The sequence below is a fragment of the Rhizobium sp. P1_C7 genome (assembly GCF_056406295.1).
This window is the reverse complement of sequence record NZ_JBFUAL010000018.1, coordinates 1-56595: the sequence shown is the minus strand read 5'-3', so window position 1 is coordinate 56595 and position 56595 is coordinate 1. Positions and strand designations below refer to the sequence as shown.

The window sequence follows — 56595 nt, the reverse complement described above, 5'->3', positions numbered from 1 at the left end:
TAGTAATCGGGTGGGAGTGGGTTGAGCTTCATCGCCGCAAGGCTGAGCTCAAGCGCCCGCTCGCTTTGCCCGTCATGCAAAAGCGCATCCGCAAAGTCGGCCAGGATATCGGCATCATTCGGATTGAGCATCTGCGCCTCGGCGAAAAAGTCGAGACTGTCTGCGAACCGTCGCCGATAGAGGGCCACAAAACCAAGTTCACGCATGGCACGACCGCTGTTTGGATCACTGTCGCGCGCGAGCCAGGCAGACCGGTCCGCCTCCTCCAGAAGGACCGTATCCTTCATCCCCCGCACGAGCCATTCCATGCCCAGTACGCGTGCCATCCCGGCGTGCGCGGACGAGAACCTGTCGTGCCGGGACAGCGCCGATTTGAACCACTTGCGCGCCTGACGCAAATGCTGGAGGTCGGTCTTGGAGACAAAACGCTTGCCTTCGAGGTAGAGACGGTAGGCCGACGGATTGACGTCGGACATCATGTCCAGGAGTTCGCGGCGCTCAATCGTATCGGCAAGCGTCATGACGATGCGGCGCGCAAGCTGGCCGAACGACTGGTTGACCTTCTGCATCGCCAGCGGCAGATCAATTGCCCAAAGCACTTCCGCAGTCGACGTTCTGGTCAACCGGCAGGTCGCGTAGATGTCGTCTTCGCGACCATGAATAGTCACGTAGACCGTGTAGTCGAAACGCAGATCCTGGGGCGGCGGCGGCGCACCTCCCGCAAGGTTCCGATTCAGGATCTCGATGCTTGTATGGGCGGCGATAACCTTGAAGCCTCTTTGCTGGCTGAGCCCGATCGTCACGTCCTCCAGGAGAGCCCGGCCGACACGCTGCAATAGCGGATCAGACAGCATCGTCTCCGGCGGCAAGATAAGGACTCGCGGCTGACCGAGCGCATCCGAGGAGCTACGGTCGGGCGGCGGCTCCGCCGCAGCAAGCGCCACCGGGGCGACGATGCCGAGCTCCCTGGCAAGGGCTTGCGTCACAGCATCCGGTTCGGATCCGTATTCGGTTTTCAATTCATTGCGGCAGCGAAGATATGCCTGCCGCGCGGCGCCAAAGTCACCAGCCTGGACATGGGCACTCATCAAGGCCCGGCAGGCAACCTCGTGGGCGGGATCCGTCTCGACGAGCAGACCGGCGAGCATGTGAATGTCGTCGAGCGTGCGCTTCTCGCGCGCCTCCAGAAGCGTGACGATATGAGAATCGCGGCGCTCGGCGATGCGCCGGCGCTCCACCGTCACCCATTCGTCGGCTTCCATGGTCGGGGCGCGAAAGCCTTCGAGAAGCTCGCCCTGCAACAGATACCAGTCGGACCGCGATAGAGGCTTCGCGGCGTCACGCAGCAGCAGGACATCGACATTCCAGCAGACAGCATCAAGCGCAAGATGCGTGTTGGTCGTCTTGAGGAGACGCGGAAGGTCTTCTGGAATGCTTCTGTCAATACGGGCAAGGAGTTGGCGCAGGCTGCCGGCACGCTGCTTGGACGCTTCGGATTGCCAGAGTATGCCGCGAATGGTTTCGCGCTCCATGGACAATTGCGGCGACGCTACCAGAAACGCCAGCAGCGCATAAGCCTTTTCGGGTAGCACAATCCCGCAGCCATTCACGAGGAGCGTGGGCTTTCCGAGCAAACGAAGCAAAGGGCCGTGGTGGCTAGCCAACGATTTCACAGACAACTCGCGATTGGATAATCCGGCCGCAAGTATAGAGGCAAACCATGCCAACGCAAAAGGAATGTGCCGATGCAGTTGAATGTTTCAACCGTCGGGTGCTTGGGCCATGGGTGCACTTCATCCCCTAACCCTATAGGCGAAAAACAATTTCAGTAGCCTCACGGCATCCCGTCGACATGAAAAAATAGCGCCGATCTCTCGACCGGCGCTACCTCATTGCGAAATCAGTTTGCGATCAGGCTGCAGCCGAGGCGGCGCCCGCAATCGGAACTTCCGAAATCGTCTTCAAAACCTGCGAAGCGATCTGGTAGGGGTCGCCCTGGGAGTTCGGGCGGCGATCTTCCAGGTAGCCCTTGTAGTCGTTCTTGACGAACGAGTGCGGTACGCGGATCGAGGCGCCACGGTCTGCAACACCGTAGGAGAACTTGTTCCACGGAGCAGTTTCATGCTTGCCCGTCAGGCGCTTGTCGTTGTCAGGTCCGTAGACGGCGATGTGGTCCATCAGGTTCTTGTCGAACTGCGCCATCAGCGCTTCGAAATATTCCTTGCCGCCAACTTCGCGCATGTACTTGGTCGAGAAGTTGCAATGCATGCCCGAACCGTTCCAGTCCGTGTCGCCGAGCGGCTTGCAATGATACTCGATATCGATGCCATACTTTTCGGTCAGACGCTGCAAGAGGTAGCGAGCCATCCAGATTTCGTCGGCGGCGCGCTTGGAGCCTTTGCCGAAAATCTGGAATTCCCACTGGCCCTTGGCCACTTCGGCGTTGATGCCTTCATGGTTGATGCCGGCTGCGAGGCAGAGGTCGAGATGCTCTTCGACGATTTCGCGGGCGATATCGCCAACGTTCGAATAGCCGACGCCGGTGTAGTACGGACCCTGCGGGGCCGGGTAACCCTGCTCCGGAAAGCCGAGCGGGCGGCCGTTCTGGTAGAAGAAGTATTCCTGTTCGAAACCGAACCAGGTGCCTTCGTCGTCGAGAATGGTAGCACGCGAATTCGAAGGATGCGGAGTGACGCCATCTGGCATCATGACTTCGCACATGACGAGAACGCCATTGGTGCGGGCCGGATCGGGATAGAGGGCGACCGGCTTCAGCACGCAGTCAGAGCTGCGGCCTTCCGCCTGCATTGTCGAGCTGCCATCGAAACCCCAGAGCGGGAGTTGCTCGAGCGTCGGAAATGCGTCGAATTCCTTAATCTGCGTCTTGCCGCGAAGATTTGGTACCGGTGTGTACCCGTCGAGCCAAATGTACTCGAGCTTATACTTGGTCATTTGCGAGTCTCTCAAACAAAAATGTGAGCAAATCCTCAAGCGGACCCGGCCGCCAAAACGCCCGTGCCCGCGAAGGGATGCGCCTTCACATGCATGTGGCGTGCCAGTTGGCGAAGGTCGTCCAGCAACCGCGGCGAGACCACCAGTCTTGTCGGTGGCGGGACAGGGACCGGAGAGCCAGGAGGAGGTCATTTGGCGTTGAACTCACAGCCGGTTCAATCGGTTACGAGGGTGGCCACGCCACGTCCTCTCTCCGCATGCAGACCTGCAGAGCAGCACTTTCAAAACGACGCTTTTTCCACATGCACGGGTAGATGCTTAAAAGATATGCAGATGACTAACTTTTGAACGTGACTGATTTCTGATATAAACCTGATCAATTCCGAGCTGCCTATTATTCCAACAAATATTGCTCTTTTTTCAATCAAGTCGCGCAATCTCTGTGCAACCGTGTTATGATCTCTTAACGTTCTCAAGCAGGACTCAATCAGGAGGCATGACATGGTCGTTGGTGTGCATCACGAGTCAGCGAAAATTTACGCTTTTCCAGCGAAGCGCTTCTCGTCTGCAGGAATTAGGCAAAAAGCTGATATCGTGGAAGATATTGGTCCGTGTGTCTACGATAGCTGCTGGTACCATGAAGATGCGATGAAGGAAGAGACCGCGCCTCCCGCGCCGAAGTTTTCGCCGCGCCTCGTGGATTGATTACGCAGCCTGTCGAACAACGAAACATGATCTTGCCGCCCCATCCGTCGGCGCCGGACGAAAGTCATGAGCAGCTGCCAGCCGCTGCGCACCTCTGACGGATTTCGTAAAATCGCCATGACCTTGGCAGATCTGCCTTTGCCCTCCCTTCCCCGAATACACAAGGCTGGCGCCAATTGAGGCGTCACTGGCCTTGCGCCAGTGCCAGCGCGCGTCATGAGAGGGGCGGACGATCGAGTTTCCAGGCAAGGGCATGACAAAAAAACAGATCGCAATCATTGGCGGCGGCCCCTCAGGGCTGATGGCGGCCGAGCAACTGTCGACGACCGGCCATGTCGTCACGGTTTATGACGCGATGCCGACTGTCGCCCGTAAGTTCCTACTTGCCGGCAAATCGGGCCTCAATATCACGCATTCCGAGGATTTCGATCACTTCTCCACGCGGTTCGCCACGGCCACTTCGAGGCTTCGCGACGCCCTGGACGCTTTTAAACCCGAAGACGTTCGCGCCTGGGCGGCCGGATTGGGAGCCGAGACGTTCGTGGGATCATCGGGGCGGGTTTTCCCGGTGGCCATGAAGGCGTCGCCCCTGCTGCGCGCCTGGTTGAAGCGCCTGGAAGCGCGCGGCGTCACGATCCTGACGCGGCATCGCTGGTGCGGCTTTTCCGACGGCGGATATCTGTTTGAGACACCAGACACCGGCGTAAAGACCATCCGGTGCGACGCCGCGTTACTTTCGCTCGGTGGCGCGAGCTGGCCACGGCTCGGCTCGGATGGGCGATGGGTTCCCTGGCTCAGGAACAAAAAGATTTCAATTCATGACTTTGAGCCGGCCAATTGCGGCTTCGACGTCGAATGGAGCGCGTATTTCCGCCAGAATTACGCCGGCGCTCCGGTCAAGTCCGTGACCGCGCAATCAAGCGCCGGCACATTTCCCGGAGAGTTCGTCATTACCGAGGACGGCATCGAAGGCAGCCTGGTCTATGCCCACGCTGCCACACTGCGCGATGCTTTGGTTGCGGGAGAGGCAGCGTATCTGGCTATTGACCTTGTGCCCAATCGTTCGCCAGAGCGGATATTGCACGACCTTGCCAGACAGGACCCGAAGACAAGCCTGTCCAACCGTCTGCGCAAGGGAGCAGGTATTGATGGGGTCAAGGCAAACCTTTTGCGCGAGCTTGGCAGCACCGCCGACCTGCACCAGCCTCAGCGTCTGGCAAAGCTGATCAAGGCGTTGCCGGTCCCGGTTGTGAGGCCTCGGCCGATCGCCGAAGCGATCTCGTCGGCGGGCGGCGTTGCCTGGGAGGGAATCGACGACCACTATATGCTGAAGGCCTCCCCCGGCCTCTTCGTTGCCGGCGAAATGATCGATTGGGAAGCCCCGACGGGCGGCTACCTTCTGACCGCCTGCTTTGCTACCGGCCGTGCAGCAGCAAGAGGGATCCAAGCCTGGCTCGAGCCGTGACCGCAGCTCATGGGTTCCATGGGGAGCGGTCCGTGGGCAAGAGGAATGAGTGATCCGCTCCGCGCAGAACGCAGCGGATCACTGAAGGGCAAACGTGCTGGCCGGGCCGAACGTCGTTAGGAGAACGGATAGGGCGTATAATCGGTCTTGTAGCCGAAATAGCGCGGTCCGACGAGCGCGATACCCTCTGGCGTCTGCCATTGCGGATTGCACGGAATAGCGAGCGCCACCAGGCGCAATCCGTAGCGTAGTGAATCGGCCGTCACAGGATTGCCGCTGTCGGCCTCCAGCAACGTGATCAGATCCGGCGTGGTGCAGACCATCTCGCCATCGCGCTCGGCCATCAGGAATTCGTTCTGGAACTCGAGCTTGAAGGCGTGCCCCTTCCAGCCCTCCAAACCATCGAAACGCGCGCTGCCGCGGGCAAAGCCACCGACAGTCCGGCGGTCGATATCCCTGACGCGACCATTGAAGATGATGCTTGCACCCAGCATCCTGGTGATCGCTGCGACGGGATCGGCATGAGCCGCCCTGCTCTCGCGCAACGTCCGGCCAAGATTGGCGCAGAGCGAGAGCGTCCCACGGACGACAGCTTTCTTCGCCACGTCGCCGCTCATCGGATAGAAGGCGAGCAATGCCGAGCCGCCCATCTCCACGGTTGCGGCGCGGGCGAGCCGCTCGGTCCAGCCATTGCTGACCGTCTCCAGAACAAGCGAATTGCCCTTGTCGTCACAAAGGACCATCGGGGTCGCCGAGACACCGTGCATGGTGAAAGTGACCATTTGCAGCTCAGGATAAGCCCGGCCCATGCCGTCGCCATCGACAAGTGGCAGGCCAGTTGCAGCGGCAACCACAAACGGGGTCGTCGAATTGACACCGCCAGCTTCACCGCAAAGCACCGCGTCGATCTTGCGACCCAGCAGCTGCTCAAGCTTGCGGAACGCAACGATCAGCTCGTCGCCCTGCGGGAGCTTCTCCGTCATCACCGTCGGTGCACCCATCATGCAGACCGGCACCACCAGGGCATCGTCATGAAGATCCTCCACATCGACGAGCTTGACAGGTCCATGCTTGCGGATCGCTTCCTGCGCCATCAGCTTGCCGACATAGGGATCGCCGCCGCCGCCGGTTCCGAGAATGGCACCGCCGATGGCGATGTCTTCGAGATCCTCTGCATAGATCGTTCTGAGGATTTTCATGTCGGCCCCTTATTCCGCAGCCTGGCGCGTCAACATCGGCTCGAAGGTCAGCTCCGGAAAACCGAATGCCTTTGGTCCGACGATCTCGAGCGCTCGCGGGGTCTTCAGGAGATCATGCGCAGGGAGCGCGATCACGGCGACGCGCTGGCCGTAGCGCAGCATTTCCGTGGTGATGGGCTCGCCCGTGTCGATCTCAAGGTTCATGATCAGATCCGGCACCATGACCACCGGTTTGTCGTCGACCCAGAGAACCAGGTTTTCATTCTGGATGGCAATGCGTGCTTCCGACCCGGACCAGTCACCCGTTCCGGTGATGATGGCGTGGCCGCGTGAAAATCCACCAGTCAGTTCACGGCGGATATCGATGATCTTGCCCGTGAAGTACAGCTTGGCCCCGGTGCTTTCGACCACGCGTTCAACGACATTCTGCCGCTTGGCACGGGCATCGAGCACAGTACGTCCGATTGCGAGGGCTTGCGAGACCGTGCCAGGAACAGCAGTCCGCTTGACGAAATCGCCACGCATCGGAGCAACGGCAAAGCCTGCACCTGCGCCCATGGCTACAGCGACGTCGCGGGCGAAGCGCTCGAGCCAGAACATGTCGATAATGTCCTTGAAGACAACCACATTGCCCTTCTCGTCAGCGATCGCGGCAGGCGAAACATCGGCGCCGTAGATCATGTAGGTCGTCATCTGCACTTCCGGGAAAGCACGGCCCATGCCGTCGCCATCGACGACCGGCAGACCTGCCATCGCGGCCGCGATGATGGGCTCGATGGAGTTCGACCCACCGATTTCGGCCGAAATCACGGCTGATACATTGACGCCGGCGGTCTCCTCGACGGCTCGCATGGCGCGATAGCATTCCCCGCCCTCTTCGATTTTTTCGACACCGACGACGGGCGCACCGATGCCACCGACTTCGGCGACCCAGGCATCGTCTTTCAGCGCCTCAAGCGGGATCACGCGAACTTCCGCACCTTTGCGGATGAGTTCGCGAGCACGCAACATGCCGACATAAGGATTGCCGCCGCCGCCGGTGCCCAGCAGTGCTGCCCCGATCGAAAGCGGCAGCAGGTCTTCTTCCCTAAGCAGATAACCTTCAGCGCGCATTGAGCTCTCCTACGGCCTTGACGCGGATACGGGTGGCGTTGCCCGGAAGATATGCCAGCGGCACATCCTCAATGTCGACGATCTCGATCGAGTCGCGCGATGCGCCGGCAGCAACGGCCGCATCGATGGCGCGGTTCTTGGCATCTTCCAGCGACTTTTCGCGGCCGAGCTCAGCAAGCGCGTAGACCCGGTCCACCTCACCCGAAACCTGGGCGATGGCGGCGCCGACGGCGTTGGCAACGCCAAAATGCGACGGCTTGATGACTTCCAGCCCCGCAATTGGACGAGTAACCAGGATCGAACCGCCGCCGACGACGATGACGGGCAGCGGGTCGGGCGAAAGACGCGAACGTTCGACGCAGTCTTCCAGCATGTCATGGATCTTGGCTTGCGCACGTTCGAGGAGATTTTTGGAAAGATGCGAAACCTTTGACGCTTCGCCGAGTTCGGCATTGCCTGCCGCAACGGTGATATCGGTGGTGGTCAGCGTCGAGCCACCGAAGACAAGCGCTTCGGTCTTGATGCGGTATCCGACGGAAACCGGGCCGATCTTCAGACCCTGCTCCGTCTCGACGACGTGCGAGCCGCCGCCAAGACCGATCGAGAAGACATCGGGCATACGGAAGTTGGTGCGCACGCCACCGACCTCCACCGCGACTGTTGCCTGACGCGGAAAGCCCTTATGCAGCGAGCCGACGTCGGAGGTTGTCCCACCAATATCGACGACGATGGCATCGCTGACGCCAGACAGGAAGGCTGCACCGCGCATGGAGTTGGTGGGGCCGGACGCAAAGGTCAGAACCGGAAATTTTTCGGCGAAGGAGGCATCCATCAGCGTGCCGTCATTTTGCGTGAGGAAGAACTTGCCCTTGATGCCGGTCTCGCTGATCGCCTTGCGGAAGGCGTCGATCACATGGGCGGACAGGTCGCGCAGGCATGCGTTCATGATCGCCGCGTTTTCTCGCTCCAGCAGGCCAATGCGGCCGATCTCGCTCGACAGAGTGATATGCGCGCCGGGAATTGCGTTTTCGAAGATCTCGGCGGCGCGCTTTTCGAAATCCGCGCTGACCGGCGAGAACACGGATGTGATGGCGATCGTGTTGATGCCTTTCGACTTGATGTCTTCGGCAATCTTCAGCAGCTCGCCCTCATCAAGAGGCGAAATCACACGGCCGTCGAATTCGTTGCCGCCATGGGCGAGATAGGCGTGGTTGCCGATGGACTGCCTGAGGTCTTCGGGCCAGTCGACCATTGGCGGCAGCGAGGCGGTCGCCGGTAGGCCAAGTCGAACGGCGGCGGTCTGCGCCAGATCGCGACGCTGGACCACGGCGTTGGTGAAATGCGTGGTGCCGATCATGACGAAATCGACGGCAGATGCATCCATCTTCGATGCGGCGAGCACGTCGCGCAACGCGTTGACGACGCCGCTCATGACATCCGCTGTGGTGGCGGATTTCACGCCGGCGATGACCTCCGGCCCGTTCATAATGACGGCATCCGTGTTGGTGCCGCCGACGTCAATACCAATTCTAACCATTAGTCTTAACCTCGTTTTTGACTTGCTGTTTGACCGGCCGCCCTCAGCGCGAGCAGTTTCTCGGCTGTCGGGATTTCCCCGTCGATCAATGGAATTTTTGGGCGCATCGCCTCCTCCTCCTTGGAGATGACAGGAACGGATGCGAGGAGAAGCCGGGTGTAGTCGTGGGATGGGTTTTCGAAAACGGCTGTCACCGTGCCGGTCTCGACGATCTGGCCGCGATAGAGCACGCCGACATTGCGGGCGAAGTTGCGCATCAGGCTGAGATCGTGGGAAATAAAGAGATAAGTGAGCTCCATCTGCCGCCCGAGATCGGTCAGCAGATCAATGACGCGCGCCTGCACGGAAACATCGAGCGCTGATGTTGGCTCATCCAGCACCAGCAGCTTGGGTTCGACCGCCAATGCCCTGGCGATCGCGACGCGCTGCTTCTGGCCGCCGGAGAGCTCGTGCGGATAGCGCTCCGCAAAGTTTGCCGGCAGCTGCACCATTTCCAGAAGCTCGCCGACGCGCTCGCGCTTGTTGCCGCAAAAGCTGTGCGCATCGAGCGGCACGGCGATCGACTGCCCGACCGTCCGGCGCGGATTGAGCGAAGACCCGGGATTCTGGAACACCATCTGCACGTGCCTGACATGGCCGCGCGATCGCTTCGTGAGGCTCTCGCCGTCAATGACGATATCGCCCCCGTCGGGCCGTTCCAACCCCATGATCATGCGCGCTATGGTTGATTTCCCCGAGCCGCTCTCGCCAGCGAGGCCATAGACCTGGCCCTTTTCGATCGCGAAGGAGACATCGTCCACCGCCTTGACCTCGCCGATCTGTCTGCCAAAGGCGTTGCGGACGGGAAAGGACTTGCGGAGATTGCAGATTTCAAGCATCGGTGCGCTCATGCCGTCACCTCCCCACCGAAGCGCATGCCGCCAGTCAGGCGCGGCACGGCATTGATCAAGCTTTGCGTGTAAGGATCGCGAGGCGCTTCAAAGATTTCGACGGTTTCGCCGTGTTCTACGATGATGCCCTTGTTCATCACGTACACGTAGTTGGAGGTTTCCCGGACGACGCCAAGATTGTGGGTAATCATCAGAAGGGCGAGCCCCCGCTCCTCGACGAGGTCCTTCAAGAGCTTCAGGATTTGCGCCTGCGTTGTCACGTCGAGCGCGGTTCCGGGTTCGTCGGCAATCAGAAGCTGCGGCTCGCTCAACAGTGCCATGGCGATCAGCACGCGCTGCCGCATGCCGCCTGACAGCATGATCGGAAAGGACCGCGAAATCCGTTCCGGGTCGCGCATGCGGACCTGTTCAAGTACTTGGTGCACGCGGGCGGTACGCTCCTGTCGGGAACGTGAACGGCCCAGGCGCTTGTCGGCATATTTGAGGATCGTTCCCATCTGGTCGCCGATCGTAAAGACCGGATTGAGTGAGCTCATCGGATCCTGAAACACCATCGACATGGCTGTGCCACGCAGTCGCAGCCGTTCCTTGGTCGACATTGTCAGGAGGTCAGCGCCGTCATAGTAGATTTCACCATCGACGATCTTCGCCGGTGGTTGGCGCAACAGCCCCATGATCGCCTTCATGGTCACCGTCTTGCCGGAGCCACTTTCGCCGACAAGGGCGACCTGCGAGCGTGCCGGGACGTCAAGGCTGACATTGTGCAGCACGCGGCTCGTGCGGCCATAGGTCGAAAATTCGACCGAAAGATCGTTGACGCGAAGAAGTGGGAAGCTCATCGGACCTCCTGCACATCGAAGAGATCACGAAGACCGTCCCCGAGCAGATTGAAACCAAGGGCGACAAAGAGGATCGCCGCACCCGGCAGAACCGATTCCCACCAGTAGTCGGGCAGGAAGGCAGCACCCTGAGCGACCATGGTTCCGAGATCCGGCGTCGGAGGCTGGATGCCGAGACCGAGAAAGGAGAGCGATGCTCCGACCAGGATCACGAACCCGCAATCAAGCGAGGTCTTGACCGCGAGCGCCGAGACGCAGTTCGGCAGGATCTCACGGAACAGAATATGAAATTTGCTGGCGCCTAGCGTCTCGGCCGCTTCGATGAACTCCTGGCTGCGGATCTGCCTGGTGATCGAATAGATCAGCCGTGTATGCCAGGTCCACCACAGTGCCGAGATCGCCATCAGCGAATTGATGAGGTTCGGCGACAGAACGGCAGCCACGGCAAGGGCCATGACCAGCGGCGGGATGGCGAGCGCAATATCGGTGAGGCGCATGATGACGGCCTCGACCCAGCCGCCGAAGTAGCCGGCCAGCATGCCAAGCACTGTGCCGACCGGGACCGCAGTTCCAAGAACGACGAGCGCCAGGAGCAGCGAAATGCGCATACCGAACACGACGCGGCTGAAGATGTCGCGGCCGACATTGTCGGTGCCGAACAGGTATTCGCTCGATGGCGGCAGATGGCGGGCCCGGAAGTTCACGGCAGCACCCACATGTTCCGGGTGCGGTGTTATCCACGGCGCAAGGAGCGCCGCAAGCACGCAGATGACGACAATTGCCGCGCCGATCACGGCGGTCGGATTTCGCGAGAACCTGTACCAGTTCTGATAGGCGTTCGACAGTCGTTCGGATTGCGCTGAATTTTCCAGCGAGGTGTCGGACATCAGCGTCTCCCCCGGATGCGAATGCGCGGATCGACGATGCCGACGAGCACATCAATGACAAGATTGACGATGACGAAGAAAATGCCCGACACGATCACCACGCCCATGACGGCATTCAGATCCTTTTGCATGATGGTGCGAACGCCATAGGCCGCCATGCCGGGCCAGGCGAAGACCAGTTCGACGACGAAGGCATTGCCGATCAGCGAAGCGAATTCCAGGCCGGAGATGGTCAGTGGAGGCACGAAGCTCGGGCGAAGCATGTATTTGAACACCCGCAGCCGTTCGGGAATGCCGAAGGCGCGGCTGGCCTCGATATAGTCCTGGCTTGCGACATCGATCATCGAGGAGCGCGTGATGCGGGCGATCTGCCCCATCGTTGCGGCAGCCAGCGCAATAGACGGCAGCAGGAGGTAGCGGAAGGCTTCGCCAAAAACATCCAGTCGGCCGCGCAGCAGCGCATCCACGCTGATGAGGCCGGTTATGTCAGCGCGGAAGGCAAGGTCTGGCGGCAACCGTCCCGTCGTCGGCAGGATATGCAGGACATAGCCGGCAAGGATCTGCAACAGAATGGCAAGGAAGAAACTGGGCGTCACGGCAGAGAAAATGGCGATCAGCCGCACGAGATTGTCGGGCCAGCGATCCTTCCAGCGGGCAGCAGCGACGCCGAGCGGAACGCCGAGAACGAAGGCGATGGTGATCGTTGTCAGCACGAGCTCGAGGGTGGCAGCAAAGGTCTCGCTTATGTCGCTTGCGACAGGACGCTTTGTCAGCAGGGAAAGGCCGAGATCGCCTTGCGCCAGGCCGGAGACATAGATTCCATACTGCTGGATCAACGGTTTGTTGAAGCCCATGGTTACACGCAGCTGCTCGACCTGTTCGGCGCTGGCGCGTGGCCCAAGTGCCAGCCGGACCGGGTCACCGGGCATGCCGCGCGCAATTGTAAAGATCACTACCGACAGTCCGAACAGGACCAGCAGCGACCAGAGCACACGCCTGATCATGAAGAGGAGGAATTCCAATGTTCCAGCCTTGTCTCGAAGCAAAAGGAAGGGTGCGGACGGCCCGAAGGCCGTCCAGCTTCAGGCGGCCCAGAGGGGTGAACGCCGCCTGAAAGACGCATCAGTCATTCCTTGCAGGTCCAACTGTAGCGCGTGAACTTGTAATCGAAGGACTGCATCGGCACGGCATGGAAGCCCTCGAGGCACTTGTCCATGGCATGTTGCACCGTCTGCGTCTGCAGGAAGACATCCGGCTGCAGATCGACGATCTTGTGCTGGAGTTGCTTGTAGATTTCGGCCTGCTGCTTGATATCGGGCGTCTCGCGGGCCTTGTCGATCAATGCGTCGATCGCCGGATCCTGCAACCACTCGGCAGACGCCCAGGTGCCGGCAGCCTTGGAGTGATACTGCGTGAAGAACATCGAGTCCGGCGAGGGATAGGTCGGGCCGAAGAAGATCTGACTGACGGCGGGCGTCGTGTCTATCTTTGTTGAAATCTCGGTGATGCGGTTCCACGGATCAGCCTGCTGCGTCACCTTGAAGCCCAGTTGTTCGAGATTTGATTGCATCAAAAGGCTGATTTCTTCCTCGAACTTCGTACCGGCGACATAGCCGAGCGTGATCGGAATGTCCTGGCCCGCATATTTAGACTGGGCGATCTCTGCCTTTGCAGCTTCGAGATCGAACTTCGGGGCCTCAAGGTCGATTGCGTAGAAGTCCGCAAACCCGGACGGCAACGGGCCATTCAGCTGGCCGCCTGGCACGATCACGTTGCGGACCGTGTCGTAGTCAGTCGCATAGGCAAGCGCTTTGCGGATATGGATGTCGTCGGTCGGCGGAACCTTGGTGTTGAGCTTGAGGTAGAAGCCGATGGTCGTATCTTCGCTGGCGATGTCGAAGCGGCCCATATCCTTGAGCGCTTTATACGTATCAGGCGACTGATACTGGCTGCTCATCGTCAGCTCGCCGGATGCGGCAATCGAGCGCACGGTCGCTTCGTCGTTGGTGATGATCCAACGAACCTCGTCGATCGGGCCTTTGCCGAAGCCCTTGTAGTATTTCGGATCACGCTCGATGGTCATCGACGCACCGCGGTCCCAGTCCTTCAGGGTGTAAGGCCCCGCGCCAGCGCTCTTGGTCGCGAGATACGTCTGGCCGTCGTCGCTTCCCGCGTTGGCCTTCACCACGTCAGCATTGACGATGAACACTGCTGGCACGGTGCTCAGGAACGGCGCGAAGGCCTTCGACAGCGTGAACTTGACAGTGTGCGGGTCGACGGCGGTGATGGCGCCGGACTTCAGCACGTCTGCAAACAGATTTGCCGGGCCCTGATTGATGGTCAGCAGCCGCTCGAAGGAGTAGACGACGTCGGAGGCTTCGACCGGCGACCCGTCGGTGAAATGGGCATCGGCGCGCAGCTTGAACGTCACTTCCCTGGCGTCTGGAGAGATGGTCCAGCTTTCGGCCAGTTCCGGCTGGAGACTACCCTTCGAATCGACGGTGATCAGGCCGTCATAGAGGTTCACAGCCGCCATGTAGTCGGTGTAGTCGGAGATTTTGGCCGGGTCGATCGTGCCGAAAATCTGGACGGTATTCATGGTCACGACCGTCTTGGCCGCTGCCGCGCCTGCAATGCCTGCAACAAGGGCGGCCAGTGCGGTCGAAGCAATTAGTCTGAACTTGCTCATGATATCTCCCGGTTCAAAGTTCCCTGCGCGCCCTGTGGGCTGCCTTACGCGTTGACGTCCATCCCGGCGTCTTGGCGCGCCTTCGGAACGAACTGCCGAATTCCACTCGGGCGGAGTTCGATCGCCACCGGCGCTTGGGATGCCGGGGCGGCGGGTCTCGCTTGCCAGCCTCCGCCGCAAGCATGCAGGGGAGGTCTGCGGCAAAGATTGCACAGGCGAAGTGGCCGGCCAAGCACTTGCCGGGTATAGGTTTTTGAATAAATGGGATAGGTTTTGAGCTCGAACCGGCGCGACAACCTAGCCGCCATGCCGGATTACCTTACAATCCCGAGTGCCCGCGCAGAGCTGATCGCCTCCTGCCTGTTTCGGCAGCCAAGCTTGCGGTAGACATTGCCAAGGTGGAATTTCACCGTCGCTTCGCTGAGGCCGAGCGTATGGGCGACATACTTGTTCGCAGCACCTTCGGATATCATCAACAGGATCTTGCTTTCACGCCGCGACAACTGGTTGCGGTCGGCCGATCCGGTGGAAAGGCGGCCGCTATCTCGCAGCTTGCGGATGATCTGCTTTGTTGCCAGGGACGTCGAAAGAAAGCCTCCGATGCGCTCATTGCCGATCAGTTCATCCAGAAAGACGCGCTCCTCCGACAGTGGTGCAATAGCTCCCAGTCTCGCGCAATCCTCAAATGTCTTTTGCAGAACAGCACGCGCACGCGTCGGATTTCGCTGGCGCTTGGCAATGTAGGCGAGCCAGATTTCAGCGCCGATTCGCTGCCGGTCGGTCAGGTGGAGATTGCTCATGATCCCGACAATCAGCGTATCGAGGTCGGCCCTCGATGGCTGCTCGTAGACGATCTGACGTATCCATGCCAGCGCAAGCGCGATTTCGTCCCGGTCGTCGAGCCGAGCAAATGCTTGATCCGTTTCCAACACCCAGTTTCGGTCGATACGCGAGTCGATTGCCTCAAGGCGCTCAGCGGCCTCCTGCCATCGGTTGGCGTTTTGAAGAACGGCGGCCTCACGGATCTCGATCATCATCTGAAACTGCCGATTCGAGACCTGGTAGACCCTCCAGCGATCGAGGAAGCTACGCGCCGCGATCGTCGAAAAATGGTCGCCCAGCGCCTGACTTCCGTAATGGAGGGCTAGCTCCAGCAGGCTCGGCCAGATCTCGCCGTGAGAAAAGTCGTCGATCTCAAGGCTCAGGAAGCGCGCCAGTGGCTCGGCCCGACCAGCCTCGTACTCGACGCACGCCTCCAAAAGCGCCTGCAGCCTGACATCGCTGGGGCTTTCGAAGGGAATTTCTGCAAGGCTTCTAGCCGACAACATTGCATGTTTGCGTGCCGCCAGCACGTCTCCCATCAAGAGCCGGATCAGCGAGCGGTGCAGACTGATGTAAAAGGCCAGCATCGGCGATTTGGCGCACTCGTAGTGATACATCGCGCGCTGGGCCACATCCTCGGCTTCCGAGAAACGCCTGTTGCGGATGTAGAATTCGAGAACAGAGTTGTAGAAACTTCCGCGAAAGAGGTGATCGTCGAGCGGAAACTCGGCCGCGAGCGCAAAGCAGCGTTGCAGCAGTTCATCGGAAAACAGGTAATCTTCATAGATCAACATCACCAGGCGGAAGGCGCGGAATTCCCTTGAAAAAACGGAGCGCGGGGAAAACACGGCTTCCGGATCGTTGGCGAGATCGCCAAAGCGGTCGGCCAGCAAACGCCGCGCCCGCGAGACGTCTCCCGTCTTGAGTGCCTGCATTGCCAACGACAGGACCAATGTTTCCGTCTGCAAGGCAAAGCTGCGTGGAAAGCCGGCAAGAACCCGCCCAAAGGCCTCCGGCCCGTGGAAATAGAGAAAGAAATCGCCCTGCTCTTCCGTAAAAACCCGAAGAGCGCTGTCGAGGAAGCCGGCCTGCTGAAATGTCAGGATTGCTTCGACGGGACGCCCTCGCTCAGCGAAAGCATCGCCGATCGCCTTTGCCTCGGCCGCAACCCTCAAGCGTTCGCCAATCACCGCATCCACGGCTTGGCTGAGCTCGTTGGTGACGGCCGGTACCTTAAGACCCGCATCGTCGGCAAACGGCAACAGCGAATAGTCGGTAGCGCCCCTGACACCGCCGCCATCAAGCATTATCCTGAGGTCGACGAGTGCTGCCGCCGGCATCGATCGCAATACCTCGTTTGCAAGGAAGGACTTAAGCGCGTCACCGCTAAGCGTTGCGTTGAACGCAATGAGCGGCCAGCCACCCGACCTTTCGCGCACAGCGTCAGCCTCCCCGGCACCGAATATTGTGTCGAGCTCCTCCTTGGTCAGCAGCATCTCGCGCGGATCGACGACATGCGCGTTGCCGTAAGCCTGGGCACGTGACAGACCCGGCAGGACGACATCGGGCCTCTTGGCCACGAACAGCCGCGCCGCGCCTGCGACGAACAGTTCAGGAAGCGGCTCTGGCGCCGCGTAAGGCGGGATATCCCATATGCAGACTTCGCCGGGGAAACGCACCCCTGACATCGCAGCGTCGCGGTGGATCTCGGCGCCAAAATGTCGCGCCACCGCCTCCAGAAGCGCGGACTTTCCCATGCCGGCCGGCGCCTCCACCACGACGACAGGCTCTTTGCGCGCCAAAAGCGCGGAAAAAAGCGTCGGGCGGGCAGTGAACTCACGCATCGAAGGACGCCCTGGTTCTGACCATGCTTGCTATGATGAGAGGTACCAAAAGACTACCGCCGGGTGCATTCATTGATGTCGCGGAAGAACCCCGAACAGGTTATTCCGTAACCGTGTCGCTTGTGACCTCGTCGTCTGTCGGACGTTTGATCCTGAACCAGGCAAGGTAAAGTGCCGGCAGGAACAACAGCGTCAGCACGGTCCCAACGACAATGCCCCCCATCATTGCGTAGGCCATCGGTCCCCAAAACACTTCGCGCGAAATCGGGATGAGCGCAAGGCTCGCCGCAGCCGCAGTCAGCAGAATCGGCCGCATTCGGTGCTGGGTCGCTTCCCGCACTGCATCCCAGGGATGCCGTCCCTCGTGCCGCAGCTCCTCGATCTGGACTACGAGAATAACCGAATTTCGGATCAGGATCCCGATCAGCGCGAGAACGCCGAGAATTGCCACAAACCCCATCGGCGCGCCGCTCGACAGAAGCGCAATCACCACGCCGATCAAAGCCAGCGGGGCGACAGCAAACACCAGAAACAGCCGCGAGAAGCTTTGCAGCTGGATCATCAGGATCGTCGCCATCGCAAAGAGCATCATCGGAACGACTGCGACGATCGGCGCCTGGCTCTTTGCGCTTTGCTCGACAGTTCCACCGACCTCGACGCCGAACCTTGCAGGCAGCCTCGACGAAAATGCCTCGACATCAGCTGCAAGCTCATTGACGACGGTGGCAGGCTGCTTGCTGTCGATGACACCCGCCTTGATGGTGATTGTCGGTAAACGGTCTCTGCGCCAGATCTTCGGCGGTTCGGTCTCGTAGCGGAAGTGTGCAATCGCCGCCAAAGGAACCGAATTTCCATTGCTGGTGCGCAGCTGCAGGTCGCGCAGCGTCTCGATCGAACGCCGTTCTGTTTCCTGCGCGCGCGCCAGTACGTTGATCAAGTATATGTCATCGCGCACCTGTGTCACGGAGGCGCCGCCGACGATACCGTTCAAAGCCGATGCGATATCTTCGGATGTAACACCCAGTTGCCGGGCCTTGTCTTGAAGCACGTCGACCTTCACGACACGGGCCGGTTCGTTCCAGTCATAGACGATGTCGCCCAGCGACCGGTTCTTGCCGAGAACGCCTCCGAGCTCGAGAGCGAACTGCCGCACCTGTTCTATGTCGGGGCCGCTGATGCGGTATTGCACCGGCCGTCCAACTGGCGGCCCAATGTCGAGGAGTTTGACATAGGCGTCGGTGCCAACGAACGTCTTGGTGAGATAGTCCTGGAGATCGCCACGCAGCCTGTCGCGCACCTCCAGGCTTTTGGTGACGATCACGATCTGTCCGAAAGACGCTGCCGGGGGCTGCACGTCGAACGACAGGACAAAGCGCTGTGCTCCCTGCCCGACATAGGTCGACCACCGCTCGATGTCGGCATTGCCCTGGAGCTTGTCCTCCTCGAACTTCGCCATTTGCCGGTCGGTCTCGCTGATGGACGCGTTGTTCGGAAGCTGGAAATCGACGATCAGCTCCAATCGGTCGGACGAGGGAAAGAACTGCTCCTGGACAAAGCGCATGCCGTAAACGGAGGCTGCGAAGGCAAACACGGTGAGTGCAATCGTGATCCATCTGAACCGCATGCAAAGATCAAGCAATGCGGCAAACGATCTTGCGAACCACCCCGTGGTTTCGTGGTGCTGCTTCATCGCCCTGGGCAGGATCGTCACCCCCAAAAGCGGTGCAAAGACGACAGCGACGATCCATGACACGATCAGCGAGACGGCGATCACGACGAAGAGAGAGAAGGTAAATTCACCGGCAGCACTGCTGTTCAGTCCAACCGGCATGAAGCTTGCCACGGTGACGAGAGTTCCGGTCAGCATCGGGAAGGCCGTATGCGAATAGACGTAGGTCGCAGCCTTCGTCAGGGGATCGCCGGCTTCCAATCGCGCCACCATCATTTCGACCGCGATCATCGCATCATCGACCAGAAGCCCCAGTGCTATGATCAGAGCGCCAAGCGAAATACGCTGCAGGGAAATGCCATCATACTCCATGAATACGAAGGTGATGGCGAGCGTCAGAGGTATCGAAAGAGCGACCACCAGCCCCGCGCGCATGCCGAGGCTGACAAAGCTCACGATCAGTACGATCACGACCGCCTCGAACAGCGCCCTGGTGAACCCAGACACGGCCTCCTCGACGATGCGGGGCTGATCCGACACCAGATGCGGTTCGATACCGACGGGGAGCGTGGCCACGACCTTGCGCAGCTCCACCTGCAATGCCTTGCCGAAGTCCAGGAGGTTCGCACCCTGTTTCATGCCAATGGCAAGCGCGATTGCAGGTTGCCCGTTGAAGCGGAACAGCGAGGTCGGCGGGTCCGTGTAACCTCGACTGATCTTGGCAATGTCGCTCAATCGGAAGAAGCGATTATTGACCTGCAGATTGACGCCTCTCAGGCTGTCTTCCGAGGTGAACTGACCGCTCACCCGCAGACTGACCCTTTCGCCCTCTGCCTGCAGAACCCCCGAAGGGGCGATTGCGTTCTGCGACTGGAGCGTATCCAGCACATCGGCCTGACTGATCCCGAGAGCGGCAAGCTGCCGTGTCGAGAATTCGAGGAAGATGACCTCGTCCTGCGCGCCGACAAGGTCGACCTTGCCGACGTTGGGAACCGTCAGAATGTCGCGGCGCACGGTCTCGACGTAATCGCGCAGTTGGCGTTGTGAAAACCCGTCCGAGGTAAAGGCGTAGATGTTCCCGAACACGTCGCCGAAGCGGTCGTTGAAGGTTGGAGCGAGGACCCCGGATGGAAACTGGGCGCTGATGTCACCGATCATGTTTCTGACGGTCAGCCAGATTGCCGGCACGTCGCGGGCCTTGGTCGTATCCTTCAGATAGACAAAGACGAGCGTCTGGCCGGGTGTCGTGATGCTGTTGGTGTAATCGAGGGCATCCAGCTCTTCGAGCTTCCGCTCGATGCGCTCCGTCACCTGGCGCGTGGTCTCCTCCGCCGAAGCGCCGGGCCACTGGGCGGAAATCGTCATTGTCTTGATGGTGAAGTTCGGATCTTCCTCGCGCCCGAGGTTCAGGTAGGAAAATACGCCAAGCAGGGCAAAGACAATCATGAAATACCAGATCATCGAGCGATGTTCGAGCGCCCAGTCCGAAAGATTGAATGCCTTCATGAGCGCGCACCACCTTCTATCGTCACGGTCTGACCCTCTTTGAGACTGTGCACACCCGCAAGGACGACGCGCGTTCCGGGTTCTAGGCCCGACAGGACCTCGACGCGTCCGGCGCCAAGCTGACGGGTCTCGATTTCCTGAGACCGGACCGCGCCACCATTTTTGTCGAGGATCCAGATCAGGGTCTTGCCGTCCCGCTCCAAGAGCGCCGTGTTCGGCAAAAACAGCTTCTCCACCGTTCCCGCGTCCTGGACTGCCGTGATCGTGGTGCCGATACGAAACGCATCCGGCGGAGCCTGCAGCGCGATCTTGATCCGGCGCGTTCGCGTCGCTGCATCGGCGGTCGGTGCCACCTCCCGTACCTTGCCAGCGGCCCTGATCGCAGGGTCGATCTGCAGAAGAACAGAAAAGGGCGCGCCGATCGCCGGCACCAATGCGCCCTCGGGTATGTCGACGACGGCATCCCGTTCCTCCGGACGCGCTACGGTGACAACGGCCTCGCCCGCCGAAACCACTTGCCCCACCTCGAGCGAGGTGGCTGTGACCACGCCGTCAAAGGTGGCCAGTATCTCGGCGTAGGACAGATCCTGGTTTGCCTTGTCGAGAGCGGCTTGTGCCTGGACCACGGCCGACTGGGCGTTCTGCGTTGCCTGCACGCTGCTTTCCAGATTGGACTTCGTCGCCGTCCCGGATTGGAAGGTGGATCTGGCCCGTTGTTCAACCGATGTTGCGTTGGCAAGCTGCGCCTTGGCATTGGCAAGCTGGGCTTGTGCAGACCCGACGGCCAGTTGCAGCGACGTCGGATCAAGCGCCGCGAGGCGCTGCCCTCTCGTCACGATATCGCCGGTATTGACATCGCGCGCGACCATCAACCCGGCGACACGGAAGCCGAGCGGTGTTTCGGTTTTCGGTGAAACGGTCCCGGCAAAGCTCGGCGCCGGCAGAGGAACCAGTTCGATGACGCTTGAAAAAACCGGACGGATCGGAGGACCAACCTCGTCTTTCTTGTCGCTGCAGGCCGACAGACAACCGAGCGCGGCGAAAAGCGCGATCGTCAGGCAATAGGATCCGGTCATCAGCCCTGTTCTCCTTCGAGACGCACTTTCTGTCCCGGGCGAAGCATTTTCCCGCCGTCGACAACGACCGTGTCGCCGGGGGAAAGACCTCCAGATATGACAACCCTCCCGGTTTCATAGTTTGCGATCTCCACCGGTTTGAGACTGACGGTTGCATCCCCTTGGTCGACAATCCATACCGCGGGCTTGTTGGTAACCGAAGAAAGTGCCGTCCACGGCAAGACGATCATCTGCGCAGGCTCCGACTGTGCAGAGCCCGTGACGGGCACACCGAGCGTCATTTTCGGTGGGGTATCGTCCAGTGTAATTTTCACGCGCACGGTGCCGCTCGCAGTATCGACGGTCGGAGATACTTCGGTGATCTTTCCGTAGGTCTTGATCGTCGGATCGCTGACCAGCGCGATCTCGATCCGCGGCGCTGCCTGCTTGGTTTGAAGCAATCCCTCGTAAATATAGAAAACCGCATCCCTGGGACCGTCCTGGGCAAGCGTAAACGCTGTCTGAGCCGCCTGCACGACCTGCCCTTCCTCAACGTTGCGGGCTGTTATGATGCCGTCGGCGTCGACGCGAAGTTCGGTGTAGCCAAGGGCGTCCTTGGCCGTTCCCAACTGGGACTTGGCATTGTCCAGTGATCCCTGTGATGTCTGTAGCGCCGTTGCCGCCTGATCATAGGCCTCACGGGTGGCCGAGCCGCTCGCGAGCAAAGTCTTGCGTCTTTCAAATTCGGCCGAGGCCTGGGCAAGATCGGCCTGCGCAGCAACAACGGCGGCCTCGGCGGCCTCGACATCGGCTTTTTGTTGCCTCGGATCAACGCGTGCGATGACTTGACCGGCCTTGACGTGCGATCCGACATCTGCGGTCCATTCCGTCACCTTGCCACCGACCCGAAACGACAGGTTGGATTGTATGTGAGCAACGATCTCGCCCGTCAGCTTGATGCTGAAGCGATAGTCGGTGAACGCGACATGGATGGCACGCACCGGAACTTCCAGTTCGGCGACCTGATGCTCCTCCTTCTGGCAAGAGGTCAGGGCAAAGCATAGGAGGAACAGGGCGATTGTCTTGCTGCACATGCCAGGAGTTCCCCGAATCCCAAGACTGACGGAACGCCAGCGGGGCATGATCCCTGCCGGCGTGAAGAAAATTCTGCATGACGTTGAAAATACGGACAATGACCGCAAAGTTTGTGCTCATCCCTCCGGCAATGAAATTGCAAGTTCATCTCATCGTCTGCAAGCGTCGAAACAACCCTTGTCGTCCACCGGTCTCAAAGAAACTGGGGCGATGCGGGGCATGCTAGGCAAATCAAGGATGTAGAGCGATTTCGGACGGAGGCAATTTGTCCGGACGACAATATAGTCACCCCGCAAGCCTCGTTGCCGGTTGGTAAACCAACCTGACACGCAGGCGACCCGTGGCCCTGGGATTTTCTGCTGCCCGGTTCGCGGGCGCCGAAGCCAGCTAGCGCCTGACCTGAAATGTATGCTCTTCGCCTGGGAAGCGCCCTGCGCGCACCTCCTCGGCATAGCTTTCAGCCGCTTTTGAAACGAGCGGGCTGAGATCTGCAAACCGCTTGACGAACCGCGGCTTGAAGTCGTTGAAAAGTCCGAGCATGTCGTCGGACACCAGAACCTGGCCGTCGCAGGCTGGCGACGCACCGATACCGATCGTGGGGACCGCGACCGAGGCGGTGATCTCGCGCGCAAGCGGTTCGACCGTGCCTTCGACAACGATCGCAAAGGCACCGGCCTCGGCTACCGCTGCGGCATCACGACGGATCTTGTCAGCCTCCTGGCTCGAGTGACCGAGCGACCGGAACCCGCCAGCCGTGTTGACCAGTTGCGGCATCAGGCCGACATGGCCGAACACAGGAACGCCCCGGGCTGTCAGGAAAGCGATCGTCTCCGCCATTTCCTCGCCTCCCTCAAGCTTTATGCCATCGCATCCGCTCTCCTGCAGGACACGGACGGCACTTCGGAAGGCGTGCTCCTTGGATTCCTGGTAGCTCCCGAACGGCAGATCGACGATGACGCAGGCGTGCGACGCTCCTCGCATCACCGCGCGCCCGTGTGCCACCATCATGTCGAGTGTGACACCGACCGTGGTCTCCATCCCGTAGAGCACCATGCCGAGCGAATCGCCAACCAAAAGCAGATCACAGTGGGGATCGAGCAATCGCGCAATCGGTGTCGTATAGGCCGTCAGGCACACGACCCGTTCTTTGCCTTTCATCGACCGGATGGCGGTTGTCGTCAGCCGCTTCTGCTTGCCCTGAGCGCTCATTATGCCGCCCTCGGTTGCATGGAGCGTCTGAGACCGATGACGCGGTTGTCGAGAAGCCGGGTCGTCCCGATCCGGACGAAAAGGGCGACAAGAACAGGGCCAGATTGCAGGGACGTCATGACGTCAAGGGTTTCCGGATGCCTGACGGCAACCACTTCGGCTGTCGCCAGCGGCTCGGCTTCAATGAACCGGGTCAGGGCAGCCTCGAGCGCTGCGGCATCGTCGAAGCCGTCGGCGTAAAGCCGCTCTGCCTCCGCAAGCGCCTTCGGAACGATCACCGCGGCTGCCCGTTCCTTGTCGCTGAGATAGACGTTGCGCGACGAGCATGCGAGACCGTCGGCCTCGCGCACCGTCGGTACGGCCACGACCCTGACGGGCTGCGCTAGATCGTCCACCATCCGCTTGATCAAAGCGACCTGCTGGTAGTCCTTCTCGCCGAAATAGGCGGTATCCGGCTGAACGAGATTGAAGAGCTTGGTGACAACGGTCGCAACGCCGGCGAAGTGTCCCGGCCGCACCGCACCCTCAAGCTGGTTGCCGAGGATAGGTACATCAATGACCGTCTGCATCGGGTGCGGATACATGTCGGTCACTTCGGGCGCGAAGAGGACGTCCACACCTGCCTGATCAAGAAGGGCGCGATCGCGTTCGAAATCGCGAGGGTATCTTGCCAGATCCTCGTTGGCGCCGAACTGCAGCGGATTGACGAAGATCGATACGACGCTCACGTCGTTTTCTGCCGCGGCACGCGCAACCAGTTCCATGTGACCGACGTGCAGGAAGCCCATCGTCGGCACCAACCCGATGGTCTTCCCGTTGCGTCGAAACGTCGCAAGATGATCGCGCAGGTCTGCTATCGATCTGATAACACGCATGAAACCCTCCTCCAGGATCCCGTGACCGGCAGCGCCGGCCCGGGAAGGTGGCGGATAGAACTCGATTTGACGAAATGCGTCAACGCAAGCATTCCTATTATATCGATTAAGCAGGCGGCAGGACACGTACTATTTTGATCGTGCATGGCCACCGCGACCAGAGAGGTCTCGATCTGCTCGTCGTGAACGGTGAGTAACGCATTCTTTTTGTCCAAACTCTGCCGCAGTGATGGTAGAAGGAAGACGTTGATGAACGAATGCCCTTCACGGGTGTCACGACGATGTCCGACAACAGCGGAGGGACGGTGACCAATCCTTACGAGATTCTCGGTGTCCGGCGGGACGCGAGCGACGACCAGATCAAGTCTGCCTATCGGCGACGCGCCAAGACGACCCATCCCGATTCCGGTGGCGCTCCGGATGCGTTCAGCCGCGTCCGGAAAGCCTATGAGTTGCTGCTGGATCCCGTGCGCAGGAGGGTCTTCGACGATACGGGTTATGATGTCGAGCTTGCTGATCCGGTCGATCTCCAGGCCCTGATCGTGATTGAGAAACTGGTCAACGAGCTCACACTTGATGAGCGCGAGCCCGGTACCTTCGATCCGCTGGCCCGCATGCGTTCCGACCTTTCGGAGGAAATGCGCAAATCCCGCTTCAGCAAACGCGAGCTTGAGCGTCATTCCGCGCGTATCGAGCATCACCTGGAACGGCTGGAGAAGCGGCCGTCGACCGACATTCTCGGATCCATGCTGCGCGCCCGGATCAAGGCAATCGCCAGTGCGATCAGCGAGACGGAGGCAAAGATCAAGGCGAACGAGCGCGCCTGCGAGATGATCTACGACTACGCTTACGAAGTCGATATGCATGAGACTGAGGAGGGCCTCATCCCCCAAGGAGAAGCCCCGCCTGCTGTCTCATCGAAGCGCGACGACCGGCCGTTGTGGGTCGTGCCGGCCGCAGCCCAGGAAGTCTAGGATCAGCGCCGCAGATTACGCGGCGCGTTGCTCCGTGCCTTGGATGGCTGCAAGCTTCCAGTCGGTGCCGGGCTGGCGCACGAAGGTCCAGACCTCCGTCGTTTCGGTCGGCTCGCGGTTGTCGCCGCTGACCAGCCGACCGCCCGTCCGTTCGACCATCGAATCGATCGAAGAGTAGCGCATGGCAAGCGTGGCATAGTCCGCGCCGTCTTCCCGCCACGATTCGGCGATGTCTCCCTGAAGAAGCTTCACATCCGTCACCTGGTTGCGAACCCCCTTGGTGGCATTCTCGCCAAGCTCTTCGGCGAGATAGGACATCGCTTCGGGCGTCGTCAGGCGACGCAGCGTGCCGTAGTCCTCGCGCCCGTAGGCAGTCTGGACGTCGGTCAGCAGCGACTCAAAGCTGTCGAGATCTCGCTGTTTCAACCCGAGTTCGTCTTTCGGCTTCTGCGACTGTTGTGCTCCAAAGCCGGCAGCAGAACCGATCGACGGGATCCGGAACGACGACGCTCCGGCTTGACCCGACGAATTTCCGTTTGACGCCATTGAGTGAGCACCACCTGTGGCAGTTGCGCCATAGGAGGGCTGCCGCCTGTTGGCGAAGTAGCGCACTGCAAAGGAAATCGCCATTGCGATCAGTGCGAACTGCAAGAGCATGCCGAGGAAACCGAAGCCGCCGCCGAACCCGTGGCCAAGCAGCATCCCAAGCAGACCACCGGCGACGAGCCCACCGATCATCGATCGGCCGAAGCCGCCGAAGAGGCCGCCCGGACGCTGTGTGCCAACGGGCTGCTGGCCGGCATAGGGTGCATTGGTTTGCGGTTTGGGCGTCATCGAGCGCTCAATCGGAGCAGCCGGCGCCGGCGCCGTGCGGGTGACCGGCGGCGCCTGAAATGTGCGTGTTCCTCGGCTGCCGAAACCGAAGCCTCCGGCACGCCGCGCGTCGGCCTCGCCGATCGAGGCAAACACAGTGACGCCCGTCAGGGCGGCAATCGCTGCAACCTTGGCGAAACGCGAAACGGCACTGGGCATCAAGCTCTCCTATGGGTAATCAACGGATGTCAGTCCCCTATATAGGGGACTTTTTCCGCGTTTGAAGCACCTGGCTTCATTGGCAGACATCGACCCATGTTGCGTTGGTCAATTCCACCAGTCGTTCTGTCGATATGCGCACGGCCGAATTGGTCGACCCGGCGGCAGGCACGACCACGTCGAACCGCCTCAACGAGACGTCGCAATAGATGGGCAGAGGCGACGGAAGCCCGAAAGGGCAGACGCCGCCGACGGGATGGCCTGTCACCTCGACCACTTCGTCAGGTCCAAGCATGCGGCCTTTTGAACCGAACGTATCCTTGAACTTCCTGTTGTCGAGCCGCGCCAGGCCACCGGCAACGACCAGCATCGGTTCATCGCCGACCCGCAAGCAGATGGTCTTGGCAATCTGTGCGGGATCGACACCATGCGCTTCTGCAGCCAGTGCGACCGTCGAGGAGCTTTCGGCGGTTTCAATAATCTCGATGTCGGGGGCGGATGCATTTAAAAATGCGCGGACGGTTTCCAGGCTCATGGCGGAAAACTACCGCAACTGCGGAGCGAATTGAAGTGCCAATCGTCAGCCGCTTTTCTCGTTGGTCTCGATCAATCTGACATCGCTTTCCTGACAGAGCTGCCGGATCGACTGCGTGACGCACCGGTCGGTGATGAATGTGTGTACCTGCGACAGCTGCCCGATCCTGACCGGGGCGGTGCGCTCGAACTTGGTGGAATCAGCGACCAGTATGACATGCCGGGCGTTGGCGATAATGGCCTGCGCGACTTTCACTTCGCGGAAATCGTAGTCAAGCAAGGCACCGTCCTCATCGATTGCCGAGGCCCCGATCACTGCATAATCGACTTTGAACTGCCTGATGAAATCGACGGCCGCCTCCCCCACGATGCCCCCATCTGAGGAGCGCACGACCCCGCCTGCAATGACGACCTCGATCGCCGGCAGAAGTCTCAATCTGTTGGCGACGTTGATGTTGTTGGTGATCACCATCAGCTCGTGATGGTTGGCGAGAGCCTCCCCGACCGCCTCTGTCGTCGTGCCGATATTGATGAACAGCGAGGCATTGTTGGGAATGAGGCTCGCGGCAGCAACGCCGATCGCCTGTTTTTCACCGGCTGCGATCTGGCGGCGCGCCTCGTATTTTACGTTCTCCGTGCCGCTGGGGAAAGTCGCGCCACCATGCACACGGGTCAGGATCTGCGCGTCGCAAAGATCGTTCAGATCCTTGCGGATGGTCTGTGGTGTCACGGAGAAATGGGTCGCCAGCTCCTCGACGAATACGCGGCCATTCGTCTTGGCCATATCGACTATGTCAGTTTGGCGATCGCTCAGGAACATGGCGCGAGGACTTTCACTTCTGTTTCGTTTGGCCGGCAGTTAAATGCATAACAGAGCGCGAGATCACACGCAAAGTGGCTGCAATCGGTGCTTTGCGCCTGCTGACAATCGGGACAAGCGAGGACGCATCCATCGTCGGGAATGACACCTCGAATGTCGCCAATGCCCGCCAACGCAGTGTCGAGACCGGCGTCCGCGCGCCGCAATCGCACGCTCTCATAGGGGTTTAGAAAAGCTGAGCATCTATTTCAAAATGCTTAACTCCTGCGTTGTTTCGACCAGAGCGATATCACACATGGACGCGTGTCGCCGACCTTCCCGTCCCGATCTGGAGCCCCGCTTTGCAGCTGCAGACGACCGGCGATCCACGTCAGCGCCCTGCTGCATTTCGACCAGGTTTTGATTTCTATCCCGTTTTTGAGGCCCTTGAGGATTGCGTGAAGAGGCAGCCACCAACCGGGTGGCAAAGAGAACCTTTCTACATTTTTCCGGCTTCGAACCCTCGGACGCGAAAGCGTGATTGTGCGCGATACCTTCGTTCAGCACGTCAAGGCGCAAAGGCGTGGGGCTCTCATATCGGCGCGCTTTGCAAAAAGAATAAGGCATCGTGCTTCGAATTTCGCTTGCAGCGTCTCAGGTTTTCGCACATCCAGCCGCGTTTTCATCCCGATCACAACACCTCGTGGCATACGCGGCTTTTGTTGTCGTGCGCATTAAATTAATGGTCGCATCTTTAAACCTGACGGACGTAAACATTGAATAGCCCCCGCCTCTCCTCAAGGAATTGCTGAAAGGGCTGCGGCGGCCGATGGATCGGGTCGCTGCTCTTTTGGCAAGGCCTCCTCGCCGACCAGACAGCGGATCAGGTCGTCCGTGGTCACGCGTCCGACGTCGGCTCCATCGCTGGAAATGACTGTGGCCGCAGCCACATTGCCAATCGACATCTCCCGCAATGCGGCTTCAACGCACATGCCCATGGGAATACGCAACCCCTGTTTGGCCGCCCCATTCTTCTGAGCGCTCATGACCGCTTCGACCTGGATGACCCGACCGCGATTAACCTCCTTGACGAAGGCGGCAATATAGTCGTCCGCGGGCTTGAGAACGATGTCGGCAGGCGTTCCCTGCTGGATGACTTCTCCGTCCCTGAGGATGGCAATGCGGTCACCGAGCCGCAGCGCCTCATCGAGGTCGTGGGTAATGAAGACGACCGTCTTCTTCAGCTCCTTTTGCAGGTCGAGCAATACTGTCTGCATGTCGACGCGGATCAGGGGATCAAGTGCCGAATAGGCTTCGTCCATGAGCAGAATTTCAGCGTCGTTTGTCAACGCGCGGGCAAGGCCGACACGCTGCTGCATGCCGCCCGATAGCTGGTTGGGATAATGGGCGGCGAAGCCATCGAGGCCAACGCGCCTGATCCAGTGCTGCGCCCGCTCCTCACGCTCGCCCTTTGCAACGCCCTGGATTTCGAGGCCATAGACGGTGTTCTGCAGCACGTTGCGGTGAGGCAGAAGGCCGAACTTCTGGAACACCATGGCTGTCTTCTGCTGCCGGAACTGGCGCAGTTGCTCCCGGTCCATCCGGCAGACATCGACTGCTCCGTAGAGCACTTCCCCAGACGTCGGATCAATAAGTCGGTTGATGTGCCTGATAAGGGTGGACTTTCCGGAACCCGACAAGCCCATGATGACGGTGATAGCGCCGCCCGGTATCGTAATGTTGATATCCTTCAGCCCGAGGACATGGCCGTGTTCGCGGTTGAGGTCGGTCTTCGACATCCCCTTCATCACAGGCTCGACGAAATCGTGGCCCCTTGGCCCGAAGATCTTGTAGAGATGGCGGATCTCGATCGATTGGCTACCCATGGATGACCTCCCGGTGCTTCTGCAGCCGCAGTCCATAGGCCTGGCTGATGCGGTCGAAGATGATGGCGATGCCGACGATGGCGAGACCATTGAAGACGCCGAGTGTGAAATACTGATTGGCGATCGCCTTCAGTACCGGTTGACCCAGACCTTGTACGCCGATCATCGAGGCGATCACCACCATGGCAAGCGCCATCATGATGGTCTGGTTGATGCCTGCCATGATCGTCGGCAACGCCAGAGGAAGCTGAACGTTTCTCAGTTTCTGCCAGCTTGAAGAGCCGTAGGCGTCGGCAGCCTCCAGCACATCCCGGTCGACCATGCGGATTCCGAGGTTTGTGAGCCGTATCATTGGCGGCAAGGCGTAGATCACGACCGCGATGACGCCCGGGACGCGACCGATACCCAGGAGCATGACGACGGGAATGAGGTAGACGAAGCTCGGCATCGTCTGCATGACGTCGAGCACAGGGTTGACCGTACTTTGCAGCCGGTCCGAGCGAGACATGGCGATGCCGATCGGAATGCCGATCGCAATCGACAGTACCGTGCAGACGAAGATCATCGAGACGGTCTTCATCGTGTCTTCCCACATGTCGAAATAGCCGATGAGAAGCAGCGTCACCATACAGCCGACCACGATCCGCCAGCTGCGGGTTGCAAACCAGGCGATCAGGCCGATGATGGCGATGACCAGCGGCCAAGGCGCGCCTGTCAGCAGGCGCTCGGCCCAGATCAGAAAGCTTTGCAGCGGGCTGAACAACGTCTCGATACTACCGCCATAGCCGCGCGTGAATGCGCGAAAGCCTTCGTCAACGCTCTTCTTCAGGGCGCGCAGCGTATCGTCGTTCATCGAAGGAAATTTCCAGAGCCAATCCATGTCGGTCCCCCATGGCAAAATCGGCGGCGGCCGTTGTTGTTTTTGGCCGTCGCGCCGGGGTGTTGGCGGGCGGCATCACCGCCCGCATTCTAACAGGTGTCAGAGGGAGGCCTTGATCTTTTCGGCAACCTCAGGCGACACCCATTTCGTCCACAGGTCGGCGTTGTTCTTGAGGAAGTATTTCGCGCCCTCCTCGCCGCTCGCCTGGTTGTCCGACATCCACGCGATCAGCTTGTTGACGGTGTCGTTTGTCCAGGCGCGCTTGTTGAGGTAGTCCATTGCCTCAGGACCTGCACGGTCGGCAAATGTCTTGGTGACAAGCGTCTCGACATTGTCCGACGGCCAGGCGTTTTCTTTCGGATCGGCGCAGTCTGCAACTGACGTGCAGCGCTTCCACTCGTCGGCGTTGTATTCGGCGCCGTAGCCGAGCTTGACCATCTCGTATTTGCCAAGGAGAGCGGTCGGTGCCCAATAATAGCCTACCCAGGGCTGCTTGGCTTCGTAGGCTTTGGCGATCGAGCCGTCGAGACCTGCGGCCGAGCCGGTGTCGACGAGCGTGAAGCCCGCCTTCTCACCACCATAGGCCTTGAAGAGCTGCGCGGTCACCACTGTACCGCCCCAACCCTGCGGACCGTTGAAGACGGCACCCTTGCTCTTGTCTTCAGGCGCCGGGAAGAGGTCCGGGTGTTTCAAGAGGTCGGGGATTGTCTTGATGTCCGGATGCGCGTCGGCAATATACTTCGGGATCCACCAGCCTTGAATGGCCCCGTCGGACAGTATCTTTGCGGCCTTGACGAATTTGCCGTCGGTCAAGCCACGGTTGACGATTTCCGGCTGCAAGCTGACCCATGCCTCCGGAGCAATGTCCGGCTGGCCCTTCTCTGCCATGGAGGTCAAGGTTGGAACGGTGTCGCCGACGACCAGCTCGGCGTGGCAGCCGTAGCCCGCCTCGAGAATCAGTTTGTCGATATTGGCTGCGACTTCGGCGGACTGCCAGTTCATGTTGGCGATCGTGACATCGCCGCACTCAGCGGCGGAAGCAGCGCCACTGAGAGAAAGAAGCCCGACAGCAACAACGGTGGAAGCCAAAAGCACTTTCATTTTCTTGTTCCCTCTGGTCGCGGTGTACGTGAACCCGGGCGCCGGCGGCACCGCGTCAGCCGGCATGCCCATTGAGCCTTCATTGATCCGGCATGCGCCATTCCCATTGCGTCAAAAACTGGCGCATTGGGGCTTTCTTTCAATGCCCTTGTCGACATGGCGTCGCGATCGGGATGATCGTTCGCGATGCGGCTCTACAAAAGCGTGCAGATGCGAAACGCCTCATAGATTGCTGCGTGAATATTGCGGCTTGCCACGGCGTCTCCAATCCGAACGACGTCAAAACGACTGGTTGCTCCGCGCAAGGGTAGCGGCGATCGCCGCGCGATCAACGCCGCATAGTCGACGGCTCCCAGATTGCGCGAAAGCGGCTTGAGCTCGAAGTAGAGGTCGGCATTGGCCATCGTCCCGTGCTCCACGACGACCTGGGACACGCGACGCTCCCATTGTGTCTTCTGCGCATAGTCGGATCCGAGCACGGCCACGAGATGGTTGCCGTCGCGCCGAACGGCCTTCAGGCGGGTATTGATGGTGACCTTCACGTCCCTTTCGGCAAACACCCTGGCATACGGCACGTGGTTCATTCCGCCCATCTCAGGAGCAAAGAAACGCTCCGGAGAGACCAGCTCCAGCTCTGCGCCGCTATTGGCGATCACCTCCGCTGCCGACATTCCCGGATGAGCACCGTTGTCGTCGAAAAGCAGAACGTTTCTCTCAGGCTTCACGGCGCCTGCAAGAATGTCCCAGGAGGAGGTGACAAGGTCTTCTCCAGCGTCGAGCACGGGCGATTGCGCTATACCACCCGTCGCAACAACCACCAGATCCGGCTCAAAGGCCAGAACGTCGTCCGACCCTGCATAGACATTGTAGTGGATGGCCACGCCGAGGCGCTCCAGTTCGTCCAGACGCCAATCGACGATGCCGATCATTTCCCTGCGGCGCGGATTGCGAACCAAGAGGTTGACCTGCCCACCGGCCCTGCCGCTGGCCTCGAGAAGGTCGACCTTGTGCCCGCGCTCCGCCAGGACGCGGGCGGCTTCCAGGCCTGCCGGCCCTGCGCCGACGACAACCGCCCGCCTTGGCGTCGGCGCCTTCTCGACGATGTGCGAAAGCTCACCTTCACGGCCGGTCGCCGCATTGTGGATGCACAACGCCTCGCCGCCTTCATAGATGCGATCGAGACAGTAGGTGGCGCCGACGCAGGGGCGAATGCGCGCCTCCTCGCCGGCTTCGACCTTACGAACGATGTGGGGATCGGCAATGTGCGGGCGTGTCATCCCGACCATATCGAGCTTTCCTTCGGCAATCGCATGCCGCGCTGTGGCGACATCTGCAATGCGAGCCGCGTGAAACACCGGAAATCTTGTCGCTGCCCTGATCTCGCCGGCAAAATCGAGATGTGGCGCCGACGCCATGCCCTGGATCGGGATCACGTTGTTGAGGGCGGCGTCGCTATCGATATGGCCGCGGATGACGTTCAGAAAATCGACGGTTCCTGAAGCAACCAGCCGGCGCGCGATCTCGACGCCATCCTCGCGCGATAGGCCTTGTTCCCAATCTTCATCCGCAACCATGCGAATACCGACGATGAAATCCGGTCCGACGGCCTTGCGAACCGCCTGCGTGACCATCATGGAAAATCGCATGCGGTTTTCCAACCCACCGCCGAATTCGTCGTCGCGGGTGTTTGTCGCCGGAGACCAGAACCCGTCCATGAGGTGTCCGTAGGCTTCGAACTCGATACCATCGAGACCGGCCGCCTGCATGCGCTGGGCAGCCGAAACATAGTCCTCGACGATTCTCGCGATGTCCCACTCCTCGGCCTCCTTGGGAAAGGCTCGATGTGCGGTCTCGCGAATTGGACTGGGTGCCAGTACCGGCAGCCAGTCGCCCTTGTTCCACCCGGTTCGTCGCCCAAGGTGGGTGAGCTGGATCATCACGGCGGTGCCGTATTCATGGCAGTCGTCCGTGAGTTTGCGCATCCACGGTACGATCTCGTCGCGATAGGCGTGCAGATTGCCGAAGGCGGGAGGCGAGTCCGCAGACACGACTGCCGAGCCTGCGGTCATCGTCAGGGCGATGCCGCCCTTGGCCTTTTCGAGGTGATAGAGCCGATACCGATCCGTGGGCATTCCATTTTCGGAATAGGCCGGCTCGTGGGCCGTCGACATGACGCGGTTCTTGAGCGTCAGATGCTTCAGTTGAAAGGGTTGAAGGAGAGGATCCTGAGAAGCCATTTGAGCGACACCCACTGATAGGAAGTAAACCGGATCATCCCCCAAAACAGACATGCCTTCGAGAGACAAAAGCGTCACAAGTCGACATCATTGCGTCGTCGCGACGCCTTTCTGGCTTTGAATACGCAACAGAGCAGAAACGAAGGGCATTGGCCTGTCACTCGATAACGACCGATGGCCCGTTCACACGATGTTTCCCCGCTTGTCGTTCAAGCTCGTCGCGACGGGAACCAAACTCGCGCACCTGCGTTTAGTCGCCCGGTGAGGTGTTTGATGACTGACGAAAAACTCTGGAACAGACCGGTAATCATTGCCATCGGCTCGGCAAGGTACATGGTCAAGAACACGCAGGAAGCAGCCTGGCTTCTTGCGGACAAGTGGCCGGTTCTCGCCGGGAGACCGTTTGCCCGCGCGCTCAGGGCCTGTGCCGCCGTGCTCGAAGGGAAGCTCTCCGCGGCCGATGCACGCTTGGCGTTGATCGACGCAGCGCGTCACGCCAATCTTCAAATTGACGGCTAGGAAGAGGCGCGCCTGATCCGCCTCACGGACAGCAAAATCCGACAATAATTTTAGGAAATACTAAATAATCAAAACTATTATGGATATTTACGCACATAAAACATGAAGATTGTCGGGGCCGGTCCGTCGCAGCCGGAGAAACCAAACTGACTGCCGACAAATATAACAATTTATCAAATAGATACAGAATATGTTTCATGTCGACTATGAGGTTATTTTCGCGCGCGCGTCACGATGAAATGTGGTCGCCAGAAAGCGCTGCAACGACGCGGTTAAGCGGTGGTCCCCGAGGGGGAGACAGCCTGGTCTACTAGAAATGGTCATCTTCAGATTGGGTCGCCATCTGCAAGCAAAACGCCGGAGGTGCGCGATGACGTACTCGACCCCAGGATCGAATTCAAGGGCTCGAACAAATCCTGCATCGACATTGTCGAGGAGAGCAGAAGACTGCGACGCGGTACCGTCAGCACCGTCAGCGTCTGTCCGGACACAATGTCGGCTGAGACGACTGGATACCCCGCATCGTCAAACGTCATGATCAAATCAGGGAACGAGGCCATGCGCAGGCCATCTCGGTCAAATGTCATGAACTCGTTGATGAAGCGCAGTGTTGCCCCTGCCGACAGAGTGACATGACCAACGTCGAGACCATCGCGACGCTCGCATCGGTAATCAATGACGTCGCCCTGGTGCGCAATCGTTCCGCTCAGAAGACCAGCGACGGCCGGGACGCCGCCATCGAGCAGCGCATGCCCCACCGCGATGGCCTGGCTGATGGCGCCGGGCGCACCGTTTTTCACCGCATAAGACAGGGAAACCGGGTTGCGGGCGACGGCAACGAGACCACCTGCCTCGATGGAGGCGTGGCGCACGAGATTGGCGGTGCGGTCCAGTTTCCCGCAGACAAATCCCTGCACAAGATGCCAGGCATCGCCTCCTGCGAAAGCCTGAAGCGAGCGGAACTCACTTTGCCGGTGCAGGCCCATTGCCCCCATTAGCCCGGTCGGATGGGCGCGGCCGTTGCAGGCGAAGTCGAGCACCGGCAGGCCAGTCACGGCAGACTGCAGCCAGCCGTTGACCGTTGTTTGAGCACCGTTCTCATTCGTGTTCAGGGCGGTGATGCGTGGTTCTTCCACCCGAATGCGACCCAGTGCGTTGAGAGCGTGCCCGGCACGAACGTGGGCGTCCGGCGAGGAAGGAGCGCCGACGAGTGCGACAGTCACACTGAGTGTCTCGGATGGAAGCTCGTCGATACTCCACAAGTGCGGCGTTCCGGCATCCATAGCCAGGTTCGCCTCGCGCATTCCTTCTGCAATCGATCCGCCGCCGCCACCGCCGAGAATTGCGCCCCCGAGGACGGCAGGTTCGATGTCTTCTTTTGTCAGAGCCCGTTTCATCTCAGTGCGAAACCTCCGTCGGGATACAGAGTGGAACCGGTCATGAAGCCGTTCTGCATGAGGAAGATCACAGTGCCCGCGACTTCGTCGGTCGTCCCGACACGCTTGAGCAGGGCGACGTCACTGTAGGAGGAGAAGGATGCGTCGCGTACGTCAGTTGGCTGGCGGCGCCAGAGGTCGCTGTCGATGGTGCCGGGCGATGTCACGTTCACCCGGATCGGCGCCAGCTCGACAGCGAGCGACCGGCCAAGACCCTCGATGGCAGCGTTGCAGGCACCGTAGGCCGCCCCGTTCGCCGCCGGGCGGACGCTGTAGGCGCCGGCCATCAAAGTAATCGATCCGTCCTTTGCAAGGTAAGGCAGGGCATGCTTGACAGCGTAATACTGTCCCCAGAATTTCGACTTGAAGGAGCTTTCGGCGACGTCATCGCTGGCCTCGTCGATCCGGCCGCGCGCGTAGGAGGCTCCTGGCGTAAAGAGATGATCGATTACCCCTGCGGTCTCGAAGAAGGCTCTGATCGAAACCTGGTCGAGATTGTCAATGGGTGCTCCGCGTGCGCAGGGGCCGAGCCGCTCGACGACTTTGGCTAGCCGCTCAGCATCGCGACCTCCAACGATGACGGATGCGCCAAGAGAAATCGCAATCTCCGCGACCCGCAGGCCAATCCCGGAGGTTCCGCCGATGACGGCGACGGTCTTATCTTCAAGCATGTTTCAGTCCTTGGTTGAGATGCACCCGGCGACAGTGGCGGATGCGGTTACGGTGATCAGGCACTTTTGGATGCGGGTTCGCTTGTACGTCGCGGCAGAAGCACGCAAATAAGCCAGTAGGAGAGGCCGGCGGCGACGAGAGCGTTGATTGATGGAATGCCGGCGGTGACATAGAAGCCGACGGCAAAGCCGATGGCCCAGCTAGCCAGACCGGGTATATTCCAGTCTTCGACCGCATCGGGCAGCCTGCCCTGTTTTGCGGACGCGTCGAGCAGAGGGCGCTGTCTGCGCAAAATGAAATAGTCGACTGTCATGATGCCGCCGACCGGTGGAATGGCAACGCCGAGCACGATGAGAAAGCCGGTGAACTGTTCCAGGCCACCCCAGAGCGACAGCAGCGTTCCGCACGATCCGATGATGAAGGTGGCCGTGGTCCGGTTGAGCGAAACTCCAAAGACACTCTGGAAGAAGTTCACGACCCCGAGCGATGCGGAATAGAGGTTCCAGTCGTTGATCTTCATCGTGGACGCAACCAGGATGACGATACCTGCAAAACTCGTCGTGGTGACGATGATGGTAACAACGTCGGCGCTGCCTACGGCGTGAGCGAGCAGCACGCCTATGAGGCCGACGAGGTATTCCCCAAAGGTAATGCTGACGACGGTCTGTTTTACCACGTCCCACGCAGATCGGTTGAAGCGGCTCATATCGGGTGTGACAACTGCACCGATGATGAACGAGCCGGCAACCATCGTTGCACCAGCAGTCAGGCTGAGGGCCGGGCCGGGAGCCGGAGAATTCAGCAGGCTTTCCAACGAATGCGTGCGCAGCGCCGAGAATATCGACCAGCCCGCCAGGCAGAGAAAGGCCGGAACGGTAACGTATGCCAGCCATGCCATTGCGGAAAAGCCGAAGATCACAACCAGCGTCACCGCAAGACCGCACGCCAGCGCCCAGCCCCAAAGCGGCAATCCGCCTGCCAGGGACAGCATGCCCGACGCGAATATCGCGTTTTGTACGGCAAACCAGCCGACGAGACTGATGGCGACGACCAGTGACAACAGGCTTGAGCCGTGTCTTCCAAACCCTGTCCATCGCGCAAGCATCGCCGTCCCGAGCCCTTCCCGCTGGCCGGCGATGCCGACAAAGATCGAAACGACCTCCAGGATGACCGCGCCGAATGTCAGTGCCAGAAAGGCATCCTTGAAGGTCATGCCGAAGCCGAGCAGTGCACCGACCATGAATTGGGAAAGGCACGACAGCTGTCCGAAACGCTGCAAGGCGACGGATATCCATGAGTAGCGTGCTTCAGGTGGCACTCTGGTGAGTGCGTAGTCGTCGTGATGCCCTTCTTTTGCTGACAGGCTTTCCATCGATCTGTTCCCTTTTTTGGTCGCGCCATCAACTCCGGCGCGTCGGCGGAACCATAATCGAGGTTTTAATTCCGTGCTGATCCGGGTATTCCGTAATTATCGGAATTCAATTCCATAATGAGGGCGCATGTTTTCGGGCGAACATCTGACGGCGATCCGCGCTTTCATGCAGGCGGCCAAGAGCGAAAACTTCTCGGACGCAGCCCTCAAGCTCGGCCTGACGAGTTCTGCTGTCGGAAAGGCCGTGGCTCGACTTGAGGCGCGCCTCGGCGCGCGACTGTTTCACCGGACCACGCGACGAATGACGCTGACAGAGGATGGGATGCTGTTCTTGCAAGCATGCCAGCGGGCCTTCAACGAGCTTGAAGCCGCCGAATCCACGCTGACATCCAGAAAGCGAGAACCTGCAGGCAAGATCAGAATCAACCTGCCGGAACTGTTGGGCCGCAAGGTGATCATGCCGATGCTCTTCGAATTGTCGCAGACCTATTCGATGTTGACCTTCGATATCAGCTTTTCCAATCGGATAACGGATCTGGTCGAAAATGGCATCGATCTGGCGGTTCGAATCGGCCAGGTCGGAGGCGGCGCCGATCTGGTCGCGCGGCGTCTTGGCACCCAGAACATCGTTATCTGCGCAGCCCCCGACTATCTCGCGCGCCGTGGCACACCACAACAGATCTCCGATCTTGGCGGCCACGACTGCATTACCTATTCACGGGCCGACGGGCCAGCTCCCTGGTTGATGGCCGACGAAACCGGGTTGGTCAGGCAGACCGACGTTTCCGGCAGCTTCAGTATCGGAAACTATGAAGCCATCCTCGACTGTGTGTTGCGTGGCTCCGGCATAGCGCAGCTGCCGGAGTGGTTGATTGCCGACGCCCTTAACGAGGGATCGGCAATGCCGGTCATGGCGGCATTCAATCCGCCGGGACTGCCAATTCAGGCCGTATGGCCACACCGACGTGACATGAACCCAAGGACCCGTGTGCTGATCGACCTACTTGTCTCACACTTCCGACGTTTTAGCGTGGAACTGCCAATTGTGGCGGCCCCGGTCCGTCAGTGAGCTTCGGCTCCATGTCCCCCGAGGCGTTCTTACCCTCCCCTCCGGGACCTCAGTCTTCCGGCAGACCAGGGGCGCTGGCGATGCCGGCGCAGTATCGGCTCACCCAAAGGTACCAACGCCTTTGTCCTTTCCGCCCGCACAAGATGTCAGCACGCTGCGTGCAAGCGGCGTGCAGAGCCCTTCGAGCCGGCTGACCAGTTTGACCGCGGTGCCGATCATCATGTCCCATTGCGATTGAACGTGCCGACGAGGCAGTGGGTGGACTCCTCGCATCAGGCAGACTGCTCGCATCAGGCAGTGGCAACGTCCGGGCGAAGTCGAACACTTTGAGCTTCAAGCATCGCAGCAGCCTTTGTGTATCCACCACCCATTCCGTCCAGGAAATGAAGGTGAGCATTCGGGTTGCCAGAGGGGACCAGACAAGTCATGAGGGCATGGGATTGGCGATGCAGTCCAAAGTTGATCTCGCCACGTTGCGTGGCTGAAACCAGAAGTGCTTCGACAGCGTCAATCTGTTCGGCTGTGCAGTCCAACGTCAAACGCAAAACGTCGTCGTACCTGCGATAGTCCGAGTTGGAAACCACGTCCGCCCAACCCTTGCCGCCGAGATAGGCTTCGACATCCTTCGTAACAGCGATATCGTCCGGTACGGGGTGCGAACCTCGCACTCCAGTGTCGAAAATCGCAAGCAGGCGCCTCGCCAGCATCGTGAAGATCTCGGGCTCGACATGGTCCTTGGGCTCCACAAGGAGGGAAAGGATTTCGCCACGCTGACTGGGGATAGGTGCCCACTCGCAGGTCAGGCCTGTCAGGTCGGGCGTCGCATCCCCCGATCCGGGCGGTATCACATACCTCCCCGCTTTGATCTGTCGGTCGGCCCAATTCAGGCCGCCCCCGGCGAACATCGCATAGGTGGCGGTCTCCGACGCTGCATATCTGGCAACTCTCACGTCGCTGCCGCCTGATCGTATATCTTTTACCGAGACCAGGCCGATCCGCAGATCGAGTTGAAGCTCGTTTCGGGAGTAGCAAGCGATTTGCTGGAGAACTGAGATCGCAATCTCCCTGCGGTCAGGGTGCAAGGCGAAGGCGGCACCATCACCGCGAAACACGAACGGGAAATCGAAGCTGTTCCAAGCATTTCCCAGCGCCGCGATCGCCGACGCACCAGCGTAGTTGACGTCCTTGTAGCGGCCCGAAGCGATTGCCGAGGTGGACCCGACGACATCCGTAATTCCGACGAGCCAATCGTCGGGCAACGGTTCGTAGGTCGTGATGTCCAGCACGTCGGCGAAGTCATGATATGGGTCGGATCGAGCGGGCCTGATCATTTGCTGCCTCCAAACCTTGATGCCACAGTCGGTGGCTGCTTTGCGTTCACATGTTCAAACACCTGGTCGGGTCTGCCTGTTTCACGAGGCAGACCCGATTGATCCGTTCAGATGAGGTTGGTCGCAACGTTGATGTGGCCGTGGGTCGCCTTGGAGTAAGGGCAAATGCTGTGTGCGGCATCAAGCAGTTCACGCGCAACCACAGGGTCGACACCGGGCACGCTGACGTTGAGACGAGCGCTCAGGAAGTAGGACCCTTCATCTGCGTTCAGATCGATCTCCGCATCGACCGAGGTTCCGGCAGGAAGCTTGATGTGTCTCTGGGAAGCGGCGACCTCTATCGCACCCATGTAGCAGGCCGACCAGGCCGCACCGAAGAGGTTTTCGGCGGCCGGATGCGGCTGCTTCATCTTGATGTCCAGGAGACCGTCGCTGCTGCGTGCCCCGCCGTCGCGACCGTTGGTGTTGTGTGTCTTGCCAGTAAAGAGAACCTTGGAGGTCATAGCGAATTTCCTTTCGGCAGCTGTTGATGATTGAGCGTCTGCACGTTTGTGCTGCCCAAAGAGCTACTTCGCCGAGACGGGAATAGCACGTTATGCGTTGTTAGACGTCATTAGCTGCCATTTGCGCCGTTCCTGCCCCGCCGCGGCTCCTGGACGCAGCGTCACGCAGATTCCGAACACTGTCAGATCCTCGTTTCCTGCAAGGAGCGGCCGCCTATGAACATCTAACAACGCCTAACGTGTGGTTTCGACCTCCGGGGCGTACCTCTTTGGGCAGCACAGACGTGCAGACGTTTCAAACGCTACTCACGGGGAAAATGAACATGACCGCGACTGAAACTGACATTATCGACCAGGACCGCCGTCGCCTATTGGGTGCCGCCGCGTCCGGGATTGCTGCTCTAGGCGTTGTAAGTCTTCTTCCGACGCCTTCGAATGCGGCGGCGACCGATGCCGATGCAATTCGTCCGTTCCAGGTGAATGTGCCGGAGGCAGACCTCATCGACCTTCGCAACAGACTGGCCCGTACGCGGCTGCCCGAGAAGGAAACAGTTTCCGACTTTTCGCAAGGTGTGCCACTCAAGACGATCAAGCAGGTCCTGAACCGTTGGCAGAACGGGTACGACTGGCGCAAGGCCGAGGCCCGGATCAATGCCGTTCCGAATTTCATCACCGAAATAGATGGTCTGGACATCCATTTCATCCATGTGCGCTCCAAGCATGAAAACGCGCTTCCGCTTATCGTGACGCACGGGTGGCCGGGCTCGATCATCGAGCAACTGAAGATTATCGGACCGCTGACAGACCCGACGGCACATGGCGGAAGCGCATCGGACGCGTTCCACCTCGTGATACCCTCGATGCCGGGCTATGGTTTTTCCGGAAAGCCGGAGACAACCGGCTGGGGGCCGGAACGGATAGCAACGGCCTGGATCACCCTGATGCGGCGCCTTGGCTACAAGCAGTTTGTCGCACAGGGGGGCGACTGGGGAGCGCTCGTCACCGACCTCATAGGTGTACAAGCGCCGCCGGAACTGCTGGGTATCCACACCAACATGCCCGGCGCAGTCCCGGCCGAGCTCAACCAGGCATCCTTTGCCGGTGCCCCGGCTCCTGCAGGGCTCTCGGATGAGGAGAAGAGCTCCTACGACCAGCTGGTATTCTTCTACAAGCACGTCTACTACGCCTTCCTGATGGGGACCCGCCCGCAGACGTTGGCCGGGTTGGCGGACTCCCCCATCGCGCTTGCGACATACATGCTCGATCACGACGGACGCAGCCTGGAAATGATCGCCCGCTCGTTCGACGGTCAGGGGGAAGGCCTCAGCCCCGACGATGTGCTCGACAACGTGACGCTGTTCTGGCTGACGAACACGGGCGTCTCGTCCGCGCGCCTGTACTGGGAAAACAAGCTCGCATTCTTTGCCCCCAAGGGGGTCAATGTGCCGGTTGCCGTCAGCGCCTTCCCCGACGAGCTCTACCAGACACCTCGAAGCTGGGCCGAAAAGGCGTATCCAAATCTCGTCTACTACAACAAGCTTCCAAAGGGCGGTCACTTCGCAGCCTGGGAGCAGCCGAAGCTCTTCACCGACGAAGTCCGCGCCGGCTTCCGCAGCCTGCGGAAGTCCGGCTGAAATTCTCGGCGCGCGCACCCCGCGCGCCGAATTTCCTGAAGCTCAGTTCACAGCCAAAAAGAACAAACCCATGCACAAGACTATGCTCTACACGGCAACGACCGAAACCAGTGGCGGACGCGAAAATGGCGTCGCCCGCAGTTCCGATGGTGTCCTTGACATCAGGCTATCTGACCCCGGTTCGGCCCCGATAGGGACAAATCCGGAGCAGCTCATTGCCGTCGGGTGGTCGGCAAGTTTCGCGAGCGCCCTCGCGCAGGTGGCCAAGGACGATGGGATCAAACTATCGGCCGACGTCAGGATCCATGCCGAAGTGGATCTGTCATCCGATAACGACGGGTGTGTTATCGGCGTTCGACTTGCCATTCACATCCCCGATCTTGAGCGAGATGTCGCCACGACAATGATCGAACGGGCAAAACGGATCTGCCCCTTCTCGAGAGCCATGCGGGGCAACGTCGAAATGGCTTTCAATCCTGTGTGAACTGTTCACCTTCTTGCCGCGGGATCGCGCGGGTCATCCTCGATAGCGCCAACGAAGTCGTTGGCGTATAAAGGCCGGGGTGGAGCGGCTGAAGGCAAGGGCCATGACTGGACAAGAGCCATGACTGGACTCGGGGACGTTGCGGCGGATGGACTATCCTTTGGTCCATTCCGCTTGACTGTCAGCCAGCGGCTCCTTGCCAAGGAAGGTGTTCCGATCGATCTGGGTGCTCGTGCCCTGGACTTGCTGATCGCTCTCGCCCTCGCTCCCAACAAGGTCGTCAGCAAGCAGGATTTGATTTCCCGGGTTTGGCCCCATGTCACCGTCGAGGAGGGTAGCCTGCGCTTTCACATGACGGGGCTAAGAAAGGCACTGGGCGATGGGCAGGATGGTGCGCGCTATATCACGACGATCCCAGGGCGAGGCTACTGTTTTGTAGCACCGATCTCGCGGTCGGGACCCTTGCGGGAGGTCACTGGCGACGCCGAATTTCGACATGCCAACCTTCCGAGCCGTCTCGACCGGATGGTTGGCAGAGAAGTGGATATTCTGCACCTGTCTGACAGATTGATGATGTCGCGCATGGTCTCCATCGTTGGGGTGGGCGGCGTCGGGAAGACCACGGTCGCCACCGCGGTGGCGCATCGCCTGGCCCCGAGCTTCAATGGCGCCGTACTGTTTGCCGATTACGGAATGTTGAGCGATCCTGGTCTGGTTGCGGCGGGGATCGCGTCCATGCTCGGCCTGTCCGTCGGATCCGACGATGTCCGTCCGAGCCTGCTTGCATATTTGCGCGACAGGCGAATTCTGCTGATCCTCGATACTTGCGAACATTTGATAGATGCAATCGCGGATCTTGCGGCAAACATCGTCGAGGCCGCACCGCAAGTATACATCCTTGCTACAAGTCGCGAGGCTCTGAGAATCGAGGCTGAAAATGTTTACAGGCTCGAAACGCTCGCGTGTCCGCCCGATGACCCTGAAATGACCACCGAGGACCTTTTATCGTTTCCGGCGGCGCAGTTGTTCATGGAACGCGCTGCGGCCAGCGGAGCCACTCTCGATCTCAGCGAGCGCGATGTCCGCATCGTTGCGAGCATCTGCCGCAAACTTGACGGCATGGCGCTTGCGTTGGAACTGGCCGCCAGACGGGTTGAAACCTATGGTCTGCTGCAGACCGCGACGCTTCTCGACCAGCACCTGACATTGGGGTGGGCGGGGTCGCGCACAGCGCCGCCACGCCAGAAAACGCTCCAGGCTACGCTCGATTGGAGCTTTGGACTTCTCACCGAAGAGGAGCGCACCGTGCTTCGTCGGCTGGCGATTTTCGTCGGCGATTTCACGCTTGATGCCGCACTGGAGGTGATTTCCACCCCGGCTCTGGATAGACACGCCGTCTTTGGCGCGATTGATAGTCTGGTGGCGAAATCCTTGCTGGCGACCCACCCCATCGGCGCGATGATGCGCTACCGGTTGCTGGACACGACGCGGGCTTATGCGCTGCAATGTCAGACAGAGAATGATCGTGCAGGATTGGCTGCACGCCATGCGACATACTACCGGCGTTGGCTGGAGCAGTTCGGACCCGATTGGCCAACTTTGTCCACCGGACCGGAACGGTTGCCGTATTTTGTGAGCATCAACAACGTTCGAGCGGCATTGGAATGGTGTTTTGGGGACGACGGTGATGTGGCTGTTGGCATCAGGCTTGCGGCCGCCGCAGTGCCGGTTTTCCAGGTCATGTCACTCTTCCCCGAATGCCAGCGATGGTCGCAGCGTGCGCTTCTCGCGCTAGACAGTGCTTTTCGCGGCAGCGTCGAGGAAATGCATCTTCAAGCCGGCCTCGGTATCTCCCGCATGTATCTGCATGGCGGTCGTGAGACGTCGCAGGTGGCCCTCAGCCGAAGTCTCCAGATCGCCGAAGAACGTGGCAATGCGCTCGATCAGTTGCGGATATTGGGCCCGTTGAACATGTTCAACCTGCGTATCGGCGACTTCAATGCTGCCCTTCACTACGCAAGGCGTTGTTCCGAAATCGCCGCGACCATGAAGGATTCTGCCACCGTCGAGTTGGGCCATTTCTTTCTTGGAAATTCGCTGCATTTTACAGGTGACCTCGATAACGCGCGGATCGAACTGGAGGCGGCGGCCAGGAGCGATCCGCAGCCACAGCGAACTCCGGCGAGCTATGTCGGCTTTGAAGGGAGGCATTTGGCAGGCGGCATACTTGCAAGGAACCTGTGGCTGCAAGGATATCCGGCGCAAGCCGATTCCCGTGCACGCCGGGCGATCAGCGAGGCCGCAGAGCTGGATCACTCCCTGACGCTGTGCATCGCATTGCTCGGGGGGATTGCCGTCTTCCTGTGGCGCGATGACCTGCCGAGCGCCGAGGAGCACATCGAATGGCTGATTTCGCGTGCAGGACTTCACTTCCTGTCGCCATACGTCTCTGTCGCCAGAGGTTTCGAAGGAGAAGTGGCAATTCGACGGGGCGATGTGAAGCTTGGTATCGAGACCTTGCGACGATGCGTGGAAAAACTCCATGCATCCACCTACGAGGTGTTCACGACCATGCTGGAAATCTCGCTTGTCAAGGGATTGGCGGCCATCGGCCAGTTCGAAGAAAGCATGTCGAGGGTCGACAGGGCGATTGAACTTGTCGAGAAAAACGGGGACTTCTGCTATATGCCCGAACTGCTGCGGATCAGAGCGAACCTTCTCCTGTCTATGCCGAGTTCTCTGGCCGATGACGCGGAGGAATGCTTGATGCGATCGCTTGGGCATAGCCGCAATATCGGCGCGCGTGCATGGGAGTTACGAACCGCGACCGATCTCGCGAAACTGTGGACCGACGCCGGACGGTCTCGCGATGCGCGGGAACTGTTGCAGCCCGTGTTCGAGCAATTTGACGAGGGCCTGGATACAGCCGATGTGAAGGCAGCCGAGCGCCTGCTGGCAACGCTCTACTGAAATTGACCATGTCAGCATGTGACCTCGTCCCCGGCGAGGAGTCGTGGAAGCCTGCGCTCTTTCCCGGTCGTCGTTTCAACGTCTGGGTGGGACTTCTGCGCGGCCGCGCAAAATCGATCGCCGAGGTCAAACCCGATGTCTGCCTCCATGCAAGGTCTAATCCCGAGGCGCGCCTGCCCTACCCTCCTGTTTCAGTTGTCCGGCAGAGCGAAGGTCGCACAGGGATTGGCGATCCCGCGCAGCATGTGCTCACCCAAAGGGATCAACGCAATCGTCGTTTCCGCCGCGACCGCACCCGATATCAGTACGCTGCGTCCAAGCGGCTTGCAGAGGCCTTCGAGCCGGCTGACCAGATTGACCGCGGGGCCGATCGCGGTAAAGTCCAGGCGGTCGGCTGCACCGATATTTCCCCAGAGTATCTCGCCGAAGTGAACCGCCATGCCAAAGGGTAGCGGCGGCAATCCCTGTGTCTGTCGCACGGCATCGAGATGAACCATGCCGGCGCGGGCGGCGCCGACCGCTTTTAGCGCCGCCTCGCAGGCTTCGCCTGGCGTGCCAGTGACCGGGAAAATCGCCAGCAAACCATCACCGATGAACTTCAGCACCTCGCCTCCGAAGGCATGCACCGCACCGGCGACACGCTCAAACCAGGCGTCGAGCGCAGCGATCATCGCCATCGGTTCTACCACTTCGGACTGAGCGGTGAAGTCACGCAGGTCCGCGCACAGGAGTGCGGCGCGGATGGTTTCGCCAGTGCCGCGGCGCAGCGCGCCGGCCTGTACCTGGGCCGCGCTACGCCGACCGAGATAGGCTTCCAGAAGCGCAGTCAGCGTCACCCGCGAGGTAAGGGCAGCCAATGGCGCGGCGGCGAAACGCGCGGCCTGCCGCAGGCGGCCGGTTTCAGCCGGCTCGAACGGTCGGTCTCCGGCCCAGCCCAGCACCGGACCGCCCGGCGCCGATCCGACGGCGACCTCGTCGACCGGACCAAGTGCGGCCAACCAGTCGTATCCGGCCTGGTTGGCATCCGCACCAGCAATGCCACCACCGGCAAGGCTGGAAAAGCCGAGCGCCTCAATCACCGTCCCTGTCTCCGCCTGCCACAGCCAGGTGCGGTGGGCGACAATCGGGTGCGGCGCTGCAAGCATCAGTGCTCCGCCAGCAAGCGGCAGGCCCTCGTCCAGCAGCCGGCCGCCGAGCTCGGCCAGAAATGTTTCGGGGATTGACGAGGTGTAGGCCTCGTCAATCAACCAGGCGAGGGAGACGGGCAGATCCATCGCTGGATCATGGCACGGCGGCCACAAGCTGTCATCCGTAACACAGGTGTGGCAATCCCGTTCTTCAACATCGGCTCCCATGACACCTTGGTTTCACCTGTTTCAGCCCTCCTTCTCATTTCGCCGATTGACAGCGTAGAGCATCCGGTCGAAGCCGATAACCATGTTCTTGAAAACGGCACTGTCCGAGATCTGTGCGACCACCAGCCTGACGATCCCAGGACAAAACATGGTGACGCCGTAGTGAGAGCCGGAAAGCCAAGGATTATGAGATTATCCATGGCTGGGAGCCGCAGGAGGTCACCTTTGAGCTGCGCCCGCGCTAGGAAGGTTCGCCAGCGTTCTCGTAGTCGAAATCGTCGCCGAGCTCGACGCCTGGTGGTCGCTCACGACCATGGCGGATCGCGAAGATCACAACCTCGTCGTCCCGAATTTCATAGTCGACCAGATAGACGCCCATGACGAAAATCTAAGGACGCCCGGAACGGGAAGTTCCTCGGTGGTCCTTCCCATCTCGGGGAAGCGGCTGAGATTCTAACGGCGCCGCTTCAGATCGTCGGCGAACTGCTGGGCTCTGGGGCTCTTTGATCGGAGGTAGTAAGCCTCTGCCCTGACGGTCTCCCTACCCGCCGGTGACAGTGTAATCTTCAAGCGGCAGCTCCCTTGACGATCGCGTTGATCTCGTCAATCACGTCATCAAGATCGTGGCCGTGCCCTGCATCGATCTCTTGTCGCGCACGCGCGATATCGATTATTTCGCGCCCCTCGGCCGCGAGATAAGACTTCAGTGCTCGCACGAATACCCAGCTTCGAGAATGGCTTGAGATCTCGGCGATTTCTTCGATCTCCGACAGGACGTCCAAGGGCAATCTCATGGTGATCGGAGCCGATAGCTTTTGTTCTGACATCGTTTTCACCTCCGTTTGTAATACAAAGATAGGTCAATGGAGCATCACGGTCAAAGCGATCTCCAAGGAGTGGCCGAGCTGAGGCCCACTCGACGCGAGCGCAGTCCTTGAGCTCTTGATGATTGGCCGCTCTGCCCAAGCTGTAAAATGATCCAAGCGCGGGCCCCCAATCCACATCCATGGTATAGATTGGGTAGATTCTTCCGTCCGATTGCGTATTCTCCAATACGAGAGTGCCGAAGGGGGTTCCCCTCTTCGGCAACTCGCTTACCCCGCGTGTTCCGGCCGGCGACGATATCGCGGAACTCCATCTTACGCTTGAACGGCTCCGACACATCGATCGGAGCGGCCGGCATCGGTCTCCGAGGTCCGACACGCTCGATAGCCCTTAAAACTATTCGCCGGAGTACGCGAACGGACCTCGGTCACGTCCGGCCATGCCAAGGGTCGGGACCGGGCTCCCGTCCGGCTGCGGCCTCGTGCAAGCGGCCGAGGTAGTGAGCCCAGCCTTCCGCATGGCTGTCACATTGGGCAGCATCGGGCAGGCCAGTGTGCGTCAGGCGCAGCAGCGTCCCGTCGGGTTGCTCGATAAGATCGATCTCGACCAGGCTCGACCCGGGTGGCACCGCCTCGCTGCCGTCCCAGCCAAAACTGTAGGCCAGGCGGTGTACCGGCACAACCTCGCGAAAAGAACCACGAGCAAAGCGTGCGCCGGTGACGTTCACAAGATAGATCCCCCCGGGCTGCGGCTCGACCTGGGCTTCGGTTCCCATCCAGCGAAGAATCTTCTCCGGATCGGTCAGGAGGGCAAACACTGCCGCGGGTGGCGCAGGAACGTGTGTCTCGCGGCGAACGACGTTGGGGTGGTCTGGCATCAGTCTCTCCTGTGGTTGCCCTGGCGCGCGCCATCCGAGGGAGGACGGTGGGGCACAGCATGCTCAATCCTTGCCCCCCGCAATGGCATCTAGGGGAACGTGCATTCTCAACAAGGGCGACCCGGCGCAAGGCACGACCGCCGTCCAGCCTCTCGGCACGCACCTGCATTGGCGCGTTTCGTCGTTTCGGTGACCAGTGGTTCCGGACGCCGGCCGCCGCCGGTTTCCTCGTGAGATGTCCCTCGTTGACGAGCAGGGTCATCGCCTTTCGACACCGGCGGTCAAGACGGCCCCGGACTTCTCGCGTGGCTGGAGATCAGCTTCAGCCAAGGTGCCAGATGAAACGCGCTCATGAGCGCGTACATCGTGACCATTCCGCCTGGCGCAAAGACATCCTGCGTGGAAGAGCAGAGCATCTCGGCCCCGCCGCGCGCAGCAGAATGCAGCGCCATGAGTGCGAAGGTCGGCGCGGCAGCGAGAGATAACCGATCGGCGGTCCTGACGAGACGCCTGCCGGTTGGGGCGCCGGCGGATCCGTTTCCTGCGGCAGGCATATCCGAAGGGGCGTTGGAGTGTAGCGACATTGCAATGTCACCCACGGCCATACTCATTATGGCGACGCCACCATACACCGTCTTCGTTCCGCCCCAGTGGCGCGCGGTCAAGCCATTGATACATTCCCCAAACCGCGTCCAGTCCGCGGGAATAGCTTGAATAGCTATGATAGACGGTGTCGTCGTGAAGCACGAAAGCGCTCAGGCCAGGCCGGTCGCGTGTATATGTGGGAACATCGGTTCCCGTCATGGCCGCGATTTGCGCGACCGGTCCTTCGCTGCCGCGCAGCTGCCATTCCTGGACAGTCTTTCCTGCCAGTGGCTCAGGTGCCGGCCGCTCGCGGCGGAAGTTATAGTCTATGCCGCCATCGCGTTGCTGCTCCTCGGTGAACCAGACGCTGAAATCCTGGTTGAAGTCGCTGCTGAACGAGGATGCCCAGGGAAAGTCCCAGCCCATCTGCCGTTTGAACGCCTGCAGCTTTGAAAGCGGTGCCCGCGACACAGCCGAGAAGGCGACGTCGTGGTTTTCGAGATGAACGACGATGCCGTTGAACCCGTCGGCAATCGATGAGCAGGAAGGGCAGCCGGCCGTATAGTCGGGGCCGAACATGAAATGGTAGACGAGGAGCTGCGAGCGTCCCTTGAACAGGTCTTTCAGCGAAACGCTTCCTTCACCGGTCTCGAACCGGTAGTCCTTTTCGATTGCGACCCAGGGGAGTTCCTGCCGCCGCAGTGCCAGATTATCGCTCTGCCGTGTCAGTTCCTTCTCGTCCTCGAGGAGGTTCAGCCGTGCTGCCAGCCATTCCTGGCGCGTCCCGGTTGCGTGTGCCGTCATTGCTCTTCTCCTTTTGCTATCAGTTGTCGTATCAAGCTTGATGCGAGCCGTTTGCTTGGCGATCGACAACAGACTAGGGCGGGACCGGTAGATGCTGGGAGTTACAAGTGTGACGGGATTTCGATGGACTCGCTGATCACCGCTGCAGCACGCGCCCTTGCAGCCGGGGATCCTCTCGGCGCATTGAAACACGTCGCTCTGCGAGACGATGCGCCCGCTCTTGCACTTCGAGGCATCGCCATGGCGCAACTGGGTGATTTCGTCCGGGCAAAGGCGCTGCTGAAAAGCGCTGCCCGCGCCTTTGGCCCAAGAGAGGCAGTGCCACGCGCGCGTTGTATCGTTGCCGAGGCGGAAATAGCACTCGTCTGCCGTGATCTCACCTGGCCCGCAAAGGTGCTCGAGGCGGCGCGTGCAACGCTTGAGGCCCATGGCGATCATGTGAATGCGGCCCATGCACGCAATCTCGAGCTCCGGCGCCTCCTTCTGATCGGCCGGCTTGACGACGCTGAGGGGCTCCTCCGCGAACTTCCCCCTGCAACGCTTCCCCCCGCATTGAGGACGGCCCACGAGTTGGTCGCCGCCGGTATCGCCATCCGGCGCTTGCAGACGAAGGCGGCACACGCTGCGCTGATAAGGGCTGCGAAAGCCGCAAGCGAAGTGGGCATTCCCGCTTTGGCGAGTGAAGTGGAGAATGCATTCGTCGTCCTGAACACACCCGCGGCCCGCCTGATTACCCATGGCGGGGAGCGCCTCATCCTCCTCGAAGAGGTAGAAGGGCTCCTGTCGTCGGGGGCGCTTGTTGTCGATGCCTGCCGCAACATCGTGCGAGACGGAAACGTGGTGGTATCGCTCGCAACGCGTCCGGTCTTGTTCGCGCTTGCCCGCGCGCTAGGTGAAGCCTGGCCCGGGGATGTTCCAAGGACGACGCTCCTTGCCCGCGCCTTCCGGGCCAGGCATGCCGATGAATCGCATCGCGCGCGGCTTCGGGTCGAAGTCGGACGGCTTCGAGCGGAGCTTCGAGACTTGGTGGAGGTGAAAGCGACGAACCGGGGTTTTGCGCTGGTGCTGGGCCAGTCCCGTGAGGTCGTGGTACTGGCGCCGCCTGTCGAGGAGCCGCATGGGGCGCTGCTCGCGTTCCTTGCCGACGGTGAATCCTGGTCGAGCTCGGCCTTGGCGATAGTACTCGGAGCCGGTCCCCGCACGGTGCAGCGGGCGCTGGAGCAGCTTGCAGCAGAAGGCAAGGTCCATTCGTTCGGTCGCGGGCGAGCGCGTCGCTGGATGACCCCGCCCGTGCCGGGTTTCCCGACAACCTTGTTACTCCCCGGCCCGCTGCCCGGTGGCTAGGATGGAAGCATCAACAGATAGGATCAAGCCATGAAAAAATCTGCAGCCCAAATTCTGCGCGAATACGGACCATTTGAAGGCGTCGATCGCGTGCACGGCGTCAGTTTCGACGGCCAGCATGTCTGGTTTGCCTCCGGTGACAAGCTGAACGCCTTCGACCCGGCAAACGGTGAGACAGTGCGTTCGATCGATGTCGCAGCCGATGCAGGAACCACCTTCGACGGTCAGCATCTGTTTCAGATCGCCGAAGATCGGATCCAGAAGATTGATCCGAAGAGCGGGCGCGTGCTCTCGACAATCCCGGCTCCCGGCCATGGTGGCGACTCGGGCCTGGCATGGGCCGACGGGACGCTCTGGGTGGGGCAATACAGGGACCGGAAGATCCATCAAATCGATCCCGATACCGGAGAGATCCTTCGTTCCATCGTTTCAAACCGCTTCGTTACCGGCGTCACCTGGGTCGACGGAGAACTGTGGCACGGCACCTGGGAAGGCGACGAGAGTGAGGTGAGACGCGTCGATCCCCAAACCGCGGAGGTCCTGGAACGGCTCGAAATGCCACACGGTGTCGGTGTATCGGGTCTTGAGTCCAACGGCGATGACGAACTTTTCTGCGGAGATACAAGCAGCGCAAAGGTGAGAGCCATTCGCCGACCAAGACGGAATTCTTGAGCGCCCCGATTGGGGAGCTGGCAGATCAATGTCACGCAGGAAGGAAAAAAATGGAGCCGCAAAATGCCAGCTGATCCTCGTTCACCACGTTTGGCAGTCCTCATCGACGCCGACAATGCGTCAGCCAAGATCGCCGATGGCCTGTTCGAGGAAATCGCCAAGATCGGAGAGGCAAGCGTCCGGCGGATCTATGGTGACTTCGCAAGCGCAAGATCAAAGGCTTGGACGGATGTTCTTGCACGGCACGCGATCATCCCCCAGCAGCAGTTCGCTTACACGACAGGAAAGAACGCGTCCGACATAACGCTGGTTATCGACGCTATGGATCTGCTGCACAGTGGTCGGTTCGATGGCTTCTGCCTGGTTTCTTCCGACAGCGACTTCACGCGTCTCGCAGCGAGGATCCGCGAACAGGGCGTCGACGTCTTCGGCTTTGGCGAACACAAGACGCCGGAGAGTTTTCGGCAGGCGTGTCGTAAGTTCATCTATACAGAAAATCTGCTTCCAGCCGTCGCTCCCAACGATAGCGAGTCTGCCCAGACACCGAAGTCTCTCCAACCGCCAAGTGCCGCCGCACCGATCATCAAGAGGATCATTGCTCAGATCGAGAGCGAGGATGGATGGGTGCCACTTGGTGCCGTCGGTACTCAACTTGCCAACCTGGCGTCCGACTTTGATCCGCGAACATATGGCTTTCGCAAGCTCAGCGATCTCGTGCGCAAAACCAACACATTTGAAATCGAGCAGGCGCAAGGTGGGCATCTGCGGATCCGGATCAAACAGTCTTCCGCCAGAAAGTAGTCAGCCATCCGCCTGGAGGCCTCCCGTTCGACGTACCGGGGGTCCCCTTGCCCGTCCGCCAATCGATGCTCCCGCAAATGTGTGGAAGTGACCTGCCGGCGTTGAAGCGACCCAAAGTCATCGCAGCGTACGAAAGCTTGTCGCTGCCGGCATCGACGAGATGACGCCAAGGCATGATCGCCTGTTCTGATAGCAGCACGGAACGCGGATCGGCCTTCCCTCATGTCGCCGTCTGGCCTGCCGACCAGCGCGAGATGGCGAAATTGTTCGTGGGGCTTCCAGTCGTTGAAACCCTGTCGTTTTTCGGACATAGGCCAGGGATGAGCCCGGGTAACTACTCCGCGTCGATCCTGTATGGCGACAGCTTCGCGAGCCGCCTGGTGGACGCGGCAGCTTTGGTAGACGCGCTCTTCACCGTTTCTGATCCTCGAAGAACCTTTAGTATTTGGCGGGCCTCGTCGTATCCCATCTGGGAAAGACGAACCCCATCAATTTTCGCTGGAGATTGGGTCGCTTCATCAATTATCGCCCATTTTTCACCATCCACGCAGAGTTCATATTTAGACATTCTATCAATCTCCTCCCCTCCACATTTTGCGCGTCAAGATATACTTTGCACGATGGATTAATACTTGAACAAATGGCGTATCGTACGGATGACTTGCAGGGGCACAGGTGAAAGCGCTGCAGGATGGCGAGGCGATAGTCGTCTGCTCTCGCAGATCCTTGATGCCGATCGCGGCCGGAGACGCTGCGAGCCCCTTGAGCGGCGGTTTCTTTCGGCATGGCCGGGGGTGGTGCCTGTCCTGCAATCGCTCCCGGAGGCGGAAATTGGAGTTGCGATGGCGTTCAATCCACGACAGTGTTGGATGACATTGCAGCGAACAGGAGACGACCGTGAGCCTGGTGGATATCCGAGAAAAGTACCGTGAGAAGATCGAAGAGCACCGCGAGAAGATCCGCCAAATGGAGGAGAGCGACGCTCGCCACTACCGACAAGAAGGCGGCGGGCCATTGTCCGACGTCACGGCCGAAATCAAAGCCGAATACCATCGGCACATTGAGACCTATGCGGCTCTTATCGCCGAGATCGACGCGATTCTTGGCGTCTGATGAAAGGTGAGCCGACGCTATTTAAGCCGCTTGCACTGGACATGAATAGAGCTGCAGCCAGGTGCCCGCCACGAGGGCCCTTGTTGGGGACCGAAGACTACCTTCATCAGACCAAGGGTTTCCCGTGGCCACCGGTCGAGCACGTCGATTACCGGACCTACGGGATGTTCCCCAGCGAGAAAACCCCGCATTCAGGAAGATCGCGCCACTGAAAAAGAGGAACGAGACGAAAACACAGCGCTGGTGAATACACTGCGGATCAGTACCCTGCGATCAGTGCGGCAGGTATGGCGTGTCAGTAACGGCGTCTCCGTTCTTCAATGAACGGTCGCCGTCCCCGGACGCAACGAAAGTACCCTTCGCATGACGGTGATAAGTCGCGCAGACGAACGCACGATTTCCATAGCCACGTCAGTGTCGCCCTGCCCTATATCGTGAGCCATGGTTCTCACTGAATCGGCCACATCAATCAGCATCTTTCCGAGATGGCGTTCCTCTTCCGGGAGCTGACGCGCGAACGCACCAAGGGTCTCTCCGAAGTTCAAAAGAACCGAGATCGTCTGTTCGGCGGTCAGTTTTGGGGTCTGGCGGGTGTTGGATTGGCTCGACATTGCAGCTCGCTTCGGGAAACCTGAAGATGTCGCGGAAGTGGCCGATTTCAAGATGCTTGCGACGTCCCCAAGCGCGCCCATGAAAAACCCAGTTGCTGGGAGCTGCAACATCGTGGTGACCGCAAGGTCCGTTCTGCCTTACTTTCCTCGTTCTGCATCGCGTCTTTGCGATCCATCGAATAGGACCATTCTGTGCAATAATTACTTCTCGAGGATAGCGACGAGTTCGGTGCCGCGGATGCTCTTGCGGCTGGCCCAAGCGCCCAGACCTATCTGATCCTGCCGGTCTCCCCCACAGTCGATAGGTAGATACCGCGATAATACAGGGACCGCTAAATTAAATGTCAGTCGCTTTCTGTGTGTTGAGATCCTGACAGACTAAAACGCTTGCTATTGCCTTCGAAAGGGCAGTTGGTGGTCGTTTCGCGAGGAGATGCGACATGATCGAATTTAAACAGTCAGACCCCAACCAAACGCGATGTGCAGAGATCGACCTATCCCTGAAGAAGCTCGACGCAGAAATGGCTTCACAGAATATCAAAGAAACGAAACACGCTGAGCTCAATGCTCTATACCGCCAATTGAGCGCCGAGCGAGAGATGCTTTCTCAAAGACGATAGTTGGCGAGTTGCTTGGGATGCGCGATACCGGCATCAAGGGCGTGGGCCGGGCGCTGTCGTGAACCTCGCGCATCCAAGGCCCGCCCCTTTGCGGGATCTATTTGCCTTCATCGCAGCCATAGCGACAGCAGCCCCGTGTTGTCCGCCGTTGGGGAGCAAGTGCCACCCGGGGCACCCTTAGGTCCATTGCGAACGTCTCCGACACTTTGGGATTGATGTCCGACTGATCAGCTCAGGCGGACGTTTCGTTCTGATTTTTCGGACATCGCTATTGCCTTGCTGCCAATCGCTCCCGAACGAGTTTCGCTTCCTCGCTCCCACTTGGAAATATGAAAGCCTCAGCGCATGGCGCTTGCAAAACCGTGAACGGGCTCGTTTTTGGTGTTGGAAAAACCGTGGCGCTCGGGCCACGAAGTGGCGGCAGAGGGGAGTTGCGTGATCGCAAAGCAATCAGAAATGGGCCGGGTGGCATCGTCGCGGGTTCACCAAAGGTAGAGTTATCCCAGGTTGCCGTAATGTTTTCTGCTACATCCCGCGCAGCACCTTATCGACGATAATATCGAACTGTGCGTAGTCGGTTATAAAAGTTGAAGCATTCGACTCGGGCTCACCTATCTTGGTATCGCCCCTTCGTGCCGCCATCTCCCGGTTCCTCTCTCGGATTACGGGGTCAAGGATCAGTCCGTAATTGGCGATACGGCCCATGACGACAAAGTCGGCGTGGTCGATATCGCCAACGTTCCATTGCGCACGTATCAAGCCTCCACCGGTTCCCGACGCCCATCCGACCGCGAGATTCCACGCGAGTAGCAACTTTGGCGCTATCATGGGAATCCCTTCGAAAGCGAAACCGAACTATGCCGGTAGAATGCGGAGCAACATCGGGATTACCGGGGCACTGCCAACTACGCATGCCCTCCCTGCCGAACACACCATTCGTAAAATCTAGAGCAGATCCTGTTCAATCCGGGTCATATCCAGCAGCCCTGAAGTAGTTTGCGCATTCTGTCGGCGTGAAGCGGGGCATCAATGCGCCGACCGCGTCCCACAAGGCATCGATCTTTCTCTCTGCCCGAGCCCGCAACATGGCCTTCAACTTTGAGAAGGCGTTCTCAATGGGGTTGAAGTCGGGGCTGTAGGGCGGCAGGAACATGAGCTTTGCACCCATGCGCTCGATGGCATTGGCATCGCGCACCCCGGCTGC

General features: G+C 59.9%; 52 protein-coding genes and 1 pseudogene (1 of these 53 only partly in view). 13 read left to right on the top strand and 40 right to left on the bottom strand.

Annotated elements, in window-relative coordinates; genetic code table 11:
* Both AC1D2R_RS23530 and AC1D2R_RS23525 read right to left on the bottom strand, forming a co-directional pair.
* Positions 1-1634 carry the 5' portion of a BTAD domain-containing putative transcriptional regulator gene (locus tag AC1D2R_RS23530; protein ID WP_477971188.1) on the bottom strand. 277 nt of this gene lie to the left of the window's left edge, so 1634 of the gene's 1911 nt are visible here — the first part of the coding sequence; the start codon lies at positions 1632-1634; its stop codon lies off the left edge, out of view.
* A 277-nt stretch (positions 1635-1911) separates the two neighbouring features.
* On the bottom strand, positions 1912-2952 hold the full coding sequence (locus AC1D2R_RS23525) for a glutamine synthetase beta-grasp domain-containing protein (protein WP_477971024.1): 1041 nt from the start codon (positions 2950-2952) through the stop codon (positions 1912-1914).
* 501 nt (positions 2953-3453) lie between these two features.
* Here AC1D2R_RS23525 and AC1D2R_RS23520 point away from each other — a divergent pair.
* Together AC1D2R_RS23520 and AC1D2R_RS23515 are read left to right on the top strand one after the other, a co-directional pair.
* Complete coding sequence (locus AC1D2R_RS23520; RefSeq protein ID WP_477971022.1) at positions 3454-3657, top strand: DUF2735 domain-containing protein; 204 nt, start codon at positions 3454-3456, stop codon at positions 3655-3657.
* Between the two features lie 253 nt (positions 3658-3910).
* Complete coding sequence (locus tag AC1D2R_RS23515; RefSeq protein ID WP_477971020.1) at positions 3911-5122, top strand: TIGR03862 family flavoprotein; 1212 nt, start codon at positions 3911-3913, stop codon at positions 5120-5122.
* 116 nt (positions 5123-5238) lie between these two features.
* On the opposite strand, the gene AC1D2R_RS23510 is transcribed toward AC1D2R_RS23515, so the two are convergent.
* The 14 genes from AC1D2R_RS23510 to panC form a co-directional block, all read right to left on the bottom strand.
* Positions 5239-6321, bottom strand: coding sequence for a DUF917 domain-containing protein (locus AC1D2R_RS23510; protein ID WP_477971018.1), 1083 nt, complete (start codon positions 6319-6321; stop codon positions 5239-5241).
* A gap of 9 nt (positions 6322-6330) precedes the next feature.
* On the bottom strand, positions 6331-7434 hold the full coding sequence (locus AC1D2R_RS23505) for a DUF917 domain-containing protein (protein WP_477971016.1): 1104 nt from the start codon (positions 7432-7434) through the stop codon (positions 6331-6333).
* The gene (locus AC1D2R_RS23500) at positions 7424-8971 is read right to left on the bottom strand and encodes a hydantoinase/oxoprolinase N-terminal domain-containing protein (protein WP_477971014.1); all 1548 of its coding nucleotides are present in this window, start codon (positions 8969-8971) and stop codon (positions 7424-7426) included. The genes AC1D2R_RS23505 and AC1D2R_RS23500 overlap by 11 nt, the downstream gene beginning before the upstream one ends.
* Before the next feature lie 5 nt (positions 8972-8976).
* Positions 8977-9861 carry an oligopeptide/dipeptide ABC transporter ATP-binding protein gene (locus AC1D2R_RS23495; RefSeq protein ID WP_477971012.1) on the bottom strand — a complete coding sequence of 295 codons (885 nt, stop codon included), beginning with the start codon at positions 9859-9861 and terminating at the stop codon, positions 8977-8979.
* Entirely contained in the window at positions 9858-10700 is an 843-nt protein-coding gene (locus AC1D2R_RS23490) for an ABC transporter ATP-binding protein (RefSeq protein ID WP_477971010.1), read from the bottom strand. Before AC1D2R_RS23490 ends, AC1D2R_RS23495 begins: the two co-directional genes overlap by 4 nt.
* On the bottom strand, positions 10697-11587 hold the full coding sequence (locus AC1D2R_RS23485) for an ABC transporter permease (RefSeq protein ID WP_477971008.1): 891 nt from the start codon (positions 11585-11587) through the stop codon (positions 10697-10699). The genes AC1D2R_RS23490 and AC1D2R_RS23485 overlap by 4 nt, the downstream gene beginning before the upstream one ends.
* Positions 11587-12609, bottom strand: coding sequence for an ABC transporter permease (locus tag AC1D2R_RS23480; RefSeq protein WP_477971006.1), 1023 nt, complete (start codon positions 12607-12609; stop codon positions 11587-11589). The genes AC1D2R_RS23485 and AC1D2R_RS23480 overlap by 1 nt, the downstream gene beginning before the upstream one ends.
* Positions 12610-12713: 104 nt before the next feature.
* Positions 12714-14276 carry an ABC transporter substrate-binding protein gene (locus tag AC1D2R_RS23475; RefSeq protein ID WP_477971004.1) on the bottom strand — a complete coding sequence of 521 codons (1563 nt, stop codon included), beginning with the start codon at positions 14274-14276 and terminating at the stop codon, positions 12714-12716.
* A gap of 314 nt (positions 14277-14590) precedes the next feature.
* Complete coding sequence (locus AC1D2R_RS23470; RefSeq protein WP_477971002.1) at positions 14591-16942, bottom strand: helix-turn-helix transcriptional regulator; 2352 nt, start codon at positions 16940-16942, stop codon at positions 14591-14593.
* A 100-nt stretch (positions 16943-17042) separates the two neighbouring features.
* A complete protein-coding gene (locus AC1D2R_RS23465; protein WP_477971000.1) occupies positions 17043-20117 on the bottom strand; it encodes an efflux RND transporter permease subunit in 3075 nt (1024 codons plus the stop codon).
* The gene (locus AC1D2R_RS23460; protein ID WP_477970998.1) at positions 20114-21193 is read right to left on the bottom strand and encodes an efflux RND transporter periplasmic adaptor subunit; all 1080 of its coding nucleotides are present in this window, start codon (positions 21191-21193) and stop codon (positions 20114-20116) included. Before AC1D2R_RS23460 ends, AC1D2R_RS23465 begins: the two co-directional genes overlap by 4 nt.
* Positions 21193-22266: an efflux RND transporter periplasmic adaptor subunit gene (locus tag AC1D2R_RS23455; RefSeq protein WP_477970996.1), complete on the bottom strand. Its 1074-nt coding sequence runs from the start codon at positions 22264-22266 to the stop codon at positions 21193-21195. The genes AC1D2R_RS23460 and AC1D2R_RS23455 overlap by 1 nt, the downstream gene beginning before the upstream one ends.
* A gap of 388 nt (positions 22267-22654) precedes the next feature.
* Positions 22655-23476 (bottom strand): 3-methyl-2-oxobutanoate hydroxymethyltransferase, encoded by an 822-nt coding sequence (gene panB, locus AC1D2R_RS23450; protein WP_477970994.1) that lies wholly within the window; start codon positions 23474-23476, stop codon positions 22655-22657.
* The gene (panC, locus tag AC1D2R_RS23445; protein WP_477970992.1) at positions 23476-24351 is read right to left on the bottom strand and encodes a pantoate--beta-alanine ligase; all 876 of its coding nucleotides are present in this window, start codon (positions 24349-24351) and stop codon (positions 23476-23478) included. Before panC ends, panB begins: the two co-directional genes overlap by 1 nt.
* Before the next feature lie 305 nt (positions 24352-24656).
* Between panC and AC1D2R_RS23440 the strand changes: the two genes are divergently transcribed.
* A complete protein-coding gene (locus AC1D2R_RS23440; RefSeq protein ID WP_477971186.1) occupies positions 24657-25325 on the top strand; it encodes a J domain-containing protein in 669 nt (222 codons plus the stop codon).
* Between the two features lie 15 nt (positions 25326-25340).
* Here AC1D2R_RS23440 and AC1D2R_RS23435 read toward each other — a convergent pair whose 3' ends face one another.
* From AC1D2R_RS23435 to AC1D2R_RS23405, 7 genes are all read right to left on the bottom strand, one after another.
* Positions 25341-26357: a Tim44 domain-containing protein gene (locus AC1D2R_RS23435; protein WP_477970990.1), complete on the bottom strand. Its 1017-nt coding sequence runs from the start codon at positions 26355-26357 to the stop codon at positions 25341-25343.
* 76 nt (positions 26358-26433) lie between these two features.
* Complete coding sequence (locus AC1D2R_RS23430; RefSeq protein WP_477970988.1) at positions 26434-26892, bottom strand: YbaK/EbsC family protein; 459 nt, start codon at positions 26890-26892, stop codon at positions 26434-26436.
* A 45-nt stretch (positions 26893-26937) separates the two neighbouring features.
* On the bottom strand, positions 26938-27711 hold the full coding sequence (locus AC1D2R_RS23425) for a DeoR/GlpR family DNA-binding transcription regulator (RefSeq protein ID WP_477970986.1): 774 nt from the start codon (positions 27709-27711) through the stop codon (positions 26938-26940).
* Positions 27712-28487: 776 nt separating this feature from the next.
* Positions 28488-29576, bottom strand: a complete 1089-nt coding sequence (locus AC1D2R_RS23420; protein WP_477970985.1) for a quaternary amine ABC transporter ATP-binding protein — start codon at positions 29574-29576, stop codon at positions 28488-28490.
* Positions 29569-30456 (bottom strand): ABC transporter permease, encoded by an 888-nt coding sequence (locus tag AC1D2R_RS23415; protein WP_477970983.1) that lies wholly within the window; start codon positions 30454-30456, stop codon positions 29569-29571. Before AC1D2R_RS23415 ends, AC1D2R_RS23420 begins: the two co-directional genes overlap by 8 nt.
* A gap of 99 nt (positions 30457-30555) precedes the next feature.
* Positions 30556-31557: an ABC transporter substrate-binding protein gene (locus AC1D2R_RS23410; RefSeq protein WP_477970981.1), complete on the bottom strand. Its 1002-nt coding sequence runs from the start codon at positions 31555-31557 to the stop codon at positions 30556-30558.
* 194 nt (positions 31558-31751) lie between these two features.
* Positions 31752-33794 carry an oxidoreductase gene (locus tag AC1D2R_RS23405; protein ID WP_477970979.1) on the bottom strand — a complete coding sequence of 681 codons (2043 nt, stop codon included), beginning with the start codon at positions 33792-33794 and terminating at the stop codon, positions 31752-31754.
* Between the two features lie 273 nt (positions 33795-34067).
* Between AC1D2R_RS23405 and AC1D2R_RS23400 the strand changes: the two genes are divergently transcribed.
* Positions 34068-34313, top strand: a complete 246-nt coding sequence (locus tag AC1D2R_RS23400; RefSeq protein WP_477970977.1) for a DUF982 domain-containing protein — start codon at positions 34068-34070, stop codon at positions 34311-34313.
* A gap of 326 nt (positions 34314-34639) precedes the next feature.
* Here AC1D2R_RS23400 and AC1D2R_RS23395 read toward each other — a convergent pair whose 3' ends face one another.
* Genes AC1D2R_RS23395 through AC1D2R_RS23385 form a run of 3 tightly spaced genes read right to left on the bottom strand, consistent with a single transcriptional unit; the run spans position 34640 to position 37793 of the window.
* A complete protein-coding gene (locus AC1D2R_RS23395) occupies positions 34640-35710 on the bottom strand; it encodes an S-methyl thiohydantoin desulfurase domain-containing protein (protein WP_477970975.1) in 1071 nt (356 codons plus the stop codon).
* On the bottom strand, positions 35707-36420 hold the full coding sequence (locus AC1D2R_RS23390; protein WP_477970973.1) for an SDR family oxidoreductase: 714 nt from the start codon (positions 36418-36420) through the stop codon (positions 35707-35709). The genes AC1D2R_RS23395 and AC1D2R_RS23390 overlap by 4 nt, the downstream gene beginning before the upstream one ends.
* 56 nt (positions 36421-36476) lie before the next feature.
* Positions 36477-37793 carry a purine-cytosine permease family protein gene (locus AC1D2R_RS23385; protein WP_477970971.1) on the bottom strand — a complete coding sequence of 439 codons (1317 nt, stop codon included), beginning with the start codon at positions 37791-37793 and terminating at the stop codon, positions 36477-36479.
* 127 nt (positions 37794-37920) lie between these two features.
* On the opposite strand from AC1D2R_RS23385, the gene AC1D2R_RS23380 reads away from it, so the two are divergent.
* Positions 37921-38862 (top strand): LysR family transcriptional regulator, encoded by a 942-nt coding sequence (locus AC1D2R_RS23380; RefSeq protein ID WP_477970969.1) that lies wholly within the window; start codon positions 37921-37923, stop codon positions 38860-38862.
* Between the two features lie 29 nt (positions 38863-38891).
* On the opposite strand, the pseudogene AC1D2R_RS23375 reads toward AC1D2R_RS23380, so the two are convergent.
* The 3 genes and pseudogenes from AC1D2R_RS23375 to AC1D2R_RS23365 form a co-directional block, all read right to left on the bottom strand.
* A pseudogene (locus tag AC1D2R_RS23375) lies at positions 38892-39078 on the bottom strand (hypothetical protein); the annotation flags it as partial.
* Positions 39079-39152: 74 nt separating this feature from the next.
* Entirely contained in the window at positions 39153-40193 is a 1041-nt protein-coding gene (locus AC1D2R_RS23370) for a DUF3095 family protein (RefSeq protein WP_477970967.1), read from the bottom strand.
* A 107-nt stretch (positions 40194-40300) separates the two neighbouring features.
* Positions 40301-40696 carry an Ohr family peroxiredoxin gene (locus AC1D2R_RS23365; protein WP_477970965.1) on the bottom strand — a complete coding sequence of 132 codons (396 nt, stop codon included), beginning with the start codon at positions 40694-40696 and terminating at the stop codon, positions 40301-40303.
* A 323-nt stretch (positions 40697-41019) separates the two neighbouring features.
* Here AC1D2R_RS23365 and AC1D2R_RS23360 point away from each other — a divergent pair, with 323 nt between their 5' ends.
* The 3 genes from AC1D2R_RS23360 (at position 41020) to AC1D2R_RS23350 (ending at position 45784) form a co-directional block, all read left to right on the top strand.
* Positions 41020-42330 carry an epoxide hydrolase family protein gene (locus AC1D2R_RS23360; protein WP_477970963.1) on the top strand — a complete coding sequence of 437 codons (1311 nt, stop codon included), beginning with the start codon at positions 41020-41022 and terminating at the stop codon, positions 42328-42330.
* 70 nt (positions 42331-42400) lie between these two features.
* Positions 42401-42814 (top strand): Ohr family peroxiredoxin, encoded by a 414-nt coding sequence (locus tag AC1D2R_RS23355; RefSeq protein WP_477970961.1) that lies wholly within the window; start codon positions 42401-42403, stop codon positions 42812-42814.
* Between the two features lie 120 nt (positions 42815-42934).
* The gene (locus AC1D2R_RS23350) at positions 42935-45784 is read left to right on the top strand and encodes an ATP-binding protein (RefSeq protein ID WP_477970959.1); all 2850 of its coding nucleotides are present in this window, start codon (positions 42935-42937) and stop codon (positions 45782-45784) included.
* Positions 45785-45975: 191 nt separating this feature from the next.
* On the opposite strand, the gene AC1D2R_RS23345 is transcribed toward AC1D2R_RS23350, so the two are convergent.
* The 7 genes from AC1D2R_RS23345 to AC1D2R_RS23315 form a co-directional block, all read right to left on the bottom strand.
* The gene (locus AC1D2R_RS23345; protein ID WP_477970957.1) at positions 45976-47058 is read right to left on the bottom strand and encodes an adenylate/guanylate cyclase domain-containing protein; all 1083 of its coding nucleotides are present in this window, start codon (positions 47056-47058) and stop codon (positions 45976-45978) included.
* Between the two features lie 102 nt (positions 47059-47160).
* Entirely contained in the window at positions 47161-47289 is a 129-nt protein-coding gene (locus AC1D2R_RS23340) for a hypothetical protein (protein ID WP_477970955.1), read from the bottom strand.
* 91 nt (positions 47290-47380) lie between these two features.
* Positions 47381-47518, bottom strand: a complete 138-nt coding sequence (locus AC1D2R_RS23335; RefSeq protein ID WP_477970953.1) for a hypothetical protein — start codon at positions 47516-47518, stop codon at positions 47381-47383.
* A gap of 187 nt (positions 47519-47705) precedes the next feature.
* Positions 47706-47966 carry a CopG family ribbon-helix-helix protein gene (locus AC1D2R_RS23330; protein ID WP_477970951.1) on the bottom strand — a complete coding sequence of 87 codons (261 nt, stop codon included), beginning with the start codon at positions 47964-47966 and terminating at the stop codon, positions 47706-47708.
* 425 nt (positions 47967-48391) lie between these two features.
* Positions 48392-48841, bottom strand: a complete 450-nt coding sequence (locus tag AC1D2R_RS23325) for an SRPBCC family protein (protein WP_477970949.1) — start codon at positions 48839-48841, stop codon at positions 48392-48394.
* A gap of 281 nt (positions 48842-49122) precedes the next feature.
* Positions 49123-49440 (bottom strand): hypothetical protein, encoded by a 318-nt coding sequence (locus tag AC1D2R_RS23320; protein ID WP_477970947.1) that lies wholly within the window; start codon positions 49438-49440, stop codon positions 49123-49125.
* Positions 49433-50230, bottom strand: a complete 798-nt coding sequence (locus tag AC1D2R_RS23315; RefSeq protein ID WP_477970945.1) for a DUF899 domain-containing protein — start codon at positions 50228-50230, stop codon at positions 49433-49435. Before AC1D2R_RS23315 ends, AC1D2R_RS23320 begins: the two co-directional genes overlap by 8 nt.
* Before the next feature lie 123 nt (positions 50231-50353).
* Here AC1D2R_RS23315 and AC1D2R_RS23310 point away from each other — a divergent pair, with 123 nt between their 5' ends.
* The 3 genes from AC1D2R_RS23310 to AC1D2R_RS23300 all read left to right on the top strand — a co-directional run bounded on the left by AC1D2R_RS23310 (position 50354) and on the right by AC1D2R_RS23300 (position 53047).
* Positions 50354-51574 carry a helix-turn-helix domain-containing protein gene (locus AC1D2R_RS23310; protein WP_477970943.1) on the top strand — a complete coding sequence of 407 codons (1221 nt, stop codon included), beginning with the start codon at positions 50354-50356 and terminating at the stop codon, positions 51572-51574.
* 30 nt (positions 51575-51604) lie between these two features.
* Positions 51605-52246 carry a Vgb family protein gene (locus tag AC1D2R_RS23305; RefSeq protein WP_477970941.1) on the top strand — a complete coding sequence of 214 codons (642 nt, stop codon included), beginning with the start codon at positions 51605-51607 and terminating at the stop codon, positions 52244-52246.
* Positions 52247-52309: 63 nt separating this feature from the next.
* On the top strand, positions 52310-53047 hold the full coding sequence (locus AC1D2R_RS23300) for an NYN domain-containing protein (RefSeq protein WP_477970939.1): 738 nt from the start codon (positions 52310-52312) through the stop codon (positions 53045-53047).
* 334 nt (positions 53048-53381) lie between these two features.
* On the opposite strand, the gene AC1D2R_RS23295 is transcribed toward AC1D2R_RS23300, so the two are convergent.
* Entirely contained in the window at positions 53382-53615 is a 234-nt protein-coding gene (locus tag AC1D2R_RS23295; RefSeq protein WP_477970937.1) for a hypothetical protein, read from the bottom strand.
* A gap of 329 nt (positions 53616-53944) precedes the next feature.
* Here AC1D2R_RS23295 and AC1D2R_RS23290 point away from each other — a divergent pair, with 329 nt between their 5' ends.
* Positions 53945-54160 (top strand): hypothetical protein, encoded by a 216-nt coding sequence (locus AC1D2R_RS23290; RefSeq protein WP_477970935.1) that lies wholly within the window; start codon positions 53945-53947, stop codon positions 54158-54160.
* Positions 54161-54477: 317 nt separating this feature from the next.
* On the opposite strand, the gene AC1D2R_RS23285 is transcribed toward AC1D2R_RS23290, so the two are convergent.
* Positions 54478-54771, bottom strand: a complete 294-nt coding sequence (locus AC1D2R_RS23285; protein ID WP_477970933.1) for a hypothetical protein — start codon at positions 54769-54771, stop codon at positions 54478-54480.
* 440 nt (positions 54772-55211) lie between these two features.
* Here AC1D2R_RS23285 and AC1D2R_RS23280 point away from each other — a divergent pair, with 440 nt between their 5' ends.
* Complete coding sequence (locus tag AC1D2R_RS23280) at positions 55212-55391, top strand: hypothetical protein (RefSeq protein WP_477970931.1); 180 nt, start codon at positions 55212-55214, stop codon at positions 55389-55391.
* 525 nt (positions 55392-55916) lie between these two features.
* On the opposite strand, the gene AC1D2R_RS23275 is transcribed toward AC1D2R_RS23280, so the two are convergent.
* Together AC1D2R_RS23275 and AC1D2R_RS23270 are read right to left on the bottom strand one after the other, a co-directional pair.
* Positions 55917-56219 carry a hypothetical protein gene (locus AC1D2R_RS23275; protein WP_477970929.1) on the bottom strand — a complete coding sequence of 101 codons (303 nt, stop codon included), beginning with the start codon at positions 56217-56219 and terminating at the stop codon, positions 55917-55919.
* Positions 56220-56352: 133 nt separating this feature from the next.
* The coding region (locus tag AC1D2R_RS23270) for a transposase (protein WP_477970927.1) at positions 56353-56595 on the bottom strand (243 nt) is incomplete at its 5' end.

What these genes read in the sequence shown, in the direction of transcription:
- AC1D2R_RS23515 (WP_477971020.1), top strand. Translation starts at nt 3,911, where the DNA reads ATGACAAAAAAACAGATCGCAATCATTGGCGGCGGCCCCTCAGGGCTG.
- AC1D2R_RS23405 (WP_477970979.1), bottom strand. Translation starts at nt 33,794, where the DNA reads ATGGCTTCTCAGGATCCTCTCCTTCAACCCTTTCAACTGAAGCATCTG.
- AC1D2R_RS23300 (WP_477970939.1), top strand. Translation starts at nt 52,310, where the DNA reads ATGCCAGCTGATCCTCGTTCACCACGTTTGGCAGTCCTCATCGACGCC.
- AC1D2R_RS23510 (WP_477971018.1), bottom strand. Translation starts at nt 6,321, where the DNA reads ATGAAAATCCTCAGAACGATCTATGCAGAGGATCTCGAAGACATCGCC.
- panB (WP_477970994.1), bottom strand. Translation starts at nt 23,476, where the DNA reads ATGAGCGCTCAGGGCAAGCAGAAGCGGCTGACGACAACCGCCATCCGG.
- AC1D2R_RS23495 (WP_477971012.1), bottom strand. Translation starts at nt 9,861, where the DNA reads ATGAGCGCACCGATGCTTGAAATCTGCAATCTCCGCAAGTCCTTTCCC.
- AC1D2R_RS23280 (WP_477970931.1), top strand. Translation starts at nt 55,212, where the DNA reads ATGATCGAATTTAAACAGTCAGACCCCAACCAAACGCGATGTGCAGAG.
- AC1D2R_RS23305 (WP_477970941.1), top strand. Translation starts at nt 51,605, where the DNA reads ATGAAAAAATCTGCAGCCCAAATTCTGCGCGAATACGGACCATTTGAA.
- AC1D2R_RS23370 (WP_477970967.1), bottom strand. Translation starts at nt 40,193, where the DNA reads ATGATCAGGCCCGCTCGATCCGACCCATATCATGACTTCGCCGACGTG.
- AC1D2R_RS23315 (WP_477970945.1), bottom strand. Translation starts at nt 50,230, where the DNA reads ATGACGGCACACGCAACCGGGACGCGCCAGGAATGGCTGGCAGCACGG.
- AC1D2R_RS23465 (WP_477971000.1), bottom strand. Translation starts at nt 20,117, where the DNA reads ATGAAGGCATTCAATCTTTCGGACTGGGCGCTCGAACATCGCTCGATG.
- AC1D2R_RS23460 (WP_477970998.1), bottom strand. Translation starts at nt 21,193, where the DNA reads ATGACCGGATCCTATTGCCTGACGATCGCGCTTTTCGCCGCGCTCGGT.
- AC1D2R_RS23395 (WP_477970975.1), bottom strand. Translation starts at nt 35,710, where the DNA reads ATGAAACGGGCTCTGACAAAAGAAGACATCGAACCTGCCGTCCTCGGG.
- AC1D2R_RS23470 (WP_477971002.1), bottom strand. Translation starts at nt 16,942, where the DNA reads ATGCGTGAGTTCACTGCCCGCCCGACGCTTTTTTCCGCGCTTTTGGCG.
- AC1D2R_RS23380 (WP_477970969.1), top strand. Translation starts at nt 37,921, where the DNA reads ATGTTTTCGGGCGAACATCTGACGGCGATCCGCGCTTTCATGCAGGCG.
- AC1D2R_RS23475 (WP_477971004.1), bottom strand. Translation starts at nt 14,276, where the DNA reads ATGAGCAAGTTCAGACTAATTGCTTCGACCGCACTGGCCGCCCTTGTT.
- AC1D2R_RS23500 (WP_477971014.1), bottom strand. Translation starts at nt 8,971, where the DNA reads ATGGTTAGAATTGGTATTGACGTCGGCGGCACCAACACGGATGCCGTC.
- AC1D2R_RS23295 (WP_477970937.1), bottom strand. Translation starts at nt 53,615, where the DNA reads ATGTCTAAATATGAACTCTGCGTGGATGGTGAAAAATGGGCGATAATT.
- AC1D2R_RS23345 (WP_477970957.1), bottom strand. Translation starts at nt 47,058, where the DNA reads ATGGATCTGCCCGTCTCCCTCGCCTGGTTGATTGACGAGGCCTACACC.
- AC1D2R_RS23505 (WP_477971016.1), bottom strand. Translation starts at nt 7,434, where the DNA reads ATGCGCGCTGAAGGTTATCTGCTTAGGGAAGAAGACCTGCTGCCGCTT.
- AC1D2R_RS23350 (WP_477970959.1), top strand. Translation starts at nt 42,935, where the DNA reads ATGACTGGACTCGGGGACGTTGCGGCGGATGGACTATCCTTTGGTCCA.
- AC1D2R_RS23390 (WP_477970973.1), bottom strand. Translation starts at nt 36,420, where the DNA reads ATGCTTGAAGATAAGACCGTCGCCGTCATCGGCGGAACCTCCGGGATT.
- AC1D2R_RS23520 (WP_477971022.1), top strand. Translation starts at nt 3,454, where the DNA reads ATGGTCGTTGGTGTGCATCACGAGTCAGCGAAAATTTACGCTTTTCCA.
- AC1D2R_RS23400 (WP_477970977.1), top strand. Translation starts at nt 34,068, where the DNA reads ATGACTGACGAAAAACTCTGGAACAGACCGGTAATCATTGCCATCGGC.
- AC1D2R_RS23360 (WP_477970963.1), top strand. Translation starts at nt 41,020, where the DNA reads ATGACCGCGACTGAAACTGACATTATCGACCAGGACCGCCGTCGCCTA.
- AC1D2R_RS23355 (WP_477970961.1), top strand. Translation starts at nt 42,401, where the DNA reads ATGCACAAGACTATGCTCTACACGGCAACGACCGAAACCAGTGGCGGA.
- AC1D2R_RS23340 (WP_477970955.1), bottom strand. Translation starts at nt 47,289, where the DNA reads ATGTTTTGTCCTGGGATCGTCAGGCTGGTGGTCGCACAGATCTCGGAC.
- AC1D2R_RS23455 (WP_477970996.1), bottom strand. Translation starts at nt 22,266, where the DNA reads ATGTGCAGCAAGACAATCGCCCTGTTCCTCCTATGCTTTGCCCTGACC.
- AC1D2R_RS23490 (WP_477971010.1), bottom strand. Translation starts at nt 10,700, where the DNA reads ATGAGCTTCCCACTTCTTCGCGTCAACGATCTTTCGGTCGAATTTTCG.
- AC1D2R_RS23415 (WP_477970983.1), bottom strand. Translation starts at nt 30,456, where the DNA reads ATGGATTGGCTCTGGAAATTTCCTTCGATGAACGACGATACGCTGCGC.
- AC1D2R_RS23330 (WP_477970951.1), bottom strand. Translation starts at nt 47,966, where the DNA reads ATGTCAGAACAAAAGCTATCGGCTCCGATCACCATGAGATTGCCCTTG.
- AC1D2R_RS23430 (WP_477970988.1), bottom strand. Translation starts at nt 26,892, where the DNA reads ATGAGCCTGGAAACCGTCCGCGCATTTTTAAATGCATCCGCCCCCGAC.
- AC1D2R_RS23285 (WP_477970933.1), bottom strand. Translation starts at nt 54,771, where the DNA reads ATGTCGAGCCAATCCAACACCCGCCAGACCCCAAAACTGACCGCCGAA.
- AC1D2R_RS23335 (WP_477970953.1), bottom strand. Translation starts at nt 47,518, where the DNA reads ATGGGCGTCTATCTGGTCGACTATGAAATTCGGGACGACGAGGTTGTG.
- AC1D2R_RS23485 (WP_477971008.1), bottom strand. Translation starts at nt 11,587, where the DNA reads ATGTCCGACACCTCGCTGGAAAATTCAGCGCAATCCGAACGACTGTCG.
- panC (WP_477970992.1), bottom strand. Translation starts at nt 24,351, where the DNA reads ATGCGTGTTATCAGATCGATAGCAGACCTGCGCGATCATCTTGCGACG.
- AC1D2R_RS23410 (WP_477970981.1), bottom strand. Translation starts at nt 31,557, where the DNA reads ATGAAAGTGCTTTTGGCTTCCACCGTTGTTGCTGTCGGGCTTCTTTCT.
- AC1D2R_RS23435 (WP_477970990.1), bottom strand. Translation starts at nt 26,357, where the DNA reads ATGCCCAGTGCCGTTTCGCGTTTCGCCAAGGTTGCAGCGATTGCCGCC.
- AC1D2R_RS23420 (WP_477970985.1), bottom strand. Translation starts at nt 29,576, where the DNA reads ATGGGTAGCCAATCGATCGAGATCCGCCATCTCTACAAGATCTTCGGG.
- AC1D2R_RS23385 (WP_477970971.1), bottom strand. Translation starts at nt 37,793, where the DNA reads ATGGAAAGCCTGTCAGCAAAAGAAGGGCATCACGACGACTACGCACTC.
- AC1D2R_RS23325 (WP_477970949.1), bottom strand. Translation starts at nt 48,841, where the DNA reads ATGCCAGACCACCCCAACGTCGTTCGCCGCGAGACACACGTTCCTGCG.
- AC1D2R_RS23275 (WP_477970929.1), bottom strand. Translation starts at nt 56,219, where the DNA reads ATGATAGCGCCAAAGTTGCTACTCGCGTGGAATCTCGCGGTCGGATGG.
- AC1D2R_RS23525 (WP_477971024.1), bottom strand. Translation starts at nt 2,952, where the DNA reads ATGACCAAGTATAAGCTCGAGTACATTTGGCTCGACGGGTACACACCG.
- AC1D2R_RS23365 (WP_477970965.1), bottom strand. Translation starts at nt 40,696, where the DNA reads ATGACCTCCAAGGTTCTCTTTACTGGCAAGACACACAACACCAACGGT.
- AC1D2R_RS23310 (WP_477970943.1), top strand. Translation starts at nt 50,354, where the DNA reads ATGGACTCGCTGATCACCGCTGCAGCACGCGCCCTTGCAGCCGGGGAT.
- AC1D2R_RS23425 (WP_477970986.1), bottom strand. Translation starts at nt 27,711, where the DNA reads ATGTTCCTGAGCGATCGCCAAACTGACATAGTCGATATGGCCAAGACG.